General features: G+C 48.1%; 33 protein-coding genes and 1 other RNA gene. 20 read left to right on the top strand and 14 right to left on the bottom strand.

The features are described 5' to 3' along the window. Window positions 1-39: 39 nt before the first annotated feature. Window positions 40-666 (bottom strand): TetR/AcrR family transcriptional regulator, encoded by a 627-nt coding sequence (locus Q0418_RS00020; RefSeq protein WP_298481496.1) that lies wholly within the window; start codon window positions 664-666, stop codon window positions 40-42. 210 nt (window positions 667-876) lie between these two features. On the opposite strand from Q0418_RS00020, the gene Q0418_RS00025 reads away from it, so the two are divergent. Next, complete coding sequence (locus Q0418_RS00025; RefSeq protein WP_298481497.1) at window positions 877-3,567, top strand: YhgE/Pip domain-containing protein; 2,691 nt, start codon at window positions 877-879, stop codon at window positions 3,565-3,567. A gap of 110 nt (window positions 3,568-3,677) precedes the next feature. Here Q0418_RS00025 and Q0418_RS00030 read toward each other — a convergent pair whose 3' ends face one another. Next, complete coding sequence (locus Q0418_RS00030) at window positions 3,678-5,375, bottom strand: bifunctional diguanylate cyclase/phosphodiesterase (protein ID WP_298481498.1); 1,698 nt, start codon at window positions 5,373-5,375, stop codon at window positions 3,678-3,680. Window positions 5,376-6,057: 682 nt separating this feature from the next. On the opposite strand from Q0418_RS00030, the gene Q0418_RS00035 reads away from it, so the two are divergent. Continuing rightward, window positions 6,058-8,613, top strand: a complete 2,556-nt coding sequence (locus Q0418_RS00035) for a hypothetical protein (protein WP_298481499.1) — start codon at window positions 6,058-6,060, stop codon at window positions 8,611-8,613. 14 nt (window positions 8,614-8,627) lie between these two features. After that, a complete protein-coding gene (locus Q0418_RS00040) occupies window positions 8,628-9,602 on the top strand; it encodes a glycosyltransferase family 2 protein (RefSeq protein ID WP_298481500.1) in 975 nt (324 codons plus the stop codon). Between the two features lie 151 nt (window positions 9,603-9,753). Here the strand turns inward: Q0418_RS00040 and ssrS are convergent. The 4 genes from ssrS to pdxS form a co-directional block, all read right to left on the bottom strand. Continuing rightward, window positions 9,754-9,943, bottom strand: a non-coding RNA gene (gene ssrS, locus Q0418_RS00045) — 6S RNA. Between the two features lie 89 nt (window positions 9,944-10,032). Further along, window positions 10,033-10,347 (bottom strand): DUF1292 domain-containing protein, encoded by a 315-nt coding sequence (locus Q0418_RS00050; RefSeq protein ID WP_298481501.1) that lies wholly within the window; start codon window positions 10,345-10,347, stop codon window positions 10,033-10,035. Between the two features lie 138 nt (window positions 10,348-10,485). After that, window positions 10,486-11,055, bottom strand: coding sequence for a pyridoxal 5'-phosphate synthase glutaminase subunit PdxT (gene pdxT, locus Q0418_RS00055; RefSeq protein ID WP_298481502.1), 570 nt, complete (start codon window positions 11,053-11,055; stop codon window positions 10,486-10,488). Continuing rightward, complete coding sequence (gene pdxS, locus Q0418_RS00060; RefSeq protein ID WP_298481503.1) at window positions 11,055-11,927, bottom strand: pyridoxal 5'-phosphate synthase lyase subunit PdxS; 873 nt, start codon at window positions 11,925-11,927, stop codon at window positions 11,055-11,057. Before pdxS ends, pdxT begins: the two co-directional genes overlap by 1 nt. 446 nt (window positions 11,928-12,373) lie before the next feature. On the opposite strand from pdxS, the gene Q0418_RS00065 reads away from it, so the two are divergent. Then, complete coding sequence (locus Q0418_RS00065; protein ID WP_298481504.1) at window positions 12,374-13,468, top strand: M15 family metallopeptidase; 1,095 nt, start codon at window positions 12,374-12,376, stop codon at window positions 13,466-13,468. Window positions 13,469-13,960: 492 nt separating this feature from the next. Here Q0418_RS00065 and gdhA read toward each other — a convergent pair whose 3' ends face one another. Together gdhA and Q0418_RS00075 are read right to left on the bottom strand one after the other, a co-directional pair. Further along, the gene (gene gdhA / locus Q0418_RS00070; protein ID WP_298481505.1) at window positions 13,961-15,319 is read right to left on the bottom strand and encodes an NADP-specific glutamate dehydrogenase; all 1,359 of its coding nucleotides are present in this window, start codon (window positions 15,317-15,319) and stop codon (window positions 13,961-13,963) included. An 828-nt stretch (window positions 15,320-16,147) separates the two neighbouring features. Next, window positions 16,148-16,801 carry an HAD family hydrolase gene (locus tag Q0418_RS00075; RefSeq protein ID WP_298481506.1) on the bottom strand — a complete coding sequence of 218 codons (654 nt, stop codon included), beginning with the start codon at window positions 16,799-16,801 and terminating at the stop codon, window positions 16,148-16,150. A gap of 361 nt (window positions 16,802-17,162) precedes the next feature. Between Q0418_RS00075 and Q0418_RS00080 the strand changes: the two genes are divergently transcribed. From Q0418_RS00080 to Q0418_RS00105, 6 genes are all read left to right on the top strand, one after another. Further along, window positions 17,163-18,173: an aldo/keto reductase gene (locus tag Q0418_RS00080; protein WP_298481507.1), complete on the top strand. Its 1,011-nt coding sequence runs from the start codon at window positions 17,163-17,165 to the stop codon at window positions 18,171-18,173. Between the two features lie 184 nt (window positions 18,174-18,357). Next, on the top strand, window positions 18,358-19,209 hold the full coding sequence (locus Q0418_RS00085; protein WP_298481508.1) for a prohibitin family protein: 852 nt from the start codon (window positions 18,358-18,360) through the stop codon (window positions 19,207-19,209). Between the two features lie 203 nt (window positions 19,210-19,412). Next, window positions 19,413-20,132, top strand: coding sequence for a DUF4230 domain-containing protein (locus tag Q0418_RS00090; RefSeq protein WP_298481509.1), 720 nt, complete (start codon window positions 19,413-19,415; stop codon window positions 20,130-20,132). Between the two features lie 12 nt (window positions 20,133-20,144). Then, window positions 20,145-20,300: a hypothetical protein gene (locus Q0418_RS00095; protein WP_298481510.1), complete on the top strand. Its 156-nt coding sequence runs from the start codon at window positions 20,145-20,147 to the stop codon at window positions 20,298-20,300. A 68-nt stretch (window positions 20,301-20,368) separates the two neighbouring features. Then, the gene (locus tag Q0418_RS00100) at window positions 20,369-21,079 is read left to right on the top strand and encodes an NERD domain-containing protein (protein ID WP_298481511.1); all 711 of its coding nucleotides are present in this window, start codon (window positions 20,369-20,371) and stop codon (window positions 21,077-21,079) included. Window positions 21,080-21,259: 180 nt separating this feature from the next. Then, window positions 21,260-23,569 (top strand): GGDEF domain-containing protein, encoded by a 2,310-nt coding sequence (locus Q0418_RS00105; protein WP_298481512.1) that lies wholly within the window; start codon window positions 21,260-21,262, stop codon window positions 23,567-23,569. A gap of 77 nt (window positions 23,570-23,646) precedes the next feature. Here Q0418_RS00105 and Q0418_RS00110 read toward each other — a convergent pair whose 3' ends face one another. Then, the gene (locus Q0418_RS00110; RefSeq protein WP_298481513.1) at window positions 23,647-24,075 is read right to left on the bottom strand and encodes an Rrf2 family transcriptional regulator; all 429 of its coding nucleotides are present in this window, start codon (window positions 24,073-24,075) and stop codon (window positions 23,647-23,649) included. 835 nt (window positions 24,076-24,910) lie between these two features. Between Q0418_RS00110 and pflB the strand changes: the two genes are divergently transcribed. From pflB to Q0418_RS00135, 5 genes are all read left to right on the top strand, one after another. Further along, window positions 24,911-26,986 carry a formate C-acetyltransferase gene (pflB, locus tag Q0418_RS00115; RefSeq protein ID WP_367276199.1) on the top strand — a complete coding sequence of 692 codons (2,076 nt, stop codon included), beginning with the start codon at window positions 24,911-24,913 and terminating at the stop codon, window positions 26,984-26,986. A gap of 36 nt (window positions 26,987-27,022) precedes the next feature. Further along, window positions 27,023-27,232, top strand: coding sequence for a hypothetical protein (locus tag Q0418_RS00120; RefSeq protein ID WP_298481515.1), 210 nt, complete (start codon window positions 27,023-27,025; stop codon window positions 27,230-27,232). Between the two features lie 55 nt (window positions 27,233-27,287). Next, window positions 27,288-27,527, top strand: coding sequence for an autonomous glycyl radical cofactor GrcA3 (gene grcA3 / locus Q0418_RS00125; protein WP_295217398.1), 240 nt, complete (start codon window positions 27,288-27,290; stop codon window positions 27,525-27,527). A gap of 91 nt (window positions 27,528-27,618) precedes the next feature. Continuing rightward, a complete protein-coding gene (gene pflA, locus Q0418_RS00130) occupies window positions 27,619-28,383 on the top strand; it encodes a pyruvate formate-lyase-activating protein (protein ID WP_298481516.1) in 765 nt (254 codons plus the stop codon). Window positions 28,384-28,633: 250 nt separating this feature from the next. Continuing rightward, on the top strand, window positions 28,634-29,563 hold the full coding sequence (locus Q0418_RS00135; protein WP_298481517.1) for a magnesium transporter CorA family protein: 930 nt from the start codon (window positions 28,634-28,636) through the stop codon (window positions 29,561-29,563). Between the two features lie 58 nt (window positions 29,564-29,621). Here Q0418_RS00135 and Q0418_RS00140 read toward each other — a convergent pair whose 3' ends face one another. Further along, on the bottom strand, window positions 29,622-30,872 hold the full coding sequence (locus Q0418_RS00140; RefSeq protein WP_298481518.1) for a hemolysin family protein: 1,251 nt from the start codon (window positions 30,870-30,872) through the stop codon (window positions 29,622-29,624). A 165-nt stretch (window positions 30,873-31,037) separates the two neighbouring features. Between Q0418_RS00140 and Q0418_RS00145 the strand changes: the two genes are divergently transcribed. From Q0418_RS00145 to Q0418_RS00155, 3 genes are all read left to right on the top strand, one after another. Beyond that, a complete protein-coding gene (locus tag Q0418_RS00145; RefSeq protein WP_298481519.1) occupies window positions 31,038-31,526 on the top strand; it encodes a GtrA family protein in 489 nt (162 codons plus the stop codon). Between the two features lie 70 nt (window positions 31,527-31,596). Continuing rightward, window positions 31,597-32,280, top strand: a complete 684-nt coding sequence (locus Q0418_RS00150; protein ID WP_298481520.1) for a DUF421 domain-containing protein — start codon at window positions 31,597-31,599, stop codon at window positions 32,278-32,280. After that, window positions 32,277-32,654, top strand: coding sequence for a DUF4363 family protein (locus Q0418_RS00155; protein WP_298481521.1), 378 nt, complete (start codon window positions 32,277-32,279; stop codon window positions 32,652-32,654). Before Q0418_RS00150 ends, Q0418_RS00155 begins: the two co-directional genes overlap by 4 nt. Before the next feature lie 96 nt (window positions 32,655-32,750). On the opposite strand, the gene Q0418_RS00160 is transcribed toward Q0418_RS00155, so the two are convergent. Next, window positions 32,751-33,161, bottom strand: a complete 411-nt coding sequence (locus tag Q0418_RS00160) for a bis(5'-nucleosyl)-tetraphosphatase (RefSeq protein WP_298481522.1) — start codon at window positions 33,159-33,161, stop codon at window positions 32,751-32,753. A gap of 574 nt (window positions 33,162-33,735) precedes the next feature. Here Q0418_RS00160 and Q0418_RS00165 point away from each other — a divergent pair. Continuing rightward, window positions 33,736-34,902, top strand: a complete 1,167-nt coding sequence (locus Q0418_RS00165; RefSeq protein ID WP_298481523.1) for a CPBP family intramembrane glutamic endopeptidase — start codon at window positions 33,736-33,738, stop codon at window positions 34,900-34,902. 317 nt (window positions 34,903-35,219) lie between these two features. On the opposite strand, the gene Q0418_RS00170 is transcribed toward Q0418_RS00165, so the two are convergent. Then, entirely contained in the window at window positions 35,220-36,305 is a 1,086-nt protein-coding gene (locus tag Q0418_RS00170; RefSeq protein WP_298481524.1) for a hypothetical protein, read from the bottom strand. Window positions 36,306-36,565: 260 nt separating this feature from the next. Here Q0418_RS00170 and gap point away from each other — a divergent pair, with 260 nt between their 5' ends. Continuing rightward, a complete protein-coding gene (gap, locus tag Q0418_RS00175) occupies window positions 36,566-37,603 on the top strand; it encodes a type I glyceraldehyde-3-phosphate dehydrogenase (protein ID WP_298481525.1) in 1,038 nt (345 codons plus the stop codon). A 295-nt stretch (window positions 37,604-37,898) separates the two neighbouring features. Here gap and Q0418_RS00180 read toward each other — a convergent pair whose 3' ends face one another. Both Q0418_RS00180 and feoB read right to left on the bottom strand, forming a co-directional pair. Further along, window positions 37,899-38,039 (bottom strand): FeoB-associated Cys-rich membrane protein, encoded by a 141-nt coding sequence (locus Q0418_RS00180; RefSeq protein WP_298481526.1) that lies wholly within the window; start codon window positions 38,037-38,039, stop codon window positions 37,899-37,901. Between the two features lies 1 nt (window position 38,040). Next, a complete protein-coding gene (feoB, locus tag Q0418_RS00185) occupies window positions 38,041-40,392 on the bottom strand; it encodes a ferrous iron transport protein B (protein ID WP_298481527.1) in 2,352 nt (783 codons plus the stop codon). Between the last annotated feature and the right edge of the window lie 112 nt (window positions 40,393-40,504).

Genomic DNA, 40,504 nt, shown 5'->3' on the forward strand with positions numbered 1-40,504 from the left:
GCAGCGAGTGGATGGCGGTGAAGATTTTCATGGGTTTGGTCAGAGATTAGTATGAAATGCCATTGTGCCGTGCAGCGGCGGCGTGCCGATGGAGGTGGTGCCTTCTCGGAGAAGAAGCAGGGTCAGCTCCGCCATATGGGTGGGCGTTTCCTGACAGCCGTTTTTCAGCCACCGTTCCACTAGTCCCATGCACCCGGCAAGGGCAAAGGAGATGGCATATTGCAGGTCCTGATCCCGCAGTTCCTTTGGTGCAAAGGCACGCAGTGTTTTGACGCCTTCGTCCCGGAACAATGTCTCAATGGTACGCAGAAAGGCAATGTCACCGTTAGGACCCATGAGTGCAGAACAGAGCAGAGCATTCTCAGATAAAATCGTAAATGCCTGTTCCAGAAATTCAAAGAAATGGTTGGGTGCCTTCTGATTCTCCCATTTGTCATTGATGGCGGCAGTCAGCTGCTGCAACAGCCGCTGTTCCGTTTTTTCCAGCAAATCGTAAATATCCGTGTAGTGTAGATAAAAGGTGGAACGATTGATGTCCACCAGATCTGCCAGTTCCCGGACTGTGATCTCCTTGATGCTCTTCTGCTGGAGCAGCGTGGTCAGCCCGTTTAAAATTAAAGTTTCCGTGCGTCGATAGCGCCGTTCCTGTTTCAGGGAATCTATCATTTGACCCATCCTTTCAATAATAAACACAGTGTCGAATAGTAGACATAATTCGTAAAATCAACGGTTGCAAATCAACCTTTCCTATATTATAATAGAAACAGGACGAAAAGTCAACAACTTTCTATTTGTAGACAACTGTTTTTCGTCACATTAAGAGTGCAAAACCGTATCGGGGTTCGGCGGCGTACCAAAAGAAAGGGTGTAGGAAACATGCAGAAAAGCGATTCAAAGCAGAAACAGAGTTTTTTGAATCGGCATTTCAAAGGAATCGCATTGACAGCCATTGTATTGATCCCTACAATTTATACCACGCTGTTCCTGGGTTCCATGTGGGACCCCTATGGGAATGTGGATCAACTGCCCGTAGCCGTGGTCAACGAAGATCAGGCAGTGGAGTATGGGGGAAAGACTTTGGATGTCGGCGGCGAGCTGGTGGAAAAGCTCCAGGAAAATGAACAGCTGGATTTCCACTTTGTGGATAACTCCAGAGCGCAGGATGGTCTCCGGGACGGCACCTATTATATGGTGATCACGATTCCCCCGGAGTTTTCGGAAAATGCGTCCACACTCATGGATGCAGAGCCGAAAAAGATGCAGCTGCGCTATGAGACAAACCCGGGAACTAACTACATTGCCTCAAAAATGAGTGAATCTGCCCTGGCGAAAATGGAGAAGGAGATCTCCGCCAGTGTGACCCAGGAGTATACGGAAACCATTTTTGACCAGATAGGTACACTGGGCGATGGTATGACTGAGGCGGCTGACGGTGCATCGGAAATCACCGATGGCGTGGCACAGCTGGAAGAGGGCAATACAACGATCACGGATAATCTGAAACTGCTCTCCGAAAGCACTCTTACCTTTGTGGACGGTGCAAAAAACCTGGAGGATGGTGTCAGAACCTATACTGCCGGAGTTTCCACAGTCAATGACGGTGCAAAAACGCTGTCGGACGGCATGGATCAGCTGGCGGCAGGGGCAGGAACTCTGGCAGACGGTGCGACGGCGCTTTCTGACGGTTCGGATCGCCTTTCCAATGGCGTGGATAGCTATACCAACGGTGTGGCTGCGGCATACAGCGGTGCCCAGACCTTGTCCGGGAGCAGCAGCCAGCTGAAAAACGGTGCGGCTTCTCTGTCAGACGGCGCAGCGCAGCTCCAGCAGGGCAGTGTGGCAATGACTGCCGGTTTGCAGAGCCTTTCCGATGCTCTGAATGGCAGTCTTTCAGCGGACAGCACAGCACAGATGGAACAGCTCAGCGCCGGACTGACGCAGCTGCAGCAGGGGATTGATACCCTGAATACCACACTGCAATCCACGGAACTGCCTGATGTCAGCGGTCTTACAGAAACACTGACGGCAAGTCTGACAGCCATCGGCACCAGCGCACAGGATGCTGGTGCACAGCTGACTGCCATGCAGACATCTTTGACAGCGATGATGCAGACAGCGGCTTTTCAGTCTCTGGATACGGCATCTCAGCAGGAACTTCTGAACTGTTTCTCTGCACCCATGGCATCTCTCGGAACGGATATTTCCGATATCGGCACCCAGGTGACTGCACTTTCGGCTGCACTTCAGGGGACAGATCTGAGCAGTACCGGCGAAGCGATTTCTCAGCTGCAAACCAGTGTCAGTGCCCTGGCGGCAGGTGCAGATCAGGCGATCCCGGGGGCACAGCAGGCGATAACGTCTCTTTCCGGCGGATTGCAGTCAGTACAGCAGGCAGTGGATGGCCAGCTGCTGCCCGGTGCCCAGAGCATTGCTGCTGGATTGGATCAGTTGGTTTCCGGCAGCAATACTCTGGAATCCGGCGTTTCGGCTTATACCGGCGGTGTTTCCAGTCTGACAGATGGATTGGGCACACTGGATACCAATACGGCATCTCTGGTGGTTGGTGCTTCGTCACTGCATGACGGCGCAAAGACTCTGGCGGATAGTGCGCCAACTCTGACCGGCGCAGTATCCCAGCTTCAAAGCGGCGCAGCGCAGCTGGCGGACGGTACAGCGGAATTGACTGCCAATAACGAAGCCCTCACCAGCGGTGCGGCACAGCTGACCGATGGCGCAGGGCAGATACAGGATGGTGCATCTCAGCTGGCTGACGGTTCAGTGGAACTGGGAGATGGTCTGAGCACCTTGTCTGAGGGCGCAGATACACTTCATCTGGCACTGTCCGATGGTGCAGCGGAAGTAAACGGCATTACCGCCAGCGAATTGACCTATGACATGTTCTCTGCGCCGGTGGAAGCACAGGAATCCTTTGCTACGGAAGTACCTTCTAATGGCAATGCCATGGCGGCGTATATGATGGCAGTGGGACTGTGGGTGGCAGGTCTGGCATTTTGCGTGATGCTCTCGCCCCATGATCAGAAGATCAAGGGCAGAAATGCCGGTGCAGCATGGGCAAAACAGCTGGGCACCCTCTGGCTTCTGGCAATTGTGCAGGCAGTATTGATGGTAGGCTGTCTGGTGGCATTCAACGGTTTCGAACCGGAAAATCTGGGAAGAACGCTGTTTATCGCCTGCCTTTCCTCCATTGCATTCCTGACGCTGGAATACTGCACCAACTTCTTCCTGGGCATCATCGGCAGCTTTGTTCTGTTGGTGTTCATGGTATTGCAGCTGAGCGGCTGTGCCGGCACTTATCCGCTGGAATTGTCTGCCCGGTTCTATCAGATCCTGAATCCCTTTATGCCCTTCACCTATACCGTGCACGGTTTCCGGAGCGGTATCGCATCCGGTCAGGATGTCACAATGGATTGCGTTGTGCTGGCAGTCATTGCACTGATATTTGCAGGATTGCTTCTCGTGGGATTCCATGTGCGCCTGAAACATCAGCAGGAGGCGGAAGATACTGTATCTGAGGCAGTGCTCTCCGGCACACCGGTGCAGGCGTAATTCTGAAAATTTTCCTCCGTTTTATCACGCTGTATCACATTGGTGCAGCGTGATTTTTTGTACAAAAAAGGACGTCCCGGAAGGAACGTCCTTATATTCTGTCAAAAAGGTTATTGTGGGTTGGAGAAAGTGTAGGTATGCTGATCCTGTAGCCGTTTTTCAAAGTCGTCATGGGGCAGGGGACGGTCAAATAAGAAGCCCTGTGCCATGCGGCAATTGATATTTCGCAAAAATTCCGCCTGCTTCTGGGTCTCTACACCCTCGGCGATGACTTCCATTTGCAATTCATTTACCATGTTGACGATATTCTTGATAACAATCACATCGTTTTGATGACGGTTTTCCATGTTGTTGAGGAACGACTTGTCCAGCTTGATGATATCCACATTCAGATCCTTTAACAGGTTGAGGGAGGAATAGCCGGTTCCAAAATCGTCGATGGAAGTGCTGACACCGTTTTTACGCATTTCCTGTACAAATGCCGAAAGGGTCTCATAATTTTCATAGCCGGACATTTCTGTCAGTTCGACCTCAATATACTTGCTGTCAATTTCATATTTCCGAAGCACGGCAATGATATCCTCCGCCAGGTGCTCATTATGCAGATGGGCTTTGGAGAAGTTTACTGAAACACGTACCGGTTCAATGCCCGAAGAGATCCACTTTCGGATATCCATGCAAACGGTTTCCAGAACGTAGAAGTCCAGGCGGCAGATGGTGCCCTCTTTTTCCAGTACCGGGATAAATTCCATGGGAGGAACAAGCTTTCCGTTCCGGATCCAGCGCACCAGCGCTTCACAGCCGCAGAGGTGATTGTCTGCCAGGGTGACCTTGGGCTGGTAATATACAACAAATTCTCTTCCGTCTAATGCTTTGGGGAACAGGATGGATATTTCCTTGTCATGCAGGGCATTGGCAAGCATCTGCGGCTGAAACCAGACATAATCTCCCTGACCGGCAGTTTTCGCAATGTTGATTGCCGTAGAGGTCGCATTCATAATATCACCCATGGTCTGGGTTTCCGTAATTTCGCACATACCGATTCTTGCACAGATATCAAAGGTCTTTGTGCTTTCAAGATAGGGCACTGTAATTTTAATATCAGACATAAAATGCAGGATATGCTGGATATGCTCTGTTTTCACAAGGGCAGTGAAATTATCTCCGCCCAGACGGGACAGGATCTCTTCTTCGTCCATGACGCTCTGAATCATCTGCGCATATTTTCTGAGAATAGCGTCCCCTTGTCTTGGACCAACTGTCTGGTTAATATAATTGAAATTTTTGATATTGATGAACATGCAGGTGTAGTTGCTGAGTTGTCCTTTTTCATGCAGCATGTCGCCGAACTGCATAAAGCCCCGGGTGTTGGATGCTCCTGTGAGCAGATCAGTAATGGAGATCCGCTTCATCATCTGCACCATGCGCGTTCTTCCTAGGCATAGAAAAACATTCTGTGCCAGAAAATGCAGAAGGGGTTTTTCTTTTTCATCCAAACTGTCTGCATTTTTCGGATAAAATGCAACAACTGCGTTTCCGCTTTCGTTTGTATGAAATTCTTCCTCATATGGTATGTCTGCATAACCGTCCGGGGAGCAGTAAACCTCGAATATACAATTTTGTCCGTTGGGATCTAGTGCAGTCTGCGGTGCTGTGAACCGAACCATGAGTTTGCCCACCGGAAGTGCGTCAGCAATCAACGGAAAACTGTTTTTCAGTATTTCTGCCATTTCATCAATGGTCTCTGCGTTTTTCTGTAATGCATCGAAAAACTGCTGAAATCCTTCACTGCATAGAATCTGATTCATAACATCCACCCCTTTCATAATTTGTTCTTGCTGCAAAAAAGCATTCTATACCATTCTTACTTTATCATAGCACAAAATCTGTTGTTTGTCAATTGGCACCATGAAAATCCTATGGGAATTTTGAAAAATTGTCGGTGTTCCACAAAATAACGACTTACTTTTTGGCGAATAAGCAGATAGTATGAGTGCTTCTGTTGAGGTAAGATGTATAAATCGCACAAAAAGACGGAGAAAAATTTAGCATAGGCAAAGGCACTTTCTACATGGCACAGCGATAGAGCCACAGTCAGATGATATGTGAATCCGTCGGGATAATTTGTGCAGAGCTGTCTATGGGGACTACAGCATCTTTCTTGTGCATATCTTATAAATGTGAATTGCTCTGTTTATGCATTCTTACAAAAATGAAAAAAGAATGTTAGGTTTTTCCTGGATTCTGTCGGTTCTTTATGACTGAAATGTCGTTTTAATTATGGAGTCATGTCAACAGACAGAGCAAACATCTGCAAAGGAGACGATGGCTGCCGCGAATCACATGCGGCGAATTGCCCAAAATAAAAATGGATTGATTTTTTGCGTATTGCTTTAAATCGTAGTTGACAAGGTTAAGAAGATGTGTTACAATTTATAGTGCTAAAATGCGCTTGTTTTACGAAACGAAGAAGAAAGGACATGAAAAAAGATGAATGTTGTGACTGTCGTGTTTTTTCTGGCATTGCTGCTGACTGCGGGACTTTCTGTGGGATTGCTGTATGCTGCAAAAAAAACACAATCTCAGGAGGATTGGCTCTGGCCATTGAACAGAAATGGGAAAAAAACGGTGAGGAAGGAACCGGAAAAAGAAGAGGATGCATCAGAGGGAGATGTGCGTGATATAAAGAAGGCTTCTTCCCGGAAACAGAAACCGTTGTCAGATATACAGGAGGAAGTTGAGGATGCGCCAGTGCAGATGTCTCCGGCGGGACGTTCCCTGACGCTGAAAAATATCCTTTTGCCTGTGGCTTCGGCAGTGCTGGTGCTGCTGGGTCTTGCGGATCTGTTTGGCATTGTGGATTTTGCCCCGTATGACGGCGCATTTCTGTTGATGGGATGTGCGGCACTGCTGGAATACGGTACCTGCCTTTTGTATCAGCACAGAGCAAATAAAACCCTTCGGTTTTTTGGAAAGCTGCTGCTTGCGGCGACAGTTCTGGAACTGACGATTTTTCAGTTCCCTTCATTTCATCTTCTTCTGGGCGACTATCCGCAGAAAACCTTGCTTCCTTCAGAAGCAACAATTGAATCCGGGGAGTATGAACTGGATGAAAATTCTAAAACGCTGAAGATCAAGGGAAAGAATGAAGTTGTCATTACTTTTGAAGGACTGGATATTCCGGTGGGAACGGTGCGTGTACAGGCGCGGTTTGGTGATGATACAAAGCATACCAAAGTGGTATTGGATGCTACGGATGCTACCCATGTGGAATACCGCTATGATTTTGCGACTGCGGATCTCATTGACGGACGTGAGAACACCCAGTACATACCCTGCCAGTTGTCTGGGAATGTGCAGAAGCTTCGTGTGAAACTGACCGGCTACAATGACGGCGATGTGGTTTTGCTTCAGAATATTCAACTGAACACGCCGGTTCCCTTTGGCGTTTCACCCCTTCGGATGCTTCTGATCGTTGCGCTGGGCACCCTGGCATATGCGATTGCTTTTGCGCCGCTGCTGAAAAAGCCCTATGAGGAAACGACCCGTTTCTGCCGCCGGGTGGTGACATGGATGACCGCATTTGTTATGGTGCTGGCTGTTCTGATCGTCATGGCGGAATTGCCGGACGGCGGTATCAAAAAGCAGCTGACGCAACGTACGGGCAATCAAATCACCCAGGAACTGGTGGATGCCTTTGAAAAAGGGCAGACATCTCTGTTAAAGGAACCGTCAGAGGAACTGCTGGCGCTGGAAAATCCCTACGACTGGAGTATGCGCGGCAGTGCAGGGGCAGAAGCTGAGTGGGATCATGTACTCTATGACGGAAAGTATTACTCTTATTATGGTATTGCACCAGTGATCCTGCTGTACCTGCCTTATCACAAGCTGACCGGGCACTATTGTTCCACCAATCTGTCGGTGCTCTTGTTCAGCCTCATCGGTCTGCTGTTCCTGGGTATGACCTATCTGGCGTTTGTGAAGCGTTGGTTCCGGAAAATTCCTTCCGGCTGCGTGATTGCCGGGCTTGCCATTCTGTTCAGTGCCTGCGGTATCTGGTTCGGCGTGGGACGAACGCTGTTCTACGAAATATCCATCTCATCGGGCTTTGCCTTTGTGACAATGGGTGCATATTGTCTCATCTCCTCCAATATTCTGGGACAGGTGGGACAGGGAAAGGTCTCCCTTGTGCGGACGGCGCTGGCTTCGCTGTTCCTGGGAATCGCCGTGCTCTGCCGTCCGACACTGGCAGTCTATGCGATCTGTGCCTGCGTTTACTTCATCGTGGGCATTCCCAAGGCGGGCGTGATCCTGGAAGAGGGAACAGTGAACGGCGTCAACAAGGTGCGCCGGGTCGGATATATTTTATGTGCAGTTCTGCCGCTGGCGGCTTTGGGCGTTACGCAGATGTGGTACAACTTTGTACGATTCGATTCGCCCCTTGATTTCGGTATCCAGTACTCCCTGACCATCAATGATTTCACCAATTCGCAGTACCATACCCATTTTGTCCTCATCGGACTGTTGAATTATCTCTTTGCAATGCCGGCATTTTCAGCGGAGTATCCTTTTATTACAACACCATTTTCGAAGATGGAAGTCAACGGATATTATTTCTCCGATTCTGGCAACACGTCGGGTATTTTGTTCCTGGCGCTTCCGGTTCTGGCGTACTTTTTCTGTTGTAAAGCACTCCGGAAGCTTCCCGATCGGAAGTCACAGTGGAAGAATGCACTTCTGGTGGGACTGCCCTGTGTCATCATGCCTTTGGTCATCATCTGTTCCATTTGGGAAAGCGGCTATGCCATCCGGTATACAGCGGATTTCTCCTGGGAAATCATTCTGGGTGCATATATCATTCTGTTTTTCCTGTATGAAAAAACCAAGAATGAGACCAAGAAGGAACTGGTGCGGAAATTCATGGCAGTCTCCATGGTCTGTGCTATTGTTGTGAACGGTGTGCAGATCTTCAACTTTGCATTCCCGCAGGAACAGTATCCGGCATTGTGCGACCATTTGTATCAGCTGGTTGCATTCTGGAAGTAAGGAGGAGATGCAGAATGGATACATTATATCTTGTGATCCCGTGTTATAATGAAGAAGAAGTGCTGCCGGAAACATCCAGACAGCTTCTGGCGAAAATGACATCGCTGATCGAAAAGCAGAAAATCTCAGAAAAGAGCCGCATCGTCTTTGTTAATGATGGTTCCAAGGATCGTACCTGGGAAATGATCGAACAGCTGCACCATGAAAATCCCATGTATCAGGGCGTGTGCCTGTCCCGGAACAGGGGACATCAGAACGCACTCCTTGCCGGATTGATGACGGTGAAAGATCATTGCGACATGACCATTTCTCTGGATGCCGACTTGCAGGATGATATTGATGCCATTGATGAAATGGTGGAAAAATATTACGAGGGAAATGACGTGGTGTATGGCGTGCGCAGCGCCAGAGACACGGATACTTTCTTTAAGAAATTCACTGCTGAGGGCTTCTATAAAGTCATGAAGCATATGGGCGCAGATGTGGTGTTTAACCATGCGGACTATCGTCTCATGAGTCGCAGAGCGCTGGATGGTCTGGGTTCCTTCAAGGAAGTGAACATGTTTCTGCGTGGCGTAGTGCCTATGATCGGCTATCGCAGTGACAAGGTGTATTATGCACGAAAGGAACGCTTTGCCGGTACATCGAAATATCCCCTGAAAAAGATGCTTTCCTTTGCCTGGGAAGGAATCACATCCCTTTCCACAAAGCCGATCAGCATGATCACGCGGCTGGGGACAGTGATTTTTCTGGTGAGCATCATTATGCTGATCTATTCTGTAGTACGTCATTTTATGGGCGCTACGACGACTGGCTGGACTTCTCTGATCGTGTCCATCTGGGCAATCGGCGGCTTGCAGCTGCTTGCCATCGGAATCATCGGGCAGTATATCGGAAAGGTCTATCTGGAGACAAAGGAACGTCCGAAATTTATTGTGGAACAGTATCTCTCAGATGAAGATGCAGAGGATAAAAAAACGCTGTCGTAACAGCGCATATGTGATATGTGTAAGAGGGTGAACAATGTTCACCCTTTTTTTCTGTAAAAAGATGTGGGACATTTGCAAAGTAATCCAAAATAACAAAACAAAAAGCACCCTGAGACAACCATCTCAAGGTGCATTGTTTTCATATAGAAAAAATAAAACCGCCCGGCCGTCTTGCAGCGAATAAAACCAAGCCATTACAGCAAGGTGGGTATCTGCCCGTCTGCTTCACGCTCCCTTCGTCCGCCGAAGCGGGAGGTCTGCAATCCACAACCGGAGCCGGATTCCCTTTAAAAGAGTGTTGGATTATAAAAACCGCAATGTCTCGTACCAGGCAGTATTCATTTTTCTATGTTTAGTATAACATAATCTTTCACAAAAATCAATAGGAAATTTGTGAAAATTTTTCTGCTATCCTGCTGTCAGAATTGGATTATGCCTCTTCCTCGTCCTCTTCGTCAAAGAACTCGTTGAGCTGCTGGAGGAACATTTCACCGACTGCTTCATACTCAGCGTCATCTTCGATGGTGCAGAGCATTTCCTCGCCGTCAACCATTTCCTTTTTCAGAACGACAAATTCACCGTCATCATTCAGCAAATCTTCCTCGTTTTCATAAAACGGGATCAGGGCACAGTAGGTGGCGCCGTTGTATTCCAGCTCGCCCAGTACCTCAAATTCCTGTTCGTTGCCGTCCTCATCTTCCAGAGTGTACAGCAGACCTGATCCAAATTCGTTTTCTTCTGCCATGGGACTTTCTCCTATCTGCCAAATCGGCGGTTATTCCGGATGCAATACCGGTATCCTTATTATACAGGATTCTCACAAAAAAATCAAGTGGTTTTGTGAAAAATCATGCTTTTTCTTTCAAACCACTTGATCTTGCATTTATTTAGCTGTGTGAATCATTTCCAGGAAATATTGGTGTACCCGGGTATCCTCTGTCAACTCCGGATGGAAAGCCGTTGCCAGCTGGTTGCCCTGCCGTGCGGCAACGATCTTGCCGTCTACTTCTGCCAGCACCTCTGCATCGCCGGAAACTGCTGTGATATAAGGCGCACGGATAAATACCATGGGAATCTCACCCACGCCTTTCATTTCCGCAGTCACGGAAAAGCTGCCCAGCTGTCTGCCGTAGGCATTGCGGCGTGCGGAAATATCCATGGTGCCCAGCTGTACTTTGCCGCCCTCGGCTTCTTTTGCCAGCAGGATCAGTCCGGCGCAGGTGCCGAATACCGGCAGACCATTCTGGATCCGATTCTGAATGTCATCGAAGCAGTCCAGTTCCTTCAGCAATTTTCCCATAACCGTGCTCTCGCCGCCGGGAATGATCAGACCGTCCATAGGCTGGTCCAGATCACGCTTCTGGCGGATCTCAAAGGGCTCTGCACCCAGTTGGCGCAAGATCACACTGTGTTCTGCAAACGCACCTTGCAGTGCCAGAATACCGATACGCATTACTTACCACGCTCCGCCATCAGCAGGGAGATCTCATTTTCGTTGATACCTACCATAGCTTCGCCCAGATCGGTAGACAGCTCAGCCAGCATCTTTGCATCTTGATAGTTGGTGACAGCCTTTACAATTGCAGCAGCACGCTTTGCCGGATCACCGGACTTGAAGATACCGGAGCCAACGAAAACGCCCTCAGCTCCCAGCTGCATCATCAGTGCAGCGTCAGCCGGAGTAGCCACGCCGCCGGCTGCAAAGTTAACGACCGGCAGTTTTCCGTTGTCGTGAACATACTGTACCAGATCGTAGGGGACACGCAGTTCCTTTGCAGCATCGAACAGCTCGTCCTCTGCCATAGACTGGAGACGACGGATCTCTGCCTGCATCATGCGCATGTGGCGTACAGCCTGTACTACGTCACCGGTGCCCGGCTCGCCCTTGGTACGGATCATGGAAGCGCCCTCGTTGATTCGGCGGAGTGCTTCGCCCAGATCCTTTGCGCCGCAGACAAAAGGTACATCGAACTTGGTCTTGTCGATGTGGTACTTGTCATCTGCCGGGGAGAGTACTTCGCTCTCGTCAATATAGTCAATCTCGATTGCCTGCAGGATCTGTGCCTCTGCGAAGTGACCGATACGGCACTTTGCCATAACCGGAATGCTGACAGCCTCCTGGATGCCGCGGATCATCTTCGGGTCGCTCATACGGGATACGCCGCCGGCTGCACGGATATCTGCCGGAATGCGCTCCAGTGCCATAACGGCACATGCACCGGCTGCTTCGGCAATCTTTGCCTGTTCCGGTGTGGTGACATCCATAATGACGCCGCCCTTGAGCATCTGTGCCAGGTTCTTGTTGAGTTCATAACGATTTCCCATTGCTGTTCCTCCTGAATTTGCTTTTTGAATTATGAAGAATGAGGAGTTCGGAATGCGGAACGGCGGTATTGCCTGAAATGACACATTCCTCATTCATTCCACCTTGTTACTAGGATACCATGGAATTGGCTCTGTTACAATTGCCAGTTTTACAACTTTTTTCAATACCAGATAAATGGGCGAAGGATGAGTAAGAATCCTTTTTTTGATTCTGATTTAAGGTATGTTCTGTTGTAGGAGTGAACTTTGTTTGCCTGTGGTTACATTTCTGGTAAATTCTAGGTGAGCAAAGTTCGCCCCCAACACGATTGACTCGATTTCTGCATAAAGAAAATTTTTGACTTGAAAAGAAAATGGATTTATGGTATAATAGAAAAATCAGAAAAGAAAGCGAGATCCAGCTTCTGCCGGATTCTGAGAAACCCATTGAGAAAGGACTATGCAGCATGAGCACCAAACCCAATCCGAACAAGCACGCTCCTCAGGAGCCGCATAAAAAACCATCATCCGATCAGAAACCCCGTGTCAAGGGCGGAAGTCACGCCAAGCGCCGGAAGATTCGGTTCGACCGGATCGCCGTTGTGGTTATTCCCATGCTTCTGATCATCATCCTGATCGGTGCACTCTGTTTGCACAGCTGCAACAAAAGCGGTAAACTGAACATCGGCGAAAGCAGCACAGAACCGACACCGGTTGCAACTGCCACGACCACAACAGCACAGTCAGCGGCAGAAGGCACTACAGACGCCGCAGCCATCACCACGGAAAGCAGCACCAATGCCAGTGCAAATGCAAAGCAGATCACGCTTCCCGCAAAGGGCGTCAATAAGGGCGATCTGATCGTTATCAACAATGACCACAGCTATGATTTCCCCACTGGTGACCCGAAGCTGAAAAGCGTCTATGAGGAACGCAACAGTTCCTACAGCGTCAGCGATATGGAAGTACAGCTGGACGAGGAGACCATCACACAGCTGAATGCTATGATGGCAGCATTTGAAGAGGAAACCGGTTTCAGCGGTATGCAGGTATTCAGCGGCTATCGCACCAAGGAAGATCAGGACAGCCGTTATGACAGCGGCAATACAGGTTTCCGGGGCGGCTATTCCGATTATCACAGCGGCAGAAGCTTCAACCTGAAGATCAACTTCGGGGACGGCACTTCGGACTATTATAATGCAGAGAAATATCCGGACTATGCCTGGATCTCCGAACATGCGGCGGAGTATGGCTTTATCATCCGCTATCCCGACGGCAAGGACAGCATTACCGGAGAGGACAGCCGTTCCTATACCTTCCGCTATGTGGGTGTTCCTCATGCAGTGTATATGACAGAACATAAGCTCTGCCTGGAAGAATATGTGGAAAAGGTACATGGCTATTCTGCCGATGATCCCCTGGAAATCACTGTGGGCGAGATGACCTATTCTGTATTCTATGTTTCTATTGGCGGCACAAATGATGTGGACATGACCATTCCAAGCAAAAATTATACCGCATCCGGCGATAATATCAGCGGATACATTGTTACCTGCCAATAAAATAGACCGTACTTCTGATTCGGACGAGTCTTATAAAAAAGAGAAGGGGCTGTTGCAAGAACGGTCAAATCCTGGTTTAGGGGGCGATGTGGGCATCGCCCCCCTACAAAATGTCACGCAATTCGTGGTAATTTGTAGGGTGCGATGCCACATCGCACCGCTTTCCTGTAGGATTTTGAGTGCCTGCAACAGCCCCTTCTTTTCATAAGACGAAAGTAATACTAATCCCATATCAACCTGTTGAAGAATTTGCTGCTATCATTTCGTCACTCTGCGTTGCCCACTCTTGGCAGGCGACAGCCTGCCTGCGGTTGGGCGCCATGACCCACAAAATGCTATCTGGCAACTTCTGCAATAGAACGATATGGGATTAGTATAAAAACGGATGCATGTGAATCTCTTTTCAGAAATGCTGAGAGAAACACATGCATCCGTCATTTTATGTCAGGGCAATGATGCGCCTATTTGTGCTTTACAGATCGCTGCGGCAGATTAATATGCCACACCCTGCCACTTCATAGCGTCAGCAACCTTCAGGAAGCCTGCGATATTTGCGCCGACAACCAGATTGCCTTCTACATCATATTCCTTGGATCTGTCATATGCATTGTGGAAGATGTTGACCATGATCTGCTTCAGCTTTGCGTCAACCTCTTCGAATGTCCAGGACAGACGCTCGCTGTTCTGGGACATTTCCAGACCGGAAGTCGCAACGCCGCCTGCGTTTGCAGCCTTTGCCGGTCCGAACAGGATGCCAGCAGCCAGGAACTTGTCAATTGCCTCCGGTGTAGACGGCATGTTTGCACCTTCTGCAACAACCTGAACGCCGTTCTTCAGCAGGATATCAGCAGATTCGCCGTCGATCTCGTTCTGTGTTGCGCAAGGCAGAGCAACGTCACACTTGATGGTCCAGATGCCCTTGCAGCCTTCTGTATAGGTGGCACCTTCAACACGGTTCACATATTCCTTGATACGTCCGCGCTCTACTTCCTTGATCTGCTTTACAACATCCAGCTTGATGCCGTTGGGGTCGTAGATATAGCCGTTGGAGTCGGACAGAGCCACAACCTTTGCGCCCATCTCTGTTGCCTTTTCGGTAGCATAGATTGCTACGTTACCGGAACCGGAAACAACAACGGTCTTGCCCTTGATGCTGTCATTCTTCATGCAGTTCATCATTTCTTCGGTGAAGTACAGCAGACCATAACCGGTAGCCTCTGTTCTTACCAGAGAACCGCCGTAGGACAGTGCCTTACCGGTCAGAACGCCGGTGAACTCGTTGCGCAGTCTCTTGTACTGACCGAACATATAGCCGATCTCACGTGCGCCAGTACCGATGTCACCTGCCGGAACGTCAGTATCTGCACCAATGTGCTTGGACAGCTCTGTCATGAAGCTCTGGCAGAAACGCATGATCTCGTTGTCAGACTTGCCCTTCGGGTCGAAGTCGGAACCGCCCTTGCCGCCGCCCATAGGCAGTGTGGTCAGGCTGTTCTTGAAGATCTGCTCAAAGCCCAGGAACTTGATAACAGATGCGCATACGGACGGGTGCAGACGCAGACCGCCCTTGTACGGACCGATTGCAGAGTTGAACTGGCAGCGGAAACCGCGGTTAACCTGTACGTTGCCGTTGTCATCTACCCAGGAAACACGGAACTGGATCATGCGCTCCGGTTCTACGATACGGTCGATGATGCCGTTTGTCTCATAAGACGGGTCCTTTTCTACGACCGGCTCCAGAGACATCAGAACCTCACCGACTGCCTGCAGAAACTCCGGCTCGTTGCCGTTGCGCTTTACTACGTTGTCATACACTTTCTGCAGATAAGCGTTCTTAAATGTAAATGCCATGGGAATCTCCTCCTGAAAAATAAAAATTGTCACAAATAGTACGATCAGAAAATGTCTGTTCGACTGTCTGTTATCTGAATGAATGTGTACGTTGACTTCAAACACCTGTACACTCGCTTCAAACAATACCTATTATACAACATCTCACTGTGTTTTTCAATGGAAAATTAGAAAAAAACATAATTTTCTTCATATCAAAATTGGGAAAACCGTTAAAAAGCAAAATTGTGGTCTCTTTTTTTTAAAATAGCAAGTTTGGAACAGTTCCAACATTGCGATTGAAAAGTCAAAAAAGCCGGCATAAACCACATCTTTCTTGTGTATTGTGTCAAAATTGCTGTCGTATTCCCCTTGCGAACCATTTTCTTATGGGCATCTCTAAAAACCCGCTCACCCGCCATCTGCGGTACATCTGACAGATTCGGGGTATTTAGAGGTGCCCTGAAAAGAAAAAAGCCCTGTCTCTCCGAAGAAAGACAAGGCGATGAAAATAAGATTCAGACTGTACCGGGATCAGAAAACAAATCCGTGTAGAACAAAAAATATATTTCAAATAATCAATCGAAAGGGTTCGCTTCTGATGATGTACAATCGGGACAGCAGAATCCTTCGTCTCAGAATCCCTGTACCGTTCTTACAGAAATTCAGACAGTTCGGATGTTTCTGCAAAGAGTCCTGTCCCTAATTATAGCGAAAAAACAAAGAAGTGTCAAGTATATTTCAGAATTTTGCGAAAGATAAGAAAAAATACTGTGTTATTTTGTCATTTTTTAGGGCAACACCGCACAAAGCCGTCAGGCGCTCTCTGTGCGGTGCTGCTTTAAAGAATCAGTGATTCTTTAAAATTTCTGTCAGATCAGAAGGGGAGTCCGCCAGATAAACAGCCCCAGCCTGTTCCAGTTCCGTCTTTCCCCGGAATCCCCAGGTACAGCCGATAGAATCCATGCCTGCATTCCGGGCGGTCAGAATATCCACATCGGAATCGCCGATCATAATGGTCTCCTCCGGCGCAGCACCGCAGGCGGACATGATTTCCAGAAGAATCTCCGGGGACGGCTTTCGGGGACGTGTATCATTGCTGCCCAGGATCTGGTCAAAACATTCTGTACCAAAGAAGTGCTTCACAATAGTTTCTGCAAATTTATGAGGCTTATTGGTAGCCACAGCCAGCTGCATTCCGCCGGCTTTCAGGCTGTCCAGCGCTGGGATCATACCGTCATAAGGACGGGTGCAGTCCAGACAGTGTTGTTCATAGTAGGCATAGAACCGGGATAAAAGCTGTTCCGCCTCTTCTGCCGGTGCACCTGCTGGCAGAGCCCGTTCGCAGAGCTTTTTCACGCCATTGCCCACAAAGTGATAGAATGCCTCCAGAGGATGTGTGGGATAGTGCATTTCTGTCAGCGTATGATTCACAGCATTTGCCAGATCCTCGATGGAGTTGACCAGAGTTCCATCCAGATCCAAAATTGCCAGTTGATACATGAAAGATCCCTCCTAGTTTGAAACGGCTTTCAGCGTTTGCAAAATGCCGTCTCGGATTCACAAGTGATATTATAGTACAATTCTGAGGGTTTGTCAATTATTCTGGTGCTTTTTGTGCGGTGTTGCCTTAGGTTTTCTTTATTATTTTGAAGGGACGGACTTCATTTGGTTTGTTGGGGGCTGATATTTGCGGGCGAACACAGTTCGCCCCCTACAATTTTGTGAGTTTTATGCTGCTAACATAAAATTGCTTTGTGCAAACACAAACCATCCGACCTTGACATTTTTCCCGAAAATCAGTATAATGATGAAAAAGTAAATCAAGCGAAAGCTGTATATCCTGCGAAAGGTCGTGTTTAATATGACATATACTCCCAACCCCACACGCTATGACACCATGGAATACCGCCGCTGCGGAAAAAGCGGTTTGAAGCTGCCCCTGCTTTCCCTGGGACTGTGGCACAATTTCGGCGATACCAACAGTCTGGAGCACATGGAAGCTCTCTGCCGTACTGCCTTCGACAATGGGATTACCCATTTTGACCTGGCGAACAACTATGGTCCTCCGGCAGGTGCCGCGGAACGCAATTTCGGACGGATTCTGAAAACTACCTTTGCCGGCTGCCGGGACGAACTGGTCATCAGCACCAAGGCAGGTTATGATATGTGGCAGGGTCCTTATGGCAATTTCGGCAGCCGAAAGTATCTGCTGGCAAGTCTGGATCAGAGCTTGAAGCGGCTGGGTCTGGACTATGTGGACATCTTCTATCATCACCGTCCTGACCCGGAGACGCCCCTGGAGGAAACTATGGGCGCACTGGCGCAGGCAGTCCAAAGCGGAAAGGCGCTCTATGTAGGGCTTTCCAACTATGACGGCGAGACCATGCGCCGTGCTGCCGCCATTCTGGGAGAACTGCACTGCCCGTTTATCATCAACCAGAACCGCTATTCCATGCTGGATCGTACCGTGGAACAAAACGGACTTCTGGATGGCTGCGCAGACCTGGAAAAAGGGCTTATCATTTACAGCCCTCTGGAGCAGGGACTGCTGACAGACCGCTATCTTCACGGCACGATTCCCGAGGACAGCCGCATCCGGACAGACGGACGGTTTCTCAGTGAAAAGCAGCTGACACCGGAACGATTGGCGCAGCTGAAACAGCTTCAGGAAATCGCAGCAGCACGGGGACAGAGTCTGGCACAGCTGGCACTCTGCTGGATCCTGCGGCAGAAAGCGGTCACCACTGTGCTGGTGGGTGCATCCCGACCGGAACAGCTTCTGGACAGTTTGCAGATCGTGGGACAAGCTCCGCTGACAGAGGATGAACTGAAAGCAGTGGATGCGATATTATTCACGCAAATCAATTTTTAAATTGCATGCTGTAAAATGAATCATTTTATGTAGGGGCGACCAATGGTCGCCCCTACAATAATCCATATTTCACAAAAAATTGATTTAAGTGGATATTTTTGAGAATATCTTGACAGTATTTTCTGCTTGTGCTATAATAGACAAAATACAACAATTTTTTATCAGAAACAGAAAGGAAAATAGTATGAAAAAGGCGAAAATCGGAATTATTGCAGGTGCGGCTGTACTGATTTTACTGATCCTCTGTTTTGGCACGATCACCATTGTGCCGGCAGGACATTCCGGCGTGATTGTGACGTTCGGAAAGGTCAGCGAACGTGTGCTGGATGAGGGAATGCATTTTAAGATTCCTTTTGCCCAGCAAGTGATCATGATGAACAACAAGATCCAGAAAACTGAAGTGGATTCCAACAGCGTATCCCGGGATCTGCAAACCGTTTCCAGCGGTGTTGCCATCAACTATCATATTACAAAGGATGCATCGGCGGAGATTTACCAGAATATTGGTGAGCAGTATGCAGACACTGTGCTCCAGCCGGCGATTCAGGAGGCTGTGAAAGCTGTCACTGCACAGTATACCGCCGAGGAACTCATCACAAAGCGGTCAGCGGTGGGAGATGAGATCGGGGAGACACTTTCCAACAAGGTGTCGGAATACGGTATTCTCATCGACAAGTTCAATATCGTAAACTTCGATTTCTCTGCGGAATTCAATGCCGCCATTGAACAGAAGCAGGTAGCAGAACAGAACAAGCTCCGTGCAGAGACCGAAAAGGAACAGCAGATCATTGAGGCAGAGGCTGCTGCAGAACAAAAGGTCATCGCAGCAGAGGCAGAAGCAGATGCCATTCGCAAAAAGGCAGAGGCAGAAGCGGAAGCCAACAAGAAGATCAATGCTTCGCTGAACCAGAATGTGCTGCGGTATCAGCAGATCGACAAGTGGGACGGCAAGTATCCCAGTGTGGTCTCTTCGGATTCTTCCATTCTGGTGGATATTCCGGTTGAGGATACTACAGAAGCGGCTGGTGCAAATTAACATTTAAATTATTCATTGTTGTTAAAAGGACGAATGCGCAGTTCGTCCTTTTATATTTTGTTTGAAAATAGTATCGTGTTATAAATAACGGCTTTTCTTATTTCTTTTGATGATATCTTGACATTTAAGTTGAAATATGGTATAATAATTTATACAAATTCGATGCTATTTTCAACGAAAATCAAAGGAAAAGGAAGATTATTGTGGAAAAGAAGAGTAGAAAGCAATTGATTACTGCAAAGATAAAAAAGTATTTAAAAAAGATAAAGGGCTTTCTTAAAGTAGCATTACCTTTAGCTATAGGAATTGTAATAGGAGTTGTTGCAAGTCCAATTTTATCATCTTCGAAAAATGAAGACGCAAAACCAACAATTGTAAATATAGATGAAACTATTAAAACACAGGAGGAGAATGAAAGTATTCTCATTACAGTTTCAAATGTTAAAAAAATTATAAGTCCAGCAAGCGAACTTACTTCAACAAAGTATTATTATAAAGATGCGGATTCATTTGAGGATAGTAAAGAATTTATGGATATAAAGTTGCCGCTTACTACAAATAAAGTTGTTTTTACATATGAAGGTGTTATCAATATAGGAATTGATTTATCTGAAGTTAGCATTACGGACATAGACAATGAAAACCAAAGAATCACTATAAGAATGCCAGATGTAAAAATTTTGTCTCATGAAGTTGATATGTCTTCATTTGAATTTCCATTTGAAGATTATTCTATATTCAATGAAACACAAATGGGCGACTATACGCAATTAATTGAAGAGATAAAGAAGAATAAAGAAGAGAAAATTAGTTCAGATTCTGAAATTATGGAGAATACAAGGGAAAATGCGGAAAATGTCATTCGCAGTTTTTTGAAAACCGCTGAAATGACAAAAGACTATAACATTATTTTTACGAATTAAGGAGGGAACATCATGCCAATTCGTTTATTATTTATTATAATTGCATTGATTGGTGCTACTGTATTATTTCTTGGGATAAAGTTGAAAAAACTAAAGCCGCTTTTGATTATTGTTGGAATAGTAGTATTTATTTTTGGAGCTTATGGGGTGTTTACTTCATTTCTTTGATTTCAATAAAACTGGTGCGGCAGGTGAATATCGCCTTGCCGCATTTGTTTTCATAAGGATGTGTTACGATGTTGGAGTCTCTGCGCACCAAATTGAAAGGATATGCCGGGGAACGAACGGTTTCCCGCCGTTTGCACCGGCTTTCCCGCCGTTCCTATATTGTACTGGACGATCTCATGCTGCTGACGGGAAAGCGGCTCACCCAGATCGACCATATCGTGGTCTCGGTCTATGGCATTTTTGTCATTGAAACGAAAAATTATCAGGGTCGTATCCATGGCAGTGACCGGTCGGAATACTGGACCCAGGAACTGCATGAGAAAAAGTATCCCTTTCGCAATCCCTTCCGGCAGAATTACGCCCACATCCAGGCTCTGAAATCTTTGTTGGATCTGGAAAAGGATGACATGTTTATTTCCATGGCGGCTTTTTCGGATAGGGCAGAACTGAATGTGAACACGGAGCAGGAACTGGTACATTTTTCAAAACTGCGCCGTGCCATCCGCACTTATCGGCATACGATTTTTGCCTGGGATACGGTGCAGTACATGGCGGGCACCATTCTCTGTGCCAATGTGGACTCCAAAACAGCCCGGAAACAGCATCTGGATCAGATCGACAGCGAGATCGCCTATCAGAATTTTGCCCTGCGGAATGGACTCTGTCCCCGGTGCGGCGGTACTTTATTGCTTCGACACGGCGCCTACGGCGATTTCTATGGATGCAGCCGTTTTCCGGAGTGCCGCTATACACTGCGTGCAGAAGAGGAACAGGAATGAGAGCTATTTCTTTTTGTACTTTTTTGATAAAAATGCAAAAAAGTTCTTGCAATCAGCTATCAGATATGTTATACTAAAAGAAGATTTTTGGAAATGGACGTGTGGACTTTTGTAGTCACATTTGCCTGGTATACCGCAATTTGAAATTTTTTTGGAACGGATGAACTGAAGGAGTCAAAAATGGCTGAGAAGAAACGGTATCAAATTGGTTTAATGATACACCACCTAGAAAATGAATATGCCACAGAGGTTCTGAAAGGTGCAATTACGGCGGCAGAAGAACTGGACGTGAATCTGATCCTTCTTCCAGGACGTGGTATCAATGCGGTGGAAGATGATGAAAAGTATTCTATTTATGATTATCAGTACAATGTGATCTATAGCTATGTCTCTTCACAGAATCTGGATGCACTGATCGTATCTGCCGGAACTGTTGGATCTTATATCAGCCAGAAAGAAATGATCCAGTTTTTAGACAGCTACGGTGATCTTCCCATTCTGACTATGGAAGTCGAATATCCGGGCTATCCCTGCATTCATTTTAATACCAATGGTATGAAGCTTGCAGTAGATCATCTGATCCGCCGGCACGGATGCCGCAAGATCGGCTATGTTTCTGGTCCCATGGGGAATGCAGACGCGATGGATCGTCTCCATTGTTATCAGGCATCACTGGAGGAAAATAAGATCCCTTATGACAGTACCATGGTTGTATACGGAAACTTTTCGGAATCATCCGATGATGAGGTACGTGCGCTTCTGGATGCGCATCCTGATCTGGAGGCAGTTTGCTTTGCCAATGATAAAATGTGCATCGGCGGCTATCATGTGTTCCAGGAACGCGGTCTGAAAGTGGGAAAAGACATTCTTGTGACCGGATTTGATGACTCGGAGGTTGCCACCAGCTTAAAGCCGATGCTGACCACCATCCGTACCAACGTCAGCGATATGGGATATCGGGCAATGTGCGGCGCAGTGGAACTGATTCAAACGGGAAGCACTCGCAGCCTCACTCTGGATTCGCGGCTGATCATACGGGAATCCTGCGGCAGTACAGCAGAACGGGAAATCTCACCGGAACAGATCCGGGAAATGGCAAAAAATCATGCCGCAAAACAGATCGTCTCCGCAATTTTTTATAAATATATCGGTGACGTGGAAAGTCTGAAAAAAACGGAATTTGTTAAAGTAGTGGAAAAACTTCTGGAGCAGGAATTTGAGGAGATCAGCACAGATCAGAAGCTGGATGCTGCTGCATATGAAAGGGCAATTGAGCAGCTTTTCCAGCAGACGGACGAGATCCGGATTCAGATTCCTCTGCTGAAAAAGATTATGCTGTATGCAAGAGACCTGGCGCTGCTTCTCTGCGAAGGAAATCCGGAAAATTATCTGGCAACAGAACAAATCTATAGTGCGTTTATCAATCATCTGTTGGATTACAGCATGCAGCAGCTGTATATTTTGCGCACCAATCTGGTTTACAGCAATTTTCTCATCAGCAATATCAATAAGGATATGATGATCAATTGCAGTGATGAGGAAAAAAGTTTCTTTTCCATCGTCAAGAATCTGTATCGCGTCAATTTCAGGAGCAGTTATATTTACATCTTCCGGGTTCCTGTGGTGCATTATCAATATGAAACGTGGAACATCCCGGACGATCTCTATCTGAAGTCCTATCATATCGGAAAAAATCTTCAAAAGCTGGAACCGCCGGAACAGCGGGTTTCCATTTTTGATTGTATTGACAATGAACACATGCCGAAGGATCGCAGATACACCTTTGTTATGGTGCCCCTGTTTTCCAATGAGGAACAGTATGGTCTGTTTGTCTGCGAACTGGATCTGAACCATTTTTCCCAGATCTATTCCGTTGCGCCGCAGATCTGTTCTGCCATCAAGATGACACGTCTGGTGAAGGAACTGGAAGGCGACCTGGAAGAGGCAAGGTATGATAACCGGAGACTGGAGCAGATGTCCGATTCCGATGAACTGACCGGCGCCTATAACCGGCGCGGGTTCTACCGGTTTGCGAATATGCTTCTGGAAAGTCCGGAATCTGCGGGAAAGACCGGCATTCTGCTGCTGGGCGACCTGGACAATCTGAAAATTATCAACGATACCTTCGGTCACAACGAGGGTGACCATGCCCTCAAGACCTGCATACATTATCTGAATACCTGCGTGCCGCTGCTGGATGTTATCGGCAGAATCGGCGGCGATGAATTTGCAGCCTTTGTTATGGTGGACGATGGTGACGCAAATGCAGCAATGCAGGAGATCTATGACTGCATCAAAAAGACAGCACGGCTGTATAATGCCGAAAGCGAGAAACCATATAATATTACCATCAGTCTTGGTATGTATGCGGTGCAATGCGCACCGGGCATGAAAGCGCAGAGCTATGTGAAATTTGCAGACGAAGCGCTTTATGAGGACAAGAAGAACAAAAATCGTATTGTGATCAAGCCCATAAAGGATCGGGCATAAGAAAACCGCACAAGTTGTTTTTTCAGCGTACTTGTGCGGTTTTTTTTGTGCAGATAAAGCTGTCATGAACGTTGGCCTTAAATGCAGAAATCGTTCCCGGCAGCGTTGTCAATCATGTCCTGTAGTGTGATGCCGTCCAGATAGTTGTTGATGGTCTGGTACAGCCCTTTCCATACCGGAATGGTCAGGCATTGCTCCGACCGGGGACAGTCAACGTCACCGTATTGGATACACGCCACCGGAGAGAGACTGCCTTCTGTAATGCGCAGAATTTCGCCTACGGTATATTCTGAGGGCTTTCTGGAAAGCATATAACCGCCCTGATATCCCCGGTTCGTGCGAAGCAGGTTGGATTTTGTCAGCAGCGGAACGATCTGTTCCAGATATTTCTTGGAGACTTCCTGCCGCTCTGCAATATCTTTCAGCGCAATGAAACCATCGTTCTGATGCGCAGAGAGATCCAGCATCATCCGCAGGGCATAGCGGCCTTTTGTTGAAATTTTCATGGCTTTTTCCTTTCGTAAAAATGTATGACATTTGAGCGCATAGGGATTTTGTTTTAATACTACTATTATAACATAGGTTTAGTAGGTTTTCAAGAGGGTTTTAGTGGGGGATTGGTAGAAAAAATAAGCCTTTTTCGATAATAGAATTGTCGATTTCCTACAAATATCATAGATTTTATAGAGATTAAAAAGAACGCAATACGTTCTACAGCAATGTTTCCCATGATCTTCACCCAGTGTCAGGGCACAGCGGTACCCGAGAATGCGGATTGTGCACCGGGGAAGATGTTGGATATGTCATTAAAATTTCGATTGGAAAAACAGATTCCGGAGCCGATCGGAATCCCATGATTTTTGTGGAATAACAATGAACAAGCAGATGATTTCCGACAAAATTAATGGGAAATCATTTTAGTTCGTCAGTCAGAACGGTACAGCAGCAAAAGCGTGCTGTATATCATTTTCTGACATTACAGAAAATATAACATGCCGGAAAAATCCTGTCAACCGAAAACGCTGCCGAATATCTAACAAAACAAATCGAATCTGCGCTTTTTCTTTTCTTTATTTTAAAATGAATGCAACATTCCGGGATACATAATCGAAAAATAAGGTTTTCCGAAAAAAATTCTTGGGAAATTGCAGGAAAGCTATTGACATCCTAGTTGAGATGTGTTATTATTAAGACAGACCAAAACACAACTGAAAAGGTCAGGAGAATATGACTTAAAAATGACGCATTTTTATGGCTTAACCAGTTGTGATTTGCAAAAAATCCAAACTAAATTCCGCTGGTTCATTCAGCAAAGGGGAGATTTTAAAAATGGCAGAAACAATGGCAAAGGCATGGGAAGGCTTCGTTGGCGGCGCATGGGAAAAGACCATCGACGTACGTGACTTCATCCAGAAGAACTATACTCCGTATGAGGGTGACGAAAGCTTTCTGGCCGGCCCGACTGAAGCAACAAAAACACTGTGGGGCGAGGTACTGGATCTGTTCCAGAAGGAACGTGAAAACGGCGGCGTAATTGACATGGATACCAAGATCGTATCCAAGGTTAACTCTCACGATGCCGGCTATATTCACAAGGAACTTGAGACAATCGTCGGTCTCCAGACTGACAAGCCGCTGAAGCGTTCTCTCCAGCCGTTCGGCGGTATCCGTATGGCTGAGACTGCCTGCGAATCCTATGGCTACAAGGTAGATCCGGAGATCAGCTATATCTTCCGTGAGTACAGAAAGACACACAACGAGGGCGTATTCGATGTATACACACCGGAAATGCGTTCTGCTCGTCACAATGCCATTATCACCGGTCTGCCGGATGCTTACGGCAGAGGCCGTATCATTGGTGACTATCGCCGTGTTGCTCTGTATGGTGTAGATCGTCTGATCGAAGACAAGAACTATCAGAAGGCTGTGACTTCCGGTACCATGACAGAGGAGAAGATCCGTCTGCGTGAGGAACTGGCAGAGCAGGTAAAGGCTCTGAAGGCTCTGAAGAACATGGCTGCAAAGTATGGCTATGACATTTCCGGACCGGCTACCAATGCAAAGGAAGCAATCCAGTGGACATACTTTGCATATCTGGCAGCTGTCAAGGATCAGAACGGCGCTGCAATGAGCCTGGGCCGTACCTCCACATTCCTGGACATCTACATTCAGCGTGACCTGGACAACGGCACTCTGACTGAGGAACAGGCACAGGAGTATATCGACCACTTCATCATGAAGCTGCGTATGGTCAAGTTCGCAAGAACACCGGAATACAACGCACTGTTCTCCGGCGACCCGCAGTGGGTTACTGAGTCCATCGGCGGTATGGGTCTCGACGGCAGAACTCTGGTAACGAAGAACAGCTTCCGTTACCTGCACACCCTGGAGAACCTGGGTACTGCACCGGAGCCGAACCTGACTGTTCTGTGGTCCAAGCGCCTGCCGGCAGCATTCAAGCACTACTGTGCAAAGCTGTCCATCAACACCTCTTCTTTCCAGTATGAGAACGACGACCTGATGCGTATAACACACGGCGATGATTATGCCATCGCTTGCTGCGTATCCTCTATGCGTGTTGGTAAGGAAATGCAGTTCTTCGGCGCACGTGCAAACCTGGCAAAGTGCCTGCTGTATGCAATCAACGGCGGTGTGGATGAGAGAATCGATGCCAAGACCGGCAAGCACAATCAGGTTGGTCCGAAGTATCGTCCGGTAGAAGGCGATTATCTGGACTACGATGATGTTATGGATAAGTACACCGACATGATGGAATGGCTGGCAAAGCTGTACGTAGATACTCTGAACTGCATCCACTACATGCACGACAAGTACTGCTACGAGGCACTCCAGATGGCACTCCACGACAGAGACGTTAAGCGTTACTTCGCAACTGGTATCGCTGGTATGTCCGTTGTTGCTGACTCCCTGTCCGCAATCAAGTATGCTAAGGTAAAGTGCATCCGTGACGAATTCGGCGTAGTGACTGACTTCGAAGTAGAAGGCGACTTCCCGAAGTACGGCAACAACGACGACCGTGTAGACAGCATTGCTGTTGAGATCCTGAACAAGTTCATGGATATGATCCGCAGCAACTATTGCTACAGAGGCGGCGTACCGACCACTTCTATCCTGACCATCACATCCAACGTTGTATACGGCAAGAAGACCGGTAACACACCGGACGGCCGTAAGAAGGGTCAGCCGCTGGCACCGGGTGCAAATCCGATGCACGGCCGTGATACCCACGGTGCAGCTGCTTCTATGGCTTCTGTTGCAAAGCTGCCGTGGAAGAATGCACAGGATGGTATCTCCAACACATTTACCATTATTCCGGACGCCCTGGGTAAGGATTCTTCTGTATTCGCAGGCGATGTGGATATTGCTTCTATCCGTGAGGCTATGGAGAAGGAATAAGGAAACCCCTTATAATGAGAAAGGAGGCGCAGGGTCATGGCACAGCATGAACTCAAGGATCATGACAAGTCCGATGAGTTGGTCGATATGATCGAAAAGCTCATGGAGAATGGAAGCGGTCACCTGACCATTTCCGAGGATGATCTCATGGGTGACGGCATGAATGTGAAAACCTATCGCAGCATGGATTGCTCAAAGGGAAGCATGGCTTGCTGTCAGCCGACTGAATTCATAGACGAAGAGTGAGCATTTGCTCTTTCGGTAATACAATTGTTGTAAATTCTGCAAGGAGGAATTTATTATGGCAAATGAAAAGCAAATCGAAAATCTGGTTGGCCTGCTGGACGGTTATGCTGAAAAAGGCGGTCACCATCTGAACGTAAACGTACTGAACCGTGAGACTCTGCTGGATGCACAGCAGCACCCGGAGAAGTATCCGCAGCTGACTATCCGTGTCAGCGGCTATGCAGTTAACTTCATCAAGCTGACCAAGGAGCAGCAGGATGACGTTATCTCCAGAACTTTCCACGCTGGTCTCTAATCGGAACAGTCCTGCGAAAGTCGCATAAGTAACATTCCAGTGGGCGTACAATTTTTTGTGCGCCCATTGTTGTATCAAAAGGAGGTAGATTATGGAAGGACACATTCACTCTACGGAAAGCTTCGGCACAGTAGACGGCCCGGGCATTCGCTTTGTGATCTTTTTCCAGGGATGTCCCATGCGCTGTCTGTACTGCCACAATCCGGACACCTGGCCTGCGACAACTGACGATAGCAATCTGCGCAGCGTGGAGTCACTGCTGAAAGAATATGATGGCATCAAGGAATTTCTCCGCGACGGCGGTATCACTGCAACCGGTGGGGAACCCTTGGTGCAGATGGAATTCCTCACCGAGCTGTTTGAAGCGGCAAAAAAGAAAAATATCCACACCTGCCTGGATACCTCCGGGATTCTTTTCCGACCGGAAAAGCGTGCAGAATTTGACCGTCTTATGGCTGTGACAGACCTGGTGATGCTGGATATCAAGCACATTGATGAGGAAGAGCACAAGAAGCTCACCAAGCAGAGCAACAAGCATATTCTGGAATTCGCCGAATATCTGAAAGAAAAGAAGGTCCCGGTCTGGATCCGCCACGTAATCGTGCCGGGATTGACGCTGAATGACGAATACCTGCGCCGTCTGGGACATTTTATTGGCGGACTGGATAATCTGAAGGCACTGGATGTGCTGCCGTATCATACCATGGGCGAAGTGAAGTATGAAAACTTAGGGATAGACTATCCCTTGAAAGGCGTTCCAGCTGCTACCAAGGAACAGGCTGTCCATGCAAAGAACGTGATTTTTGATGGTATTAAAGAACGCCTGCGGGAAGAGATTCGTGACAGTCATGCGTAATCGTCTTGCAAAAAAATCGTAAAATTTACAAAAGCCGCCTTGCCAAGGGCGGCTTTTTCTGTTATAATAAAAGAAGCGGCTAAATTGCCGGAAAAGCGTATGATAGAACAGGAGGTGCGGCATGAACGCTGACCCATATCCTTTGCCATGCATGAAAAAGGCATACGGCAAAGGGAACAGAACTTTGAAAATATGCAGGGTCAGCTGTGCTGTATCAGTGGAGCTGCCTTGCTGAAAGGTGGTATTCCATTTGGTTTCGTATTACAAGACGGTTGCAAACCGGCTCATTGAAGTGGATTCCATTACGCCCGGCTGCTGGGTCTCGGTAGTGGATCCCACTGCCCAGGAACGCAAAATGCTCATTGATGAATATGGCCTGGACAGCGACTTTCTGAAATCCTCCTTGGACGAAGAGGAATCGTCCCGTGTGGAACAGGAAGAAAATCAGACGCTGATTATTGTTGATACGGCGGTTTCAGAGGTGCAGAAGGATGATACATTGATCTTTTACACCATGCCGCTGGGTATTATTCTGACGGATCACTACGTATTCACCATTTCCCTGCGGGAAAATAAGGTGATTGATGACGTGGTCAGCGGTCGGGTGCGGAATATCCAGACCCAGTTCCGGACGCAGTTCGTCCTGCGGCTCATGATGAATATTACATCCTCCTTCCTGGTTTATCTGAAACAGATCGACAAGACATCCACTGCCATGCAGAGAAAACTGCACGGCGCCATGAAGAATCACGAACTCATCCAGATGCTGGAACTGGAAAAATCCCTGATTTACTTCTCTACCTCTCTGAAATCCAACGATGTGACCATGAATAAGATTTTGCGGGGCAGGGTAGTGAAGCTCTACGAAGAAGATCAGGATCTTCTGGAGGATGTACTCATTGAGCTGAAACAGGCGCAGGAAATGGCGAGTATTTATTCGGGCATTCTTTCCGGCGTAGTCGAGGCGTTTGGTTCTGTGATCTCCAATAACCTGAATATCGTCATGTGGCGCTTGACCATGGTGACCATTATTCTGGCGATTCCGACCATGGTATTCAGCTTTTATGGCATGAATACGCTGGATTTGCCCGGTGCAGAGCATACCTGGTTTCCCACAATGATTGCAGTGGTGTTGACTGCTGTGGTGGCGCTGGTTTTGTTTAAGTATAAGAAAAAGTAGATTTTCATAGAATAGGGTACAAAAAAGTCTCTGCGCAATCGCAGAGACCTTACCTTTTCTATTTCTCTTCTTCCTCTGTCGGCGGCGTAACCTCCAGTCGGATGCTTTTGACGGTCTGGTTATCCGCATCCAGTACGGTGAAGTGAAATGCGCCATATTCCGCCGTTTCGCCTACGCCGGGAATATGCCCCAGCAGTTCCATGACCCAGCCGCCCACTGTGGTAGAATCTGTCTCCGGAACATGCGCTGGTGCATCTTCTTCGTCCAGCCCTGCACAGACATCGCTGATGCTGAACGAACCCACTACGGTGTAGACATGAGGTGCTGTCTTTTGGAACTCGTGGACGATCTCGTCGCTTTCGTCGTAGATTTCGCCCACCAACTGCTCCAGAATGTCCTCCAGGGTTACCATACCCTTCGTGCCGCCGTACTGGTCAACCACAATGGCGAGATGTGTCTTGGCAAGTTGCATTTCCCGGAGAATATCGCTGATGCGTTTGGTTTCCGGTACATAAATGACGGTCTGGGTGATCTCCTGCAAAGAAGTGTATTGCCCGCACATGAGCCGGAAAAAGTCTTTGTTGGTGATCATGCCGATGATATTGTCCAGGCTCTTTTCATAGACAGGGAACCGCGAGAAATGGCTGTTCAGGAACAGCTTTTTCGCTTCCTCCACTGTGGCATCTGAGGACAGTGCAACGATGCGTACCCGGGGGATGAGGATCTCGCTGACAGAGGTTTCATCAAATTGCAGAGCGGAGATCACCAGATCGCTTTCCTGTTCTTCCAGAACGCCTTCCTCTTCAATTTCATCAATGATGTATTTCAGCTCGTCCTCTGTGACGCTGGGTGCTTCGTCCTTGGGCTTGAATGTACGGGAGAGCAGATCAAAGAACCAGACAAAAGGCGTCATGAGCGTGGTGAATTTGGAGAGAATGCCGCCCAGTGCCAATGCGATTTTGTCTGCATGGGATTTGGCGTAGGATTTCGGCAGTACTTCGCAGAAAGTCAGTACCAGGATGGTCATGACAACGGTGGAAATAGCTGCGCCGGCAGAGCCGAAGTAAATGGTAAACAATACCGTAGCAAGGGAAGAAGAACCGATGTTGGCGATGTTGTTGCCCACCAGAATGGCAGTCAGTGCCTGTTCATATTTGTTGGCAATGCGCAGCGCCGCAGCGGCACGCTTGTCCCCGGAGTCTGCCAGATGCTTCATGCGGATCTTGTTCACGCAGGCAAATGCAGTTTCTGTACTGGAAAACAAAGCGGAAAAAATCAATAAAATCAGTATCGGTATGACGTAAATCAAAATAGTTCCTCCTGGAATCATACAAATCAATATAACTATTATGCATCATACCATAAAATCAGAAAAGAATCAAGTAGTTCTGCATGTTTTTATGAAAAATGATACAATTGGCAGAAACGAATAAACAATATTTCGTGAATTGTCAAAAAGAAAGGATGAAAAGAAATGGAACGTTTTATCTTATGGGTGGCAAATCACCTGCCGAAGCCCCTGCGGAATCTGTATTTTCGCTATGAAGATCTGATTCTGTATCTCATTTTCGGCGGACTGACTACCGTTGTCTCTTTTGTGACCCAGTTTGTACCAGCGTATTTTCTGGGAACTGGTGCCGCTGCGACCATCTTCTGTACCACTTTTTCCTGGATCTGCGCCGTGACCTTTGCATTTTTTACCAACAAAAAATACGTATTCAAAAGCAAGACTGCCACAAAGCGTGCATTCTGGACGGAATTTTTCTCCTTCTACGGAGCACGTCTGGTTTCCTATTTCCTGGAGCTGGGCATCATGCTGGTATTCGCAACATGGCTGGGACTGAATTACTATGTGGTGAAGATCTGTGCACAGGTTTTCATTGTCCTGTCCAACTATCTGTTCAGCAAGCTGTTTGTTTTCAAGAAACGGGAGGGCGGCGAAACTGCCGGAGAAGGAAAATAACGCAGTACTCTTCTGCATAATCTATGCGCCTCTGTCCATACTAAGGGTATGGAAGGAGGCGCATTTTTCTATGAGTATTGTTCTGATACGATCTTTGATCTTGTACATTGTGGTGATTTTCGGCGTTCGCCTGATGGGAAAGCGGCAGCTGGGAGAATTGCAGCCGTCGGAGCTTGTCATCACCATTCTGATCTCCAATATTGCCACGCTGCCCCTGGAAGATCCGGACATTCCTCTGATCGTGGGCATCCTGCCTATTCTGGCGCTGGTATGCTATGAGGCGGTCATGTCCTGGGTCACGCTGAAATCCCTGCGGATGCGCCGTATCATCTCCGGCAGACCGAAGATCATAATCCGGGACGGGCAGATCGAACAGGCGACTATGCGTGATCTGCGGTTGTCTGTGGACGATCTGATGATGTCACTTCGTTCCAATCAGATCTTTGACGTGAGCCAGGTGCAGTTTGCCATCATGGAAACCACGGGAACCATTTCTGTTTACCCGAAGCCTGAGTATCAGCCTCTGACCCAGGGAGATATCAAACTGAAAAAGGCAATCCTGAATCCGCCTGTGGCGATTATTCAGGACGGTGTTGTCATGAACAAGTCACTGTCAATGATCGGATATAACGTGGAGTGGGTCTATCAGAAGCTGGCAGAGCATCGTCTGGCGGTGAAGCAGGTATTTCTGATGATTGCGGATTCCACTGGTGCTTGTACTGTGATCCCGAAGAAAAGGGGGGATAAAGAGTGAACCGAGTACGTCTGGGTGCGGCAATTCTGCTTATGCTGCTCGTATTGAGCATTGGCACAGCGTGGTTTGTGCATACTGAAACAGACAAGCTTTTGGCTGGATTGGATGAGATCGAAGAAATTGCAGAGACCCAGTCTCTGGAAGCGGCGGCGGAGCCCTTTGCAGAATTCGAAGCCCAATGGGAAAAGTCACAGCGTATGCTGAATCTCATGGTATGGCGGGATAAGGTACTTCAGATCGATATTACCATTTCCCATCTGGACCCCATGCGTGCAGAGGACTGCGATGAGCTGAAATCGGAATTTGCCGAAGCACGGATGTGGATCGAACGCCTTGGCGTGGGAGAAATGCCCCTTCTGCGGAATATTTTATAAACAACACCGCACAAAGAGCACCTGTGGCTTTGTGCGGTATTGCCTATAATGGAAAACAAAAATGCTCCCGATGAATTCACCGGGAGCATTTTGCATTCAGAATCGTTTGATGGCTGCCTTGGCTTTGTTGACAATATTTTTGTCGTTCTCATACGTCAGGATGGAAGACGCATAGCCGATATCCACCCAGCGGATCTCTGCAATTTCTTCTTCCTGGGGGATGAAATTATAATTTTTGGCACATGCGATAAAATAAACAACGGTTTTCTGGGTGTCACGCTTTGGAAAATACGAGACAGTTTCCCGAAATGTGGGATCGACCATGACATCAATGGCGGTTTCTTCCTTGATCTCACGGACAGCGGTCTCAATTTCAGTTTCGCCGTTTTCCATGTGACCCTTGGGAAAAGACCAATGACCGCTGTTAATATGCTTGATCAGCAAAATTTCCGTATTGCCATGGGATTTGCGGTAAACAATGGCGCCGCATGATTTTTCGTGCTGCATAGGCAATTCCTTCTCCTTTGCTAGGAACCAGTTTTGCATCTTTTTCCACGCATTTTTTCGGCGAATTTTACTGCTTTTTTCGTTAGGGCAATACCGCACAAAGATTGCGCGTCAGGTGCGCCGTCAGATTTTTCGTCAGATGAAACAAAAAGCGCAGTGAATACTTTGTGTATTCACGAGCATTTTTGTGAAATATGACGCAAAATATGCAAGCATATGACGTGCAAAGCCGTCAGGCGCTCTTTGTGCGGTGTTGCCTTAGATATTCTTGCCGGGCGGAAGCTCGCCTGCGAATTTCCGCCTTAAAACCAGCGAAAATTCACTCGAAAATCTATGCAGAAAAAGATATGAAACCGACTCCAATGATGATTTGTTGTAATAAGTATAGCATATTTTTCTGGATTTGTCCATAGGCTTTTTTCTCGTTCACGGAAAACCAGGGACAAGTGCAGGCCTGGACAAATTTTGCTTCATAATTTCAAAAAAGTTGTTTACGAAAGACAAAAAATGTGGTACAATAAAAATGATATACTATCAAAAATTCATTCCAGGAAAACAGGAGGCATTATCATATATGGATACATATTCGTGGAATACGCCCGGCGCTTCCCAGCCGGAACCCCAGGTTTCGCCGTCCGCAACGCAGTCCCAGATCGATCCTCAGAATCCCTTTGAGAATTCTCTGGAAAATGCGGCATACCGCACGGACTATCGCCGCACCCTGCCACAGATTCTACTGCCGAGCTTTGAGATTCCGCTGTTCCCGGAGCGAGAGGAACGACGTGCCATTCGGAAAAGCATGAACACGGCGGGGCTGGGCGTGTTTTTGAGCTGCCTGATCTCTCAGACACTGTTCACGATTCTAATGCTGGTGATTTTCATTCTAATGGGCGGCTCCTTAATGAATTATTTCAGCGGCGATACGAGTGATGTGATGACATATTTTCAGAACTCTGCGCTTCTGATGGCGTTAAATGCATTGGTCTTTTCTGTGCTGAATGTCACAGTGGCACTGATCGGCTGTCGCAGTATGAGAATCCCCACACCCAGTCTGTTCCAGACCCAGGATTTTACCGTGGGAAAAGCTGTGCAATATATGACCATTGGCATCGGGCTGCAGTGTGTTGCCGGTATCGTATATTCCATTCTCAAATGGCTCATGTCTCAGAACGGTATGGAAATGACAGAAGTGGATTTTTCATATTTTTCGAGTGCAAAGTCCACCATTGTGGTTGCCCTTTACACTTGTATTCTGGCACCGGTGACAGAAGAACTGCTGTTCCGGGGGTTTCTCATGAAAACTTTGTCGAAAGTCAGCATCCGCTTCGGCATTGTCATGAGTGCCCTGTTGTTTGGTCTCATGCATGGTAATGTAGGTCAGTTCCTGCCGGGCTTTTTGGTTGGCATGTTCCTGGGAAAAATCGTTGCGCGGCATAACTCTCTGCTGCCGTCTATTCTGGTGCACGCTGCCATCAATACCATGTCCTTTGTGCTGAGCCTGGGGCAGGAATTTCTTGCAGATGGAATCGGCGCTGTCGTGTTCGGCATTCTGGCGCTGGGATACTATGCGATTTCTCTGGTGGGCGTGATCTTCTGGTTTCTGAAGGAACGGAAGTATCCGCTGCCATATCCCACCCAGAAGCAGGCAACGAGAAACCGGGTATTCTGGTCGTCGCCGTGGCTTTTGGCAGGAATTGCGCTGCAATTGGGCATGTTGATTCTGAATGAATTGGCGGCGTAAAAAAATGTCGGGGGATTTCCTCAGATGCACATAGCAAAAGGGGCTGTTGCAAGACAGTAAAGGCAACACCGTACAAAGAGCGCCTGACGGCTTTGCACGTCATATGCTTGCATATTTTGCGTCATATTTCACAAAAATGCTCGTGAATACACAAAGTATTCACGAGCATTTTTGTTTCATCTGACGAAAAATCTGACGGCGCATCTGACGCACAATCTTTGTGCGGTATTGCCTAAAATCCTGGTTAACGGGTGCGATGCCCACATCGCATCGTTTTCCCGTTGGATTTTGACTGTTTGCAACAGCTCCTTCCTTTTTCAATAAAACCGATATGCGGAAATATCCGACAGAAGGATCTGAAAAGGTGAAAATGCATCATCCTGCAATATCTGACTGGGGCTTTGCAGGGACAGCGGTACATCCGGACTGCACACCGGAAACCGAAGGGTGCAGACCATGCGGTTTTCCAGGTTCGTATATAAAGCGGCAGCGTGATATGTTTTGCAGAACAGCCGGATAACCATCTCCTCTGGAGAAACCAGCGGCGTCTCATAGAGCTGTTCCAGGCTGCTGTGCCGTTTGGATACAGTATCAGTTCCGTCAGAATCGGCAGTGCAGGTGAGGATGATCTGTTCCTCCTGCTGCTGTGCGTTCCAGTGCATCCGGGTGATGTCGGGGCGCTGCCGCCGGATGTGTAAGATCAGACAGAGCAGGCAGTTCTGCAATCGTCTGCGGTTTGCAAAGATCCGCAGGTGCGATTCGCTTTCCAAGTGCAGCCGCAGAGTTCTTCCGAGAACTGCATGACAGGATTCGACAAATTTCGACAATTCGCGGTCAAGAAAAAAAGCCTCGCTGGAAATCTCTTGGCTTTGGTAATATTTAGACATCTCACTCTGTAAAACGGATGGCTGCATCATCCGGCAGCAGTTGCCCTTGATGATGTTCAGCTGTTCCATCATTTCTTCCAGTACCATGCGGGAATATCCGTCGCTGGTTTCCTCGATGGTATGATACAGTTCTGCCACTGCATTGGAGATTCCGAAGACCTGCTGGCGTAAGGCAGCAGTCTGGTTTTCCAGTTCGTGCCGCCATGTCGGATTCTTCCATGCGGTTTCCTGGCAGGGGGACTGCCCGATTCGCACCAGGTACAGAATTTCGTCCTCCTGTTCATGCCAATCCAACTGAATGCTGTAAAGCTCTCCTTGATAACAAATGAGATATGTTCCCGGTTTTGGTATCTTATTCTCGAAATAAGTCAGGAATGCCTGATCATTTTCTGCATGATGCAGCATGGGACAGTCCCGGTTCTGCCACAGTGTCTCCCATTGCTGCGAGAATAGGATCACGTAATCCGCTGTCTGCTGATACCATTTCACGATCCAATCGTATTCGTTTTGTTGCATGTCATATACCCTCCCTATTACGTTCCTATTCTATGCTTTTATTATACTACATATTTGAGAACATAGAAATAAAAATTTTGAGATTTTTGTTTCAATTTTTAGATTTGTGCATCTTGAACAAACTGATGGCTCGATTTTTACACAAAATGTAGAAATTAAGAGAACTTGTATGGGGAATGCATGCTTTTTTTCAGAAAGTGCTTGAATTCTGCTTCGAAATGGTGTAAAATAAGATTATAAAAATTTAGGAGGTAATTCCAATGTCAGTTAAAGTTGCTATTAATGGTTTTGGCCGTATCGGTCGTCTTGCATTCCGTCAGATGTTCGGTGCAGAGGGTTATGAGGTTGTTGCAATCAACGACCTGACAAAGCCTTCTATGCTGGCTCACCTGCTGAAGTATGATACCGCACAGGGCGGTTATGCAGGTCGTATCGGCGAGGACAAGCACACTGTTACCGCTGATGACGAGGCTGGTACTATCACTGTTGACGGCAAGACCCTGAAGATCTATGCTATGGCTAACGCAGCAGAGCTGCCGTGGGGCGAGATCGGCGTAGACGTTGTTCTGGAGTGCACAGGTTTCTATACTTCTAAGGCAAAGGCACAGGCTCACATCGACGCTGGTGCAAAGAAGGTTGTTATTTCTGCTCCGGCTGGCAACGATCTGCCGACTATCGTTTACAACGTAAACCACAACACCCTGACCGCTGATGACAAGATCATCTCCGCAGCATCCTGCACCACAAACTGCCTGGCTCCTATGGCAAAGGCACTGAATGACTATGCTCCGATCCAGAGCGGTATCATGAGCACCATTCACGCTTACACTGGTGACCAGATGATCCTGGATGGTCCGCACAGAAAGGGCGATCTGAGAAGAGCAAGAGCTGGCGCTGCAAACATCGTTCCGAACTCCACCGGTGCTGCTAAGGCAATCGGTCTGGTTATTCCGGAACTGAACGGCAAGCTCATCGGTTCTGCACAGCGTGTACCGGTTCCGACTGGTTCCACCACCATCCTGACTGCTGTTGTAAAGGGCACAGATGTAACTGTTGACGGCATCAATGCTGCAATGAAGGCTGCTGCTACTGAGTCTTATGGCTACAACGAAGAGCCGATCGTTTCTTCTGACGTTATCGGTATGAAGTATGGCTCTCTGTTCGATGCAACTCAGACCATGGTTTCCAAGATCGCTGACGATCTGTTCGAAGTACAGGTTGTTTCCTGGTACGACAACGAGAACAGCTACACCAGCCAGATGGTTCGCACCATCAAGTATTTCGCAGAGCTGGGCTAAGCGAGATCGGGTTCTCCCGAATGTAACGGACATGCTCCGTAAATAGCGAAAAGCGGTATGGCAGATTTGCTGTACCGCTTTTTGTGTTAATGTAGTGGCGGCTATTAGCCACCCGCAAGTTTTCCTGTTGTTATATTAATCTCTGATCAGTTCCATGAAAAGATTCGCCGACAGGCATTCGCTGATCAAGGAAAACGTCCGCAGGCAGGCTGTCGCCTGGCAAGGGCGTTTGACGACGAGCAGCGAGTGGATGGCGGTGAAGATTTTCATGGGTTTGGTCAGAGATTAGTATTATTTATGTTTCCTTTTTACCGCAATTCTGACAATCGCCGCAGCATCCGCTGCACGGCTTTGAACGATGCCGGAAAATATGTCGCACTGCTATTCCCACTGCCACTGTCAGAAGCAGCAGGATTATGCCATCTGCCCAGGTCATATCACATCACCCCGAACAGCATTCCCACCAGATGTACCACCGACGCAGCGACCCATGCAATGATGCACTGCCCGATCACAACGCCCAGCGCCCATTTTCCGCCCAGTTCCCGGCGGATTGAGGCAATCGCCGCAACACACGGCGTATACAGCAGGCAGAATACCAGCAGACATATTGCCGCCAGAGGAGAGAGAACCGCCAGGAGCGTTTCTGTAGAACCGAACAGCACCGACAGCGTGGAAACAACGCTTTCCTTTGCAATAAAACCAGAGATGAGCGCTGTGGAGAACCGCCAGTCACCGAAGCCCAAAGGCTTGAAAATCGGCGCAATGATACCAGCAACGGACGCCAGCAGGCTGTCCTGGGAGTCTGCAACCACATTCAGATGGTGGTCAAAGGTCTGCAAGAACCAGATCACAATGGTGGCGAGAAAAATGACAGTAAATGCGCGCTGCAAAAAGTCCCGTGCTTTGTCCCACAGCAGCTGGAGTACATTTTTTGCGCCCGGCATACGATAGTTTGGCAGCTCCATGACAAAAGGGACGGCGTTGCCCTTGAATAAGGTCCCTTTCATCAGCGCCGCAGTCAGAATGCCCATGAGGATACCGCCGAAATACAGCGCAACCATGACCAGACCGCCGTGTTTGGGGAAAAATGCTGCTGTGAAAAAGGCGTAGATGGGCAGCTTTGCGGAACAGCTCATGAAAGGCGTCAGCAGGATCGTCATTTTTCGGTCACGCTCTGAGGGCAGCGTTCGGGTCGCCATGACGCCGGGGACAGTGCAGCCAAAGCCAATGAGCATGGGTACAATGCTTCGCCCGGATAAACCAATTTTACGCAGCAGCTTGTCCATGACAAAAGCGACACGTGCCATATATCCGCTGTCCTCCAATAGCGACAGGAAGAAAAACAGGGTAACAATGGTGGGCAAAAAGCTCAGCACGCTTCCCACGCCGTTGCATATGCCGTCAATGACCAAAGAGTGGAGTACACTGTTTACGTCCCATTCTGTCAGGAGATTGTCTATCCAATCCGTCAGTGTACCGATACCCCATTCCAGCAGACTGGAAAGTCCGGCACCAATGACATTGAATGTCAGGAAGAACACCAGCGCCATAATTGCAATAAACGATGGGATTGCCGTGTATTTTCCTGTCAGGATCTGATCGATCTTTGTGCTGCGGACATGTTCCTTACTTTCCCGTGGCTTGATGACAGTGGCATCGCAAATGCTTTGGATGAATTTGAAGCGCATATCCGCAATGGCGGCGGCACGATCCAGACCACGTTCCTCTTCCATCTGGACAATGATATGCTCCAGCAGTTCCTTTTCATTCTGGCTCAGCTTCAGCTGCTCCAGAATCAGTGTGTCACCCTCTACCAGCTTTGCCGCTGCAAACCGGATGGGAATGCCGGCTGTTCTGGCGTGATCTTCAATGAGATGCATAATGCCGTGGAGACAGCGGTGTACAGCGCCGCCTGCATCATCTTCCTTGCAGAAATCAATGCGCCCCGGGCGTTCCTGGAACTGTGCCACATGGATGGCGTGGTCGATCAGCTCGTCAATACCCTCGTTTTTTGCCGCTGAAATGGGCACCACAGGGATGCCTAGCCTTGCCTCCATTTCGTTTACCAGAATAGAGCCGCCGTTTTCCCGTACTTCGTCCATCATATTCAGTGCCAGCACCATGGGGATATCCAGTTCCATCAGCTGCATGGTCAGGTAGAGATTTCGCTCAATGTTGGTGGCATCTACAATGTTGATAATGCCCTTTGGCTTTTCGTCCAGTACAAACTGCCGGGTGACGATCTCCTCGCTGGTATAGGGTGACATGGAGTAAATACCGGGCAAATCGGTCACCAGGGTATTGGCATGTTCCCGTATTTTACCGTCTTTCCGGTCAACGGTGACACCGGGGAAATTTCCCACATGCTGATTGGAACCGGTGAGTCGGTTGAACAGCGTCGTTTTGCCACAGTTCTGGTTCCCGGCGAGGGCAAAGGTCAGGACCGTTCCCTCCGGCAGAGGTGTTTCATCTGCCTTCACGTGATATTTGCCGCCTTCGCCCAGTCCGGGGTGGTCAACTACTTTTTTCCGCACATTGCGGTCACAGGGTGCCGCTGCATCATGGACATCCGTAATGGTGATCTGGGCGGCATCTGCCAGCCGCAGAGTCAGCTCATAGCTGTGGATCCGCAGTTCCATGGGGTCACCCATAGGTGCCAGCTTCACCATGGTGATCTCACCGCCCGGAATGATCCCCATGTCCAGAAAATGCTGCCGCAGCGCACCCTCACCGCCCACAGTGAGCACACGTGCCGTTTTTCCGCACTGTAATTCATTTAACGTCATACTGTTCTCTCCCTTTTGATTTTGTTTCAATGAGGAATTAGGAGTTAGGAATTAGGGAAATACCGCACAAAGATTGTGCGTCAGATGCGCCGTCAGATTTTTCGTCAGATGA

Source organism: uncultured Ruminococcus sp. (assembly GCF_937915125.1).
Classification (GTDB): Bacteria; Bacillota; Clostridia; order Oscillospirales; family Ruminococcaceae; genus Ruminococcus_C.

What these genes read in the sequence shown, in the direction of transcription:
- Q0418_RS00020 (WP_298481496.1), bottom strand. Translation starts at nt 666, where the DNA reads ATGATAGATTCCCTGAAACAGGAACGGCGCTATCGACGCACGGAAACT.
- Q0418_RS00025 (WP_298481497.1), top strand. Translation starts at nt 877, where the DNA reads ATGCAGAAAAGCGATTCAAAGCAGAAACAGAGTTTTTTGAATCGGCAT.
- Q0418_RS00030 (WP_298481498.1), bottom strand. Translation starts at nt 5,375, where the DNA reads ATGAATCAGATTCTATGCAGTGAAGGATTTCAGCAGTTTTTCGATGCA.
- Q0418_RS00035 (WP_298481499.1), top strand. Translation starts at nt 6,058, where the DNA reads ATGAATGTTGTGACTGTCGTGTTTTTTCTGGCATTGCTGCTGACTGCG.
- Q0418_RS00040 (WP_298481500.1), top strand. Translation starts at nt 8,628, where the DNA reads ATGGATACATTATATCTTGTGATCCCGTGTTATAATGAAGAAGAAGTG.
- Q0418_RS00050 (WP_298481501.1), bottom strand. Translation starts at nt 10,347, where the DNA reads ATGGCAGAAGAAAACGAATTTGGATCAGGTCTGCTGTACACTCTGGAA.
- pdxT (WP_298481502.1), bottom strand. Translation starts at nt 11,055, where the DNA reads ATGCGTATCGGTATTCTGGCACTGCAAGGTGCGTTTGCAGAACACAGT.
- pdxS (WP_298481503.1), bottom strand. Translation starts at nt 11,927, where the DNA reads ATGGGAAATCGTTATGAACTCAACAAGAACCTGGCACAGATGCTCAAG.
- Q0418_RS00065 (WP_298481504.1), top strand. Translation starts at nt 12,374, where the DNA reads ATGAGCACCAAACCCAATCCGAACAAGCACGCTCCTCAGGAGCCGCAT.
- gdhA (WP_298481505.1), bottom strand. Translation starts at nt 15,319, where the DNA reads ATGGCATTTACATTTAAGAACGCTTATCTGCAGAAAGTGTATGACAAC.
- Q0418_RS00075 (WP_298481506.1), bottom strand. Translation starts at nt 16,801, where the DNA reads ATGTATCAACTGGCAATTTTGGATCTGGATGGAACTCTGGTCAACTCC.
- Q0418_RS00080 (WP_298481507.1), top strand. Translation starts at nt 17,163, where the DNA reads ATGACATATACTCCCAACCCCACACGCTATGACACCATGGAATACCGC.
- Q0418_RS00085 (WP_298481508.1), top strand. Translation starts at nt 18,358, where the DNA reads ATGAAAAAGGCGAAAATCGGAATTATTGCAGGTGCGGCTGTACTGATT.
- Q0418_RS00095 (WP_298481510.1), top strand. Translation starts at nt 20,145, where the DNA reads ATGCCAATTCGTTTATTATTTATTATAATTGCATTGATTGGTGCTACT.
- Q0418_RS00100 (WP_298481511.1), top strand. Translation starts at nt 20,369, where the DNA reads ATGTTGGAGTCTCTGCGCACCAAATTGAAAGGATATGCCGGGGAACGA.
- Q0418_RS00105 (WP_298481512.1), top strand. Translation starts at nt 21,260, where the DNA reads ATGGCTGAGAAGAAACGGTATCAAATTGGTTTAATGATACACCACCTA.
- Q0418_RS00110 (WP_298481513.1), bottom strand. Translation starts at nt 24,075, where the DNA reads ATGAAAATTTCAACAAAAGGCCGCTATGCCCTGCGGATGATGCTGGAT.
- pflB (WP_367276199.1), top strand. Translation starts at nt 24,911, where the DNA reads ATGGCAAAGGCATGGGAAGGCTTCGTTGGCGGCGCATGGGAAAAGACC.
- Q0418_RS00120 (WP_298481515.1), top strand. Translation starts at nt 27,023, where the DNA reads ATGGCACAGCATGAACTCAAGGATCATGACAAGTCCGATGAGTTGGTC.
- grcA3 (WP_295217398.1), top strand. Translation starts at nt 27,288, where the DNA reads ATGGCAAATGAAAAGCAAATCGAAAATCTGGTTGGCCTGCTGGACGGT.
- pflA (WP_298481516.1), top strand. Translation starts at nt 27,619, where the DNA reads ATGGAAGGACACATTCACTCTACGGAAAGCTTCGGCACAGTAGACGGC.
- Q0418_RS00145 (WP_298481519.1), top strand. Translation starts at nt 31,038, where the DNA reads ATGGAACGTTTTATCTTATGGGTGGCAAATCACCTGCCGAAGCCCCTG.
- Q0418_RS00150 (WP_298481520.1), top strand. Translation starts at nt 31,597, where the DNA reads ATGAGTATTGTTCTGATACGATCTTTGATCTTGTACATTGTGGTGATT.
- Q0418_RS00160 (WP_298481522.1), bottom strand. Translation starts at nt 33,161, where the DNA reads ATGCAGCACGAAAAATCATGCGGCGCCATTGTTTACCGCAAATCCCAT.
- Q0418_RS00165 (WP_298481523.1), top strand. Translation starts at nt 33,736, where the DNA reads ATGGATACATATTCGTGGAATACGCCCGGCGCTTCCCAGCCGGAACCC.
- Q0418_RS00170 (WP_298481524.1), bottom strand. Translation starts at nt 36,305, where the DNA reads ATGCAACAAAACGAATACGATTGGATCGTGAAATGGTATCAGCAGACA.
- gap (WP_298481525.1), top strand. Translation starts at nt 36,566, where the DNA reads ATGTCAGTTAAAGTTGCTATTAATGGTTTTGGCCGTATCGGTCGTCTT.
- Q0418_RS00180 (WP_298481526.1), bottom strand. Translation starts at nt 38,039, where the DNA reads ATGACCTGGGCAGATGGCATAATCCTGCTGCTTCTGACAGTGGCAGTG.
- feoB (WP_298481527.1), bottom strand. Translation starts at nt 40,392, where the DNA reads ATGACGTTAAATGAATTACAGTGCGGAAAAACGGCACGTGTGCTCACT.